The organism is Paenibacillus sp. OAE614 (genome assembly GCF_040546645.1).
Taxonomy (GTDB): domain Bacteria; phylum Bacillota; class Bacilli; order Paenibacillales; family Paenibacillaceae; genus Paenibacillus_AQ; species Paenibacillus_AQ favisporus.
Genome location: NZ_JBEPOD010000001.1, coordinates 5,982,501 through 6,040,171, shown reverse-complemented (window position 1 = coordinate 6,040,171; position 57,671 = coordinate 5,982,501). Strand labels below are relative to the sequence as shown.

Below are 57,671 nucleotides of genomic sequence, written 5' to 3'. Positions count from 1 at the left end.
ACGGCAAATCCCGCCGCGGCGAGCAGCTGGAATTCGTGCATGAACGTGCAGCCGTACATCGCTTGGGGGCCGCCGTGGATTTCCAGAACGGCCGGCACCTTGGAGCCTTCCTTGAAGCCGACCGGCTTCATGATCCAGCCCTGGATTGGCCACCCGTCCGAGGCTTCGAAGCGGAAGGCTTCCGGCTCGCTCAGCGCAAGCTCGCTGAACAGTTCCTTGTTGCAGTCGGTCAGCCGGGTCTCTTCACCGTTTGCCATGTCAAAGGCAAACAGATCTCCCGGATGAAGCGTATCTGCGGAAGCGAGAATCAGCATGCCTTCCGGTGCCAGGGCGAACTGGTAAATTTCCCGGTCGCCGCCGGCGATGATCTCGTAATCGGAGCCGTCCAGCGCAAAGCGGGCGACCTTGACGCCGCCGTCCTCGCTCAGCTGCAGGAAGACGTACTTGCCGTCTTCACTGAAGACGGGCGGACTGCCGGCTCCCGCGCGCATATCGCCAACGCAGGCGTGTCCGAGCTGTACGTCCAGGTCCTCATAGCAGGCGCGTGCCTCGCCGCCTTCAGCGGGAATCAGGTAGATGCGCGTCAGCGTGGCAAAGCCGCAGTTCAAGTCGTCGGCCAGCATAAGGATATGGCTGCCGTCCGGCGTGTAGGCGATGGGCCCGATGCTCAGCCGCCCGTCGGTCAATTGGCGGACGTTTCCGCCGTCCCGCTCCGCCACGAATAAATCGTTGGTCAGGCGGAGGTCCGGATCCAGGAAGGAAGCGGAGGCATGGGTGGCGGTATAGATGATGCGGCTGCCGTCCGGCGACCAATGGAACGAAGACACATCGAAGTCGCCCGAAGTAACCGGCGTACATGCGGAAGTGGCAAGATCGTGAACGAACAGATGCGTTCTGCGGTCATTCCACAGCCCGGCGCCGTCGGCCTTGTATTTTATACGATGAATGATTTTTTCGTCCGGCTGTTTGTCCTCGCCGGCCTTCTCCGCTTTGGCTCCGGAGTCCGCACCGACGGCTTCATCGGCCGAAGGAGCCTCGGCGCGGAGCAGAAGGGCGCTGCCGTCGGGCGCCCATTTGAAGGCGCTGACGCCGTGCCTCAGCTCCGTTACGGCCTGGGCTTCGCCGCCGTGCGCGGGCATGACCCAGACTTGGCGGGCATCGCCCTTCTTGCGCAGAAAGGCCAGCTTGGAGCTGTCGGGAGACCACGCTGGCGAGGCGTCCTGCTCGCCGGCGGTAAAGGCGGTATCCTCCCGGCCGTCCGGCGAGATCAGGCGAATATGGGAGGTGTAGCCCCCATGCTGGTCGTTAACGGTTTTCGCTATGTACGCGACAGCGCCGGTCTTGGGGGATACGACAGGGTCGCTGACCCAATGCATCCGGTACAAGTCATCGGCGGTAATGGGACGTTTTTCACTCATGGACAGGGCCTCCTAAGCATGAAATTGGAATAGGTATGAAGCAATCAGATTCTAAACCACATTATCCCAGAGTTCCGGCGGGAAATCCATCCGCGGATCCGCGCAGGGGAGGGAGGACGTGACCACAAATCCAGAAATCCACACATCCCAAACATTCCAAACATCGATGGGTTTAGCAACCTCAATAGGAAGACACAAAAAACAAGCCCCTTGATCCGGTGCAAGGGGCTTGCCGTGTATCTTAGTGGCGTTATTAGCTGGCGGGCGTCTGAGCCATCCAGTGTCGGGGTTCCCGCTGCCGGCCGACGCCTTAAAGTCCGGTCTATTTCTGTTTGCCGATCCAGCTTGCGATCGTATCGATGATTGCCGGTGTCACGTTGGAAGGCTGCGCGTATTCCGCGCCGGTGGAGAGGCCGTCATATTCGGCAAGCAGATGGTTTACTTTCGGGAATGACTTATACTCCACATCGGCGCGGCCTTTTAATGTTTTCTTCCACTGCTCAAATTCATGCATCGGCACCTGCCAGTCGTTTTCGCCCTGCAGGACAAGCATCGGGCCGCTCTGCGTTTTGGCTAATTCGGCTGGCTTGTAATCCTTCTTATCGTACCACCAGTAAGCCGGTGGAATCGGAAAGCTCTCCGGCAGGTGCGTGACCGAATACTGCGGGTCGTCCAGCAGCTTGGCGGCCTGGGTCCACACGGCTGCCTGCTGCTCGTAAGGCGCAGGATCCTGACCCAGTTGTTTCACGCGGGAAATCAATTCCTCCTGCTGCTCCACGACAACGTCGATAAATGAAGAGCTCGGGCCGGACAGCAGGATAGTGCCGGCGATGTTCCGGCCGGCATTGGCATCGGCATCAACGATGAGCGGCATCGCATATCCGCCCTGACTGTGTCCCGCCACGTAAATCCGGGCGGGATCGACGCCCGGGGTTTGGGTCAGCAGCTTCACCGCCGACAGCGCATCGTCAACCGTCTCTTCTTTGACGGTTAATTTCGGGTTGGCGGCGATTTTAAAGGTATGCTCAAACGTGACCTTGTCGTAGCGCAGGACGGCGATGCCTTTGGCGGCTAATCCCGCCGCCAGGTCGCGGAACGGCTTGGCTCCGCCGATGGAGGTGTCCCGGTCGTTCGGACCGGAGCCGTGAACGAGCACGACGGCAGGAAACGGTCCTTGGCCCACAGGCAGGGTCAGCGTTCCGGGAAGAGCCCATTCCCCTTCGCCGATCCGGATCTCCCGCTCGGTATAAGCCTCTGGGCGATCATAAGCCGGAGGCCGGTATCCTCCCGCCGAGACCGGGCCGATGTTCAGATCGTCCACCAGGCGGTCTGCATTCAGGCGAAGGGTGATCTGAAGCGGTACGGCCGCCGTCTGCAGCGTATACGCCACATTATGGTGGACGGCATTGTCGCTTTCCTGCTTGCCGCCTACTGACGATACTTGGCCGTAGACGCTCTCGTAGTTCTTCCACAGGCCGCTCAGCGTTTGAGCGGGCAGGGCCTGCTGCAGGGCGGGGCTCATGACCTTGGCCGCCTCGGCTCCGTTCCCGGCCCGCAAGGCCTGAAGGAACAAGTCGGCATTGTCGGCGGCGGCTTGAGAAGGGCCTTCGGCACTCTCTGTGCCGCCCAATGCTGCCGACAGGAAGGCGGCCGGAGCCATCGCCTGTTGGCCGGTAATCCGGACAGTTCCTCCGGCCGGCACGGTTTTGCCGTTCAGTACGGCGGTGGAGCGCCCGATGGTCAGTACCAGCTTCGTACCTTCTTTTGTGACGGTCACCGAGCGCTGAGTCGAGTCCCAGCTGACTTCGGCGCCCAATCGAACTGCGGTTTCGCGAATGGAGACGAAGGATGCAGCGTCCGGAGTTTCGGCAGCAGCCGCCGCAGGGACGGACAGACTGATGGCCGTCAGGGAAGCAGCAGCCACCGCGCTTAGGGTTCGTTTCTTTTTCATAAATATTCCTCCTAAAGGGGATATCCCCGAATGATAATATGACACATCGCGTTCCGGCGGGTTAACTTACAATTCGGGCAGCGATGATGATCACAGCTAAGATACCGACCAGGAAAATCCAGGCGCCGGGTCTGCCGAAGTTGACCGTCCAGCCGATGCCCATACGTTTTTCCACGAACAGGGCGGGGTCCTGCGGATTGAAATAAATATTGCCGAGCTTCCAGTATTTATCATCATTAACGACATGCGTTGCCCCGGAACCGGAAGATGGACCGCCGATCCGCCGTCCGCCCTGGCCGGTGGAAAAGGCCAGCACGATGGCCAGCACGACGATCAAAAGGGGCATCATCAGGCTGACAAGCATCATAACCTCCCGGCTCAGCGGATAGATCATGTTGTACTGAACGAACGAGAACAGCAGCACCATCATGAGGCCGGCCGCGACGTTGAACATGGACCATCTGCGGCGGAAGGCGGCGTTACGGCGTACCGACTGCTGCGGATTGGCCGGGTCAAGCTGCTGCTTGCTGCGTAGGATCGACCAGTTCGTGGTCATAAAGATCCCGATCATTACAAGCTGCATCAAGTTCAGGCCGAGAACCGTCCGGTACGATTTGGCTGCCGTTCGGGTCACTTCGCCCTGCCAGTTGAACTTCATGTTCAGCGTGTCCGGGATTTTATCGTAGTAGGCCAGGGCGAGGGCGGCGCTGATCACAGTAACGGCACCATGGATCAGGAACCATTTATTCGACCAGACCAGCTTGTTCTCACTGCGGAATGACGTATCCACTGCCACGACGGAAGGATTCAACTTCTCCGGAGGGAGTGTGGCTTTGTACCGTTTCATTTTCGTATAAAAAATCAGATTGATAACTGCCGAAGCGGCGATCAGAAGCAGCACGAAACCTGAGATGATGGAAGGCTGCTGCTTTTCCGGCACGGTCAGCATGGCGAGGAGGCAGGCGATCAGCAGCACGCTATATGAGACTGAACTGGCCCATACATACTGCTTACGCATGCGGCGCAGCGGAGCGCTGTGATACACGGCTTCACTGACCGATACGCCGAAGCTGACGGTTTCCCGCGTCAAATAAGGCATGCAGATCAGGGACAGCGACAGAGGAACGAACATGGCGATCAGAAACAAAACGGATATCCAGTACATTAGGCATTCTCCTTTGGTTCTTGGGTGATTTCGTCGTAAAAGCTTTCCACGATCCGCAGCAGCTCCGCTTTATCCATGCCCCGGCAGATGGCTTCAGCGATGACGGGTCTAAGCTGAGCTTCCTGTTTGTGCTGATAATCGGGGGTAATTCCCGGCATACCGTCGGGGTTTACGACGACCCCTTTTTGCCGGTGAATTTGAATAAATCCTTCCTGCTTGAGCAGTGTGTAAGCCTTATTGACGGTGTGCAGGTTCACGCCGATATCCGAGGCAAGGCTGCGGACGGAGGGAAGATACTCGCCCGGGGCCAGCTGTTTGCTGGCGATTCCTTCGATGATCTGATTCATGAGCTGTGTGTAAATGGGCACGTCGGACTGCATATCCAACCGGATAATCAATGATAAGCCTCCTTTCATCAACATGCTGCGTAGGTCATATTTATTGTTAGAGCATGAACATCTGTTATACAACAAATATAGCAGACGCGCGTGCGATTGTAAATAGTTCGCCAAACTAGTGCACGTATGGTTGTAAATAGTTCACCAAATTAATGGACGTATGACTGTAATTAGTTCGCCGAACTAATGGACGCATGACTGAAATCAGTTCGCCAAACTAATGGACATATGGTTGTAAATAGTTCGCCGAACTATCGCACGTATGACTGTAATTAGTTTTCGAAAACTATTTTGACATAGTACCTTGCAAAGCAAAGTACCTGGTGTTATTATGGTGACGAAGGGAGCGGACAAACGAAATGGAAATGTCGGAATGGACTTCACAGGTCCGCAGAGGCATCCTGGAATACTGCATTTTGCAGCTTATCGCCATGCAGCCGAGATACGGATACGAGCTTGTGACGCTGCTGGATCAGTGGGAGCCGCTCGCCGTGACGGAGGGAACACTCTATCCGCTGCTTCGCCGGCTGCTAAAGGATCAATACATCGAATCGTTCTGGAAGGAATCGGAGGCAGGACCGCCGCGCAAATATTACAGCCTGACCCCTTCGGGGCACCGGCTTGTGGAGATGATGTCTGCTGAGTGGAACAAGATCAGCCGGAGCGTCGATCAAATTCAAATCTATGGAGGAGAGATCTTATGATCAGTCCATATGGAAGGTCTTATTTAGAGAAATTGAACAAGTACTTGGAGAAGCTTCCCGATGAAGAGCGGATGGATGCCGTTATGGAAATCGAGAGCCATATTGCAGAGGGTATCGCGAACGGGCAGCCGGAGGCGGCGATCCTGTCGCGTTTGGGCGATCCCCGCAAACTCGCCAAGGCGTACCGGAGCCAGCACTTCGTCGAGGGGCATCGGAGCGGATCTTTCCGCGATATTTTGGCTATGGCGTTGTTCTACTGCACGACTGGGCTGCTGAGCATCATGGTCATCCCGGTCCTGGCCGTGATTGCCTACGGCTTTGGCTTTAGCACCTTGTTGATTCTGGTCGCAGGCGTCATTCGTACTTTCGGCGCGACCTGGATCAGCATGGGCGTACCCGGCATGGAGGTCCCGACGGAATACAGCATGGTGGTCGCGGCGATCGTTGGCGCCATCATTGGAGGGATCGCATTCTTCAGCTGGGTCGGTCTTAAAAAGTATATGGCTTTTTTGTCCACCCAATATCGAAGATCACTGCCGGGCGGCCGGGTGTCGGCATAGGTACTTGCAAATGTTAACCGGAACAGAGAAAGACCGTACGCATCATGCGCACGGTCTTTCTAATTTATACAGCTGATCGGCGTGATTGTGATTCCGCCTGGTGTCCGACTAGCAGCGACCTCGATGTATCAGCGGTTCTGGCTGATTTTCTCCTGCAAAATCTCTTGAAAGCTCCTATTCTTGTCCGCATTTTCCTTCACCGGCCGGTTAACGGGCTGCGGCTTAGGGTAAGACGGGTGATAGGGCATGATGCCATGCATATGTATCATTCTGCAGGCCTCCTTATGCCATGGAATTTGTTTCTTTTTACCCTTCTGTCAAAAGAATGAAACATCAGGTGACGTTTTTTTGAGGCCAGAAACGGAGATTGGCGCATCGCCTTATTTGTTGTAAAATTTAGTAAATTTAAAAAATGGGGGGAGATTCATGAGAACCGCGTGCGTTCTTCTGATCTTGTTTATATTGGCATTGGGAGGCTGCAGCAGCAGTGAAAAGGAGGATGAAAAGAAGTTCACCGTGGAGGATTTGGGCATTGTCAGCAAGGCGGATGGAAGAAAGGTTTATTATGGAATGAAGCAGGCGGACGCTGAGGCCGTATTGGGCCAAGGCAAAGAAAGGAGAGAGGGAGAGTTTGAATATGCCTTCGGTGTCTACGCATTTTATCGGGACGGCAAGGTTGCCGCTATCCGGCTCGAGGAAGAAGCGAAGGATCATTATAAAACTGCCTTAAATGCCGAGATCGGCATGCATAAAGACCAGTTCGAAAGTATTTACGGGGATGTTCATATGCCGACCATACCGGATTCCCAATTAACGTATGTCTTTGATATGAAGAAGCGGGTGCTTCTGAAGGAGAATAAGCCCAAGAACGATAAGGAAGCCAAAAATCTGCTGATCTTCAGCGCGCTGGAGTACGACGGAATCGTGGATACGATCGTCATCATAGACAGTTATTCAACGTCCCACGGTATCAACGAGTAGGGCTGTGTCATCAAAAAAATACCCCGCATGGCGGTGCCGAGTCAACTCGGTCTGCATGCGGGGGCTTTCTCCGGCAATGTTTAAGTATTTGTGTGGATCCGTACTGGTAGGCGCCCTTCGCAGGCGCCTTTATTTCGTTTCGATGATCATCGGCACAAGCTCCTGCTTGTCCACATCCACCAGCCCGAGGTCGGTGATTTTGGCCTGCGGAATGACCGGCAGCGTGACCATGATCATACGGTGAATCGGGTTTTTGCCGGGCAGGATCTCGGCCTGGATCGCATCGACGAATTGATTGATTTTCGGCGCGAGCACCTCGCCCTCCTCGAGGCTCATCAGTCCTGCGAGCGGAAGGGGCAGGAAGGCGACGACCTCTCCGTCCTTCACGGCGATCATGCCTCCGCCGCGTTTGCGCAGTTCATTGGCGGCAATGACCATATCCGCCGTGCTGACGCCGAGCGCCGCCAGGTGATGGCTGTCATGCGCGACCGTCGTCGCCACTGCGCCTTCTACAACGCCGAATCCGGCCAGCAGTCCCAAGGCCTTGTTGTTGTTCACCCCATGGCGGTTCCACACCGCAACACGGTTCAGCGGGCCTTTGTGGCCGTCATAGGCTTCGGGAACGAGCTGGCCGTCCTTCACGGGCAGCACCGCTTCGATAAAGCCGGTAGGCACACCTGGTTTAAAATCATATTCGATGATCCGCACGCGAGCTTCCGATGCATTTGGATCGGCAACGGTCAGGCGCAGGTCATCCTCGCGGATTTCCGGCAAATGCACCGTTTGCAGGTATTCAGCCGGAGGCTCCAGATGCTGCTGACGCTCGATCAGCGCACCGCCTTCGACGATATGCTTCCCGCCGATCCAGACGTCCGAGACGTTCATGGTCTCCAGGGCATCGACCAGGACGATGTCGGCCAGCCGGCCTGGCGCAAGCGCACCGACGTCTTTGCGGTTCAGGCGGTTCGCCGCGTTCAGGGTGGCGTACCGGACCGCATCCACGGCCGGGATGCCTTCCTCGATCGCACGGCGGACGACATGGTTGATATGTCCGCGTTCAATCAGGTGGGATGCCAAGACGTCGTCCGTGCACAGTGTCACGTTCGGCAGGTAACCCTTGCCGACGATGGCTTTGGCCACTTCCGCCATGTTGAGCGAGAAGGAGCTCTCGCGAATGTCGACGATCATGCCGGCACGAAGCTTGGCGATGGCTTCCTCTGTGGTCCGGCATTCATGGTCGGAGTCGGGACCCGCGACCAGGTAAGCGGACAGGTCGCGCCCGACGACGGTCGGCGCGTGCCCCTGCGGGATTTTGCCGGCGCGTTCGTTCGCCTCCAGAATCCCCATCATACGGGGGTCCTCATGAATGACCCCGTGATAGTTCATCACTTCCGCTACGCCGTCGATGCCTTCCCAGGCCAGCATGCGTTCGATGACTTCCGGCGTAAAGTCGGCTCCTGCGGTTTCAACCGCCGGTGCGGACGGCACGCAGGAAGGAGCGAGGGTCATGACGCGGAGGTCCAGCTCGCGGCTGGCGTCCACCATGTAGCGAACGCCGCCTTCGCCAAGGACGTTGCCGATCTCGTGGGGATCGGTCACGATCAGGGTCGTGCCGTGCGGCAGCACCACTTCCGCGTAGTGCGCGGGGGTGAGCATGCTGCTCTCGATATGCAGATGCGTGTCGATCAGGCCGGGAATGGCGAACTGGCCTTTTCCGTCCACCACGCGCTCTGCTTCAAGCTCCGTAACGCCCGGTTCCGTGACATGCACGATGGTGCCGTCCGCGATCCCGATGGCAGCAGGATAAATCTCTCCGGTAAACACGTTCACGAACTGAACGTTATTCAGTGCCAAGTCTAATGGTCGATCGCCGCGCGCGGCGGCAATAAGGTTGCGGTTCATGCTGGTCGATCTCCTTATCCTTAGATTATTTTAGCCAGAGGTAATAAACGAGCGGTATGCAGAGAATCCAGAGGCCGATATGAATATCGCGGATTTTGCCTGCAAATACCTTAATGATGACGTAAGACAGAATGCCGAATACGATCCCGTTCGCCAGGCTGAACGTCAGTCCGGCGGAGATGACGGTCAGGAGTGCCGGAAGGGATTCTTCCCATTCGTCCATATCGATATTCTTCAGCGTCCCGAGCATGGACAGGCCGATGATGATCAGCGCCGGAGCGGTGGCCGCACTCGGAATAAGCAGAATAATCGGCGTAATGAACAGGGCAAGCAGGAAGACGATCCCTGTCGTTACCGCGGTCAGGCCCGTGCGTCCGCCGGCTTCCACACCGCTGGCCGATTCAATGTAGGTGGTGATAGTGGTTTGTCCCATCAGCGAACCGCCAACCGTTGCCAGCCCGTCCACAATAAACGGCTTTTTGATATCCGGCAGGTTGCCTTCCTTGTCCAGCAGATTGGCTTTTGCGCCGACCCCGAGCACGGTGCCCATGGTCGAGAAAAATTCACCCGTGAAGAACGTGAACAGCAGCGGGAAAAAGGCCAGCTTGAGCGCGCCCGGAATATCCGCCTGGAACATGATCGACGACGGATTCGGCGGCAGGGAGAACAGATCTGCGAACGAATGCGGCAGCTTGGTGATGCCCATCGGAATGCCGATCACCGATGTGATCAGAATGCCGAGAAAAACGGCTGCTTTCAGCTTGCGGGCCATCAGGCCGAGAATAATGACCAGTCCGATCACGGACAGCAGCACGGTCGGCGAGTGCAGGCTGCCCAGCGTCAGCGTACCGGTTTTGTTCTGAACGATCAGCTTGGCGTTGGAGAAGCCGGTGCCGATGATGAAGAGGCCGACGGCAGCGCCTATGGCGTGCTTGATATTTTTAGGAATAATCTTGGAAATCGTCTCACGCAGACCCAGGAAGGTCAGCAAAAGGAACAGGACGCCTGAAATGAAGATCATGCCGAGACCCTGCTGCCAGGTGGCTAGGCCCGCAGCAACGATGCTGTAGGCGAAGAAGGCGTTGCCGCCCATGCCGGGCGCTACCGCAAAGGGGCGTTTGGCATATAGGCCCATGATGATGCTGAAGAGGCCGGACGCCAGCAGCACGGTGACCATAACGGCCCCTTGATTCATTCCGGCCGCTTTCATAAGGTCCGGCTGAACCACGATGATGTAGGCCATCGTTACAAAGGTGGTCAGACCGGCAATGATTTCGGTTTTGACATTCGTGTTGTATTGGCTCAGTTTGAAAAAACGATCCAGCCAGGAAGCATTCGTCTGATTCATGATGACTTGTGAACTCCTTTACTTGTTGTATAATCGTTTCGCGTCCTGTAACTATAACATGCATAATTTGAAGCCGTCAAAGCTAAAGGCGAACTTTGTGCAAATAAACAAATAAAAATGTTCGTATATACAGCTGATCCGAAGGCCGCGGAATGAATTTTTTGGAAGAGTATATGGAAATTTGACGACTGCAATGCTATGGTAATATACAGTTTGTAATGAGGATCACGAAAATGAAGAAAAAGAAGAAAAATCCGGATCGCCGGAAGCAGAATGGGAGTAAATCAGCCATGTTGATGACAGAACAACTGATCCAGTGGCTGGGCAGCTTTGGAGCCGATGAAGACGGCGGAGTGACCCGGTTTTTATATACGCCTTCCTGGAAGGAGGCGCAGGAAGCTTTAGCAGGCAAGATGGAGGAGTTAGGTTTGAGCGTGCGTTATGACGACGCCGGCAACCTGTGCGGACGCCTTCAGGGAACGGACGGGAGCGGCTCGTGCATTTTGACGGGTTCCCATGTCGATACGGTACAGCGCGGAGGCAAATACGACGGGGCGTACGGTATCGTCGCCGGCATGGCGGCTTTGTCGCGCCTCCGGGAGCAATACGGCATGCCCCGGACAACGATTGAGGTCGTGGCGTTCTGCGAAGAGGAGGGGAGCCGGTTCCCCTACAATTATTGGGGCTCGACCTTTATGACAGGCACCGCCACATACAAGGATGTCGAGCATGCGCTGGACGCGCAGGGAGTGTCTTTGGTACAGGCTATGGAGCAGGCGGGATTCGGCCCCGGCACGCAGGGCCAGGGTCCCCGCAGCGACGTAGAGGCCTTTATCGAGCTCCATGTTGAGCAGGGCGCGATTCTGGAGCAGGAGGGCAGATCGATCGGCATCGTGGAGCAGATCGTCGGCCTCCAGCGGTATACGATCCATGTCCAAGGAGAGGCGAATCATGCGGGCACGACGCCGATGGCATACCGGAGGGATGCAGCCCGCGCTGCGGCCGCGATGATTACGGCTATCATGGACCGGGCCGAGGAGCTGGGCGCTCCGCTGGTGGCGACGGTCGGCCAGATGGAGCTTTACCCGAATACGCCGAACGTCATCCCTGGAAAGGCGACGTTCACGCTGGATGTGCGCCATCCCGACGGAGCCCGGCTTGAGGAGGCATGCGGAAGCCTGCTGGATATCATTGCAGATGGAGCACGGGAGCGGGGCGTGGAGGTGTCAACGGAGCGGTGGATGAACGTCGCCCCGATCGGTATGGATGCCGGACTGACCGGCATGATCGAGGATATCTGTGTCGATCAGGGACGGTCTTACCGGCGGATGCCCAGCGGAGCCGGGCATGACGCGCAGATCTTTGCCTCGCACTGCAAGACGGCCATGGTGTTCGTCCCCAGCCGGCAGGGCATCAGCCATTCGCCGCTGGAATATACGGAGCCGGGGCATTTGGAGGAAGGGGTTCAGGTGCTGACCGAACTGCTGCGCCGGCTGGCGTACTGAACGGAATTGATGAGAATAGATGATGAACTGACTCAATCATAGGGAGGAGAAACGGTATTCCTTCCATGAAAATAAAGCCCCGCAGGCCATGTCCATGGCACTGCGGGGCTTTCCTATTTAAACCTAAATTATTGGTTGGCGATCATTTGACGCAGCACGGTTTGCAGAATGCCGCCGTTGTGGTAGTAATCCACGTCGACCATGCTGTCCAGACGGGCCGTTACCGGGAATTCGAACTTGGTGCCATCTTCGCGTGTAGCGGTGACGGTCAGGCTCTCGCCCGGCTTGATGTCGTTGCTGAGTCCGACAATGTCGAACGTTTCGCGGCCGGTGAGGCCCAGGCTGCTCCAGCCATGGCCTTCCTGGAACTGCAGCGGAAGCACGCCCATGCCGACGAGATTGCTGCGGTGAATCCGCTCGAAGCTTTCGGCGATGACGGCTTTGACGCCGAGCAGGAACGTGCCTTTGGCCGCCCAGTCGCGGGAGCTTCCTGTTCCGTATTCTTTACCGGCGATAACGACCAGGTTCTGTCCGTTGTCCTGATACTTCATGGAAGCATCATAGATGGACACGACTTCGTCCGTAGGCAGGTAAGTCGTAACGCCGCCTTCGGTGCCCGGCGCCACTTGGTTGCGGATGCGGATGTTCGCGAACGTACCGCGCATCATGACCTCGTGGTTACCGCGGCGGGAACCATAGGAGTTGAAGTCCTTGCGTTCAACGCCATGCTCCTTCAGGTACAGACCTGCAGGGCTGGTCGGCGAAATGTTGCCGGCAGGGGAGATATGGTCCGTTGTGACGGAGTCACCCAGCAGGGCAAGCACGCGTGCGGACTTGATATCCTCGATGTCGGCCAGGCCGTTTCCGAGATTCTCGAAGAACGGAGGGTTCTGGATGTACGTGGAGTTGTCGTCCCACTCGTACAGTTCGCCTTCCGGAACCGGAATCGCGTTCCAGCGCTCGTTGGCGGTAAACACGTTCTCGTATTTGCGGCGGAACGCTTCAGGGCTGACGGACAAGCCGATTGCTTCTCTGATTTCCGCGGATGTTGGCCAGATATCTTTCAGGTAAACAGGCTCGTTGTTCGGATCGTAACCGATCGGATCGTTCTGCAGGTCAATGTTGACCGTACCTGCCAGCGCGTAAGCGACAACGAGCGGCGGCGAAGCCAGGTAGTTGGCTTTAACCTGCGCGTGAACGCGTCCTTCAAAGTTACGGTTACCGGACAGCACGGCAGCAACGGTCATGTCGTTGTCGGTGATCGCCTGGCTCACTTCGTCCGGAAGCGGACCGGAGTTACCGATACATGTTGCGCAGCCGTAGCCTGCTACGTAGAAGCCAAGGGCTTCCAGCGATTCAAGCAGTCCCGCTTTTTGCAGGTAATCGGTGACCACGAGGGAACCCGGCGTCAAGCTGCTTTTCACGTATCCCGGTTTTTTCAGGCCGCGTGCCACGGCCTTCTTGGCCAGGAGACCTGCGCCGAGCATAACGCTTGGGTTCGACGTGTTCGTACAGCTGGTGATCGCCGCGATGACGACCGCGCCGGTTCCCATTTCACTGGTAGAGCCGTCTTTATGCTTAACCGTTACTTTTTCTTCAATCTTGGCATCGCTCAGGCCGTATCCGCCTTTTTCAATCGGCGTGCGGACGATGTCGTTGAAGGCGTCCTTCATATGAGTCAGCTCGATGCGGTCCTGCGGGCGTTTCGGTCCGGCAAGGCTCGGTACGACCGAGGCCAGGTCGAGTTCGATGATGTCCGTAAATTCAGGATCTTCGGTTTCCGCGGTGCGGAACATGTTCTGTGCTTTGTAGTAGGCTTCTACCAGAGCAACCTGCTCATCGGTGCGGCCGGTGTTGCGCAGGTAAGCCAGCGTTTCGTCATCGACAGGGAAGAAGCCGATGGTTGCGCCGTATTCCGGTGCCATGTTGGCTACCGTTGCGCGGTCCGCGAGGCTGATGTTGGCCAGACCCGGTCCGAAGAACTCGACGAATTTGCCGACAACGCCTTTTTTGCGGAGCATTTGGGTAACGGTCAGCGCAAGGTCGGTCGCCGTAGCGCCTTCCGTCAGGCTGCCTGTAAGTTTAAATCCGATAACGTCAGGCGTTACGAAGTAAAGCGGTTGTCCGAGCATGCCCGCTTCGGCTTCGATCCCGCCGACACCCCAGCCGACGACGCCGAGGCCGTTGATCATCGTAGTATGGGAGTCCGTACCAACGAGGGAGTCCGGATATACGACCGTTTCTCCGTCGGTTGTCTTGGTCGCCGCCACGGATGCGAGATATTCCAGGTTGACCTGGTGAACGATCCCGGTTCCCGGAGGAACGGCGCGGAAATTGTTAAATGCCGTTTGGGCCCAGCGCAGGAAGCGGTAGCGTTCCTCGTTGCGCTCAAACTCCACTTTCATGTTGTAGTTGAGGGCGTCGCTGGTACCGAACGCATCAACCATAACGGAGTGGTCGATAACGAGATCGACCGGAACGAGCGGGTTGATCTTCTTCGGATCCCCGCCGGCTTTCTTCACGGTGTCGCGCATAGCCGCAAGGTCGACGACGACCGGTACACCGGTGAAGTCCTGCAATACGATACGGGCCGGAATGAACGGGATTTCCTTGTTATCGTCACGTCCTTCATTCCATTTGGCCAGCTGCGATACATGCTCCTGGGTAATGGCACGTCCGTCGAATTGGCGGACAGCGGCTTCCAGAAGCACCTTGATGGAGAACGGAAGCTTGGAAATGCTGCCGAGTCCCTGCTCCTCAAGAGCCTGCAGGCTGTAGTAACGGTAGGTTTTGCCTCCGACTTCCAGACTGCGGGCCGTGGAGAATTGATCCTTTGCTGTCATTACATGTACCTCCTTGATCGTAATTCGGTTCCTCTGCTTACTGTGGTTCATCAAATCAGTCATCATTCAGGTGGCTTGGGTGAGAGCGATAAGGGCGATCACTTTGCCGTTCCTTGTTTCACTAGATGAAACATAATTTCAAAATAGTGAGGTTCGCTTTTAGTATACCGTTTACAAGCCGGGGAGTAAAGTACTTTTTGCGTCTATTTATATGAAGAGACCGAGGCGGCAAAAGAACGGGAAAACGTTCCCCCGATCTGCGCCGGGACTGGTTCCGCGCACTGGTGGACGGAGTGCGCAGCTTGTCCGCTTCCGGCCTTCCGGCGGACCTCTGCCGCGCGAAAATGGACCAGGGTTCATAGGTGCCCCCTTTTTTTCATATAGTGGAATATACGCAGCCGAAACAACATATTTCGGGTTAACGAAACGGGTGAAAGGGGAATGCATGGGAATGGAGAAGGAATGGAAGCAGACGCTGTACGCCTATGTAAATCAATACAACCAGCATCAGATCGATTACCGGTCACAACATACAGATCAGGTCGTGACGGATCCGGCTTATTTATTGGCGAGGAGTGAGCGGGCTTCCCGGCTGTCACAATGGTATGCCGCAAGGGGGGCAAGGCCGCTTCGCAGCGAGACGAGGGCCAAGCTGCTGCGGACGATCCGCGATACCCCGGAGGAGGCGGTCATCGACGTGCAGCTGTATGTGCAGCTGTTCTACGAAAAGGGCGGCGTCAATCATGTGGAGGAAATGATCCAGCGGGAGAGGCTGACCCTGATCCGGGACGGGGACGCCTGGGTGATCGTGTCGGTGGAGCAGCTGACGCCGGAGAAGCATCCGGCCGCCGGCATCCCTGCCGTGCACACCGGGCAGCCGGCCTACGCCTATTCCACGGGCGGGCCAAAGCCTTACCTGAACGCCGAGGTGCTGCAGGGCGGCCCCGGCCGCAAAACATCGCGCTACAACCGCGCGGCAGCGGCGGCTTATGCCGACGAGTGGTGGGAAACCAGCAATCCGGAGTTTGCCGTATTCGAGGTGGACTGCACCAATTACATCTCGCAATGCCTCTTTGCAGGGGGCGCTCCGATCCACTATACTGGTAAAAGAGAATCGGGCTGGTGGTACAAAGGATATGTCGGGAGCAAAGAGTGGTGGAGCTACAGCTGGGCGGTTTCGAACGCGCTGCAGTCCTTTTTGTCGTCAAGCAGCTGGGGACTTCGCGGTGAGCTGGTGGAACGGCCCGAGCAGCTGATGCTGGGCGACGTCATTTTTTATGACTGGGACGGCGACGGCTCCTTCCAGCACAGCACAATCGTCACGGCGTTTGATGCCGGCGGCAGCCCGCTGGTTAACGCCCATACGGTCAGCAGCAAGCACCGTTTCTGGGACTACAAGGACTCCTACGCCTGGTCGGAGAACACCGTATACCGTTTTTTACATATCCCGGACTACTTCTAAGCCATTATAATGGTATATGAACAGCGGCAGGAGGACACCTGCAATCATGAGGAAAAAGAGAGGTTTGGCATGGGGAACAACAAAACAACCGTAGGCCTTGTGTACGGCGGTAAATCAGGAGAACACGAGGTATCGCTGCAGACGGCCTTTGCGGTGATGAACGCCTTTGATTACGATAAATACGAACTTATTCCATTCTATATTACGAAGCAGGGCGAGTGGAGAAAAGGAACGACGCTGCAGGCCCCCCTCGGCAAGCTGGACCAGTTGAAGCTGGAACAGAGCCAGGAGGGCACGGAAGCGGCGCTAGGAGCGATTTTCAGCAGGCTGTACGGCGGCGAGGCCGGCATCGACCTGATGTTCCCGCTTCTTCACGGAACCTTTGGGGAAGACGGAACCATCCAGGGTCTGTTCGAAATGGCGAACATTCCTTACGTAGGCGCCGGAGTCCTGGCTTCCGCAGCCGGAATGGATAAGGCCGTAATGAAAAAGCTGTTTGCGCAGGCGGGCCTGCCTCAATGCGGCTACCGTTTTTTCACGAAATCGCAGTGGGAGCGCAGCAGCTTCAATCTGATCATGGGCGTCGAAGACGACCTTGGATACCCATGCTTTGTAAAACCGGCGAATTTGGGATCGAGCGTAGGCATCTCCAAGGCGAGAAACCGCGAGGAGTTGGAGCAGGCGATTGAGCTCGCTTTCCGCTATGACCTCAAAGTCATCGTTGAAGAGTTTGTGGACGCGCGCGAAGTGGAGGTGGCTGTGCTCGGCAATGACGAGCCGATGGCATCTGTGCCGGGAGAAATTATTTCCTCGAGCGATTATTACGACTACGCGGCGAAGTATACGGATGGGCAATCCGAAATGGTCATTCCGGCTTCGCTGGATGCCGAGACAGCGGACCGGCTGCGGGAGCTCGCCCTGATCGCCTTCCAGGCGATCGAAGGCAGCGGCATTACACGGGCGGATTTCTTCATCCGCAAATCGGACGGCGCCATCTTCATCAATGAGGTCAACACGATGCCGGGCTTCACTCCATACAGCATGTATCCGCTGCTCTGGCGTGAAACGGGCCTCGGCTATCAGGCGCTGCTGGACCGGATGATCGAGCTGGCGCTGGAGCGCTACAACAGCAAGCAGTCGCTGGTATTTGCCAACGACATTTAACTTGGCGCTGCAGATGCTTTCGTGAGATATCCGCCACGTGAGCGGTTCGACGTACAGCAACACCATATAAGGTATCCGGCCGGCTCTGCAGTATAGGCCGGGTACCTTTTCCATTTTAATCAGGAGAAGGAGATGAAATGATGGGTTTCCAGACCGAATTTAATTCCGTGTGCAAGTTCAAAAGCGACCAGGAGCTGTACGAGCTGCTGGAATACGGACGCGGCAAAATGGTCAAGCAGGGCTTCCGCGTTTTCCCGACAGGCCAGAAAGTGATTGCCTATACCCCGAACAACGTGGCGGTGGCAATCGTTAAGATCGTCGGCTGCATCGCCGAGATCAATTTTCAGGGGCAGGAGGTTACGGAGGTCGAAATGGAGCTCATCCGCAAGCTGACCGACGAGGAGTCACGGATTCAGACCGATTTGGCTTACGAAATGTTTTTTGGGGAACATACTTCTTAAGGATGATTTTATAACCAAGAGGAGTAGAAGCCGATGATGAGGGTCCGTTTCGGATACGTGGCGATGTCAACCGTAATAAAAGATGCGTCTCCCTCCAAAACGATGACGATGGCCAGTTTCACCAAACTGAACGACCGTGAGGCGGCCATTCGCAAGCTGGAGCGGATCGCGGCCGAAAATTTGCATAACACGCTGCGGCTGCTGAAGCATAACCATGGCAGCGGCATTCATGTGTACCGCTTTTCTTCCAAACTGATTCCGCTGGCGACCCATTCGGACCTAAGCGATTGGAGCCCGTATGATGCCCTTCGCGAGCCGTTTGCCGAGGTAGGCCATTACGTCAAGCAGCATGACATGCGGGTGTCTTTTCACCCGGATCATTTCACGGTGCTCAGCACGCCGCGGGCCGAGGTGCTGGAGAGCTCCATTCGCGACCTCCGCCACCATGTCACGATGCTGAAGGCGATGGGACTGAACGCGACAGCGAAGAACAACATACATATCGGCGGAGCTTATGGTGACAAAACCGCTGCGGCGCAGCGGTTTGAGGAGCATTTTGCCGCGCTGGACGAAGACATCAAGCAGCGGCTGACGCTGGAGAACGACGACAAGACGTTTACGGCCGTCGAGACGCTTGAGGTCTGTCAGCATGTCGGACTGCCGATGGTGCTGGATATTCACCACCAATGGGTCAATAATGATGGGGAGAAGCCCTGGGAGCTGTGGCCGGACATCCTGCAGACCTGGTCGACGCCGCTGGCGCAGGCCGATGCGGCGAAGGACAAGCCGCTCCCGCCGAAAATTCATGTGTCCAGCCCCAAGAGCGAGTCGGACCCGCGCGGCCATGCCGATCACGTCGAGATGGAGCCGCTCTTGACCTTTTTACGGAAGATTGCGGGAGATACACCTGCCGTGGATGTCATGATTGAAGCCAAAGCCAAGGACGGGGCGCTGTTCAAGCTGATGGAGGATTTGCATGCATATCAGGGTGACGGGGTGCGTATTCTGGATGGTGCGAGTATTGAGATTACACCCTAGATAAGGCTAATTTCTTACGGGCATCACCTTTGGGGCCAATGTGGAAATCGGTTTCCCGGTCCGATTCGGGCGAAACTTTGCCGGAGTCTATACGTATAGTTTTAGGAGATAGAATCAGCGGTGTGACGTTATAAGCTGATCCACACGGGGACGGGAGCTGTGTTCATGAGTCGTCTTGGCTCCGCCCGCGGACGGGGCCGTCCCAAAGTACAGATCTAATCAGAAAGTAGAGTGAATGCTTTGAACCAAGAGGGTAAGGTACCATATGTCGTAACCAGCAAGAGCTTTACGGCTGTAGCGATTAACGCCGCCTCGAAAGCAGGCGAATGGATTAAGAGTAAACTGGGCACGGTAAAACAGCTGGATACCAAGTCCGGAGCGCCGGATTTGGTCACTGAAGTGGACAAGGGCGCCGAGCAAATGATCCGCAAGCTGATTTTCACTCATTTTCCGGATCATGCGCTTCTTGGCGAGGAAGGGGTCGAGCCCGGGCCGGAGGCTTCCAAGAAGGCGCTTGAGCAGGCGCTGGACGAAGAATACTTGTGGATCGTGGATCCGGTGGACGGAACGACGAACTATGTTCACGGGTATCCGTTCTTTTCCGTATCCATTGCCTTGGCGCATAAAGGTGAAGTGATCGTCGGCGTCATTTATGATCCTTCACGCGATGAAATGTTTGTGGCTGAGAAGGGCAAGGGCGCCTATGTGCATGGCAAGCGCATGTCCGTTTCCCAGCAGGGAACGCTGAATGAGAGCCTTCTAGCAACCGGCTTTCCGGTGGGAAGAGATACGACGCTTCCGCAAAATATGGCCGGACTCAATTACCTTGCGCCGCGGGTGCGCAACATCCGCTCCGGCGGCTCCGCAGCCCTCCATCTGGCTTATGTTGCCAGCGGGCGGCTTACCGGTTATTGGGAAGTCGGCTTGAACGCCTGGGACCTGGCGGCGGGATCGCTGATGATCACCGAGTCCGGCGGCAGCATCACGGATACGCTCGGCAATCCTTATCATCTGGGCGTACGCCATGTGGTCGCCACGAACGGGCTGATCCAGCAGGAGCTGGTCGGCACATTGAAGGAAGCGAAGGGGACCGGCGAATAATCGGAGATTCAGAAGCTGTGCCTGACCGTCAAGCTGTTTCATTAGGCCTGAATCGGGGTAACCAAACAAAGGACGTAATCGATCTTATTCACACGCGGTGGCAGGCCACCGGTACAGCGCAAAGGAGTGTCAACCCATGAGTGAGAAGGACAATTTGGAGCGGCAGCTCAGTGACATGCTGACCGAAGGCGAGCTGCAGCAGCAGCAAAACCGTGAAGAGAAGGAGCGCGAGCTCATTTCTCCGAGATATGAAATCCGGATCCAGACGAAGATGGACCCGATCGTGGAAGAGACGAAGATTTACCGGGGCATGGCGAAGGAGCTGGATGACCGGTATGATAAATATATAAAGAGAGCCGAAGGGGACGGAGCTTCCGAAAGCAAATCCCTGGAGGACGAGAAGTCGTAGAGAACAGTATCGCTTGATCATCCCAAATTAGACCTGTGTGGCAGCTGCCGGTTCCGGCAGAAAGGCCGTACAGGTCTTTTGTCGTTTGTTAAGGACTCCGAAATTTACCTCCAAGCTGAGGTTCCTCTCCAACATACTTTCCCATCACTTTGTACAGCGCATCCCCACCGTAATAATTTCAACCCTAAATCGCAATATTGCCTCCTCAAAATTTGGAAAGCGATCCGGTAGACTGATCCTTGTAAATCAACCTATTTTCGAGAGGGGCATTAAACAAATGAGAAAAGGCAAGAAATGGCCGGTCATGCTGCTTGCGCTCATCCTGATGGTATCCTTGTCCGCCTGCGGCGGGGGCAGTAAAAGCGGCAGCGGTACCTCGGAAGGAACGGCGGAGCCGGCGGCCACGACGGACGATTCCTCAAAGACGAGCTCGGACGAGAAGATCGAGCTGTCCTTCTGGTCGCTCGGCACGACCAACTATGAAGAGCTCGGCAAAGAATACACCAAAGAGCATCCCAACATTACGATTAAATTCCAGAACACGTCCGACCAGACTGCGCACCATAACAACCTGACGACGGCCTTGTCCGCCGGATCCGGAGCTCCGGACATCTTCATGCTGGAGATCGGCTTCATGGAGCGGTTCATTACGGCGGAAGACAAATTTTACAACCTGAATGATTTAGGGGCTAAAGATATCGCAGCCAACTACCTGGACTGGAAATGGAAGCAGGGCTCGTCCAAGGACGGCAGCTTCCAGATCGGGCTTCCGACCGACATCGGCCCGACCGTCGTGTATTACCGCACCGATTTGATGGAGAAGGCGGGCCTGCCGACCGATCCGGAAGAATTCGGCAAGGCGATCGATACGTGGGATAAGTTCGCTGCTGTGGCAAAGCAGTTCAAAGAGAAAACAGGCAAGCCGTTTGCGGACTTGACGGATCTGGTCTACAACGGCATTCGTGACCAATCCGACGGCGAGATTTATTTCAGCAAGGCGGACGGCTCCTTCATCGGCGACAAAAACCCGATGGTGAAGAAAGCATATGACTTTACGGTCAAAGGCATTCAGGAAGGCTGGATCGGCAATACGCTGCTGTGGTCTCCGGAATGGGGTCAGGCGACCAACGACGGCGGATTCGGCGTCATGCTTGGACCGGCTTGGATGGCCGGCAACATTAAGACTAACGGACCGGACTCCTCCGGCAAGTGGAGAATTACACAGCTGCCTGAAGGCGCGGGCAACTGGGGCGGTTCCTTCCTGACGCTGCCGAAGCAGGGCAAGCATTCGAAGGAAGCTTACGAATTCATCGCCTGGCTAGACAGCAAGGAGAATCAGCTGGAATCGTTCAAATCCAAAGGCTTGATGCCTTCGATTCCTGCTTTGTATACGGATGCGGCCTTCACCGGCTTCAAAGACGACTTCTTCGGCGGACAGGCGACGGCCGTGGAATACGGTAAAGCCGCACAGCGCGTCAAACCGGTCTACTACGGTCCGCTGCATGACCAGACGGATACGTTCTTCAAGGATGCGCTGAAGAACGTCCTTGAGAAAAAAGCCGACCCGGCCAAAGAATGGGACGCTGCCGTCGAGAAAGCCAAAACGCTGGCGGAACGCAGCTAACCATTTTTCGGAAGTTCCAAATGTTAAAGCATTGAGTCTGCATCCAAATTCGTCAGGACGGCCGCAGGGCCGCGCCTGGCGGGTTTGGATGATCCTATGAGAACCGCGGAGGTGCAGCATGGCAGAAACCGTAATCGCTTCGCAGGCCCGGAGCAGCAAGAAGCCTTTTCTGACGGAGCAAAGGCGGAGCCGGATGACAGCCTATACGTTTATTTCGCCTTTTTTTATTTTGTTCGCCATTTTCGGGTTGTACCCGATATTTTTTACGATTTATCTGTCCTTCTACAAGTGGGATGCGCTCGGCCCGATGAAATATGTCGGGATGAAAAACTACGACCTGATCACGAGCGATCCGACCTTCTGGATCTCGTTCAGCAATACGCTCATCATGGGCGTGATGGGCACCGTCCCGCAGCTGATTATTGCGCTTCTGCTGGCGGTCATGCTCAACTCGGCGATGACCCGGTTCAAGAAGACGTTCCGGGTTCTCTTTTTCATGCCCAACATTACGTCGATCGTTGCTGTGACACTCGTATTCAGCACCCTGTTCGGCAACAACGGCATGATCAACTGGATGCTGAACAACCTGGGGCTGGAGAGCGTGGCCTTTAACTCCGGCTGGTGGGGCGTCAAAATCGCCATCTCCACCATGGTCATGTGGCGCTGGACGGGCTACAACGCGATCATTTTCTTGTCGGGCCTGCAGAGCATTCCGATGGACTTGTACGAAGCCGCACGGATCGACGGGGCCAACCGCCGCCAGCAGCTGGCCTACATTACGCTGCCGCTGCTCAAGCCGTTTATCGTCTTCGTGACGCTGATCTCGACCATCGGCGCGCTCCAGCTGTTTACCGAGCCGTATGTATATTTGGGGCAGTCCGGAACGGGATCGACCCGCCAGGAAGGGATCACGATGGTGACTTATTTGTACAGCGAGGCTTTCCGGAACGGATTTTTCGGAACAGCGGCGGCCACGGCGGTCATGCTGTTTATCATTACGATCATCTTCTCCATGATTAACATGTGGGTGTCGGGACGGATGAACGGAGATACGGAAGGTGGTAAGGCATGAGTTCACTTCATACGGCTTCTTCCCGGACGCCGGGGGATACGGGAATCATCGGCAAAACCCTCTTTTACATTTTGCTCGTGCTCGGGGCGCTGGTCTCGATCTTTCCTTTTTACTGGATGTTTGTCATTGCGACGAATGACCGCGGGGCGGTATTTCATATTCCCCCGATGCTGTCCATCGGCGACGAGTTTCTGAACAATTTCCAGCGGGTGCTGGAGCGGACGGACTTCTTTCGCGCGCTGCTCAATTCGCTCTTTGTCTCTTCTATGGTCACCGTGTCGGTGGTGTTCTTCTGCACATTGGCCGGATACGCCTTTGCCAAGTACGATTTTCCGCTGAAAAATGCGCTCTTTTATTTCGTCATCGCGACCCTGTTCGTGCCGACCCAGCTGAGCGTGCTGCCGACGTATATCATCATGGCGAAGCTGCACTGGATCGATACGTACAAGGCGCTGATCGTGCCGGCGATGGTGAACGCCTTCGGGATCTTCTGGATGCGGCAGTATATTTCCACGGCGGTCCACTCCGAGCTGATCGAGTCCGGACGGATTGACGGCGGCGGGCATTTCCGGATTTTCTGGAGCATAGCGGTCCCTGTCATTACGCCGGCCATGGCGACGCTTGGCATTCTCAATTTTATGAACGTCTGGAATGACTTCTTCTGGCCGCTCGTTGTGCTGAAGAACAGTGAGCACTTTACGATCCAAATCGCACTGCAGCAGCTGTTCTCTAACCGCGACGGGCTCGATTACGGCATGATCATGTCCGCGACGTTTACGGCGACGCTGCCCCTTCTGATCGTGTTCCTTCTCTTCAGCCGCTGGGTCATTGCAGGCTTGACCTCCGGGGCCATCAAGAGCTGATTCCCCTAAAATCTGCCAGACACGAAGGAATTATTTCATGCCATGAAGAATGAATAGATCTAAAGACATAGAAGCAGGAGGCAGGAGGACCCAAGTGCCATGAAGCTCCGCCGCAAAATATTACTGGCTATTATTCTTCTGGTGTTCATACCGGTCATCATCATGGGCGTGGTCACCTATTACAACTTTTCCAGCGCCATGGAGAAGAAGTCGAACAATTTCTACTGGATTTCGCTGCTGGAGACGGACCGCAAGCTCAAGTTCGCCTTGAATGAGATCAACTCCGTCTCCAATGCGGCGATTACCCAGCCGGTCATTCAGCAGTTTCTGAAAAATCCGGACGTAAGTGTGACGTACGACCGCAAGCAGGAGATCAACAATCTGCTGATCAACCACCCGATGATTACTTCGTTCAGCCTGTATTCCACCAGCCAATTGATTTATCAGTACAATGCGCCAATGTCATTCGGCGATTTGAAGCGGCAAACCTGGTATGCGTCCATGCTGGGCGCCGAAGGGCGTCCGGTATGGTCCGGGCCGGGGGAGAACGGTTCGGCGGCAGCGGGCCGGCCGGTCATGATTCATGCCCGCGTCATCAAAGACTACTACTCGCTGGAGACGATCGGCTACCTGGTTATCTATGTGAAGCCGGATATTTTGGATCAGGTATTCTGGGAAGCCGCGACGCTGAAGAACGGGGACATTCTGCTGGTGAACAAAGAGGGCAGCGTCGTATTTAACAAATCCGGAGACCGGATCGGGGAGAACATCTCTTTTCCTTTTCTGTCAGACACGTACACCAAGACGAAGGACTATTACGTAGATTCTTTTCATCATGAAAAATCGCTCATTACCTTTCTGCCGTCCCACAACGAACAGTGGTATCTGGTTGCGGTGACGCCGCTGAAGCTGATTCGTTCTGAATCCGTTTCCATTCGGAATATCGCCATTATTTTAGGACTGTTTTCTTTGCTGTCGGCACTTTGGTTCGACCAATTTTTTATCCGCAGGCTGGTCCGCAGCCTGATCAGCGCCGTAAATGGCATGAAGCGGGTTAAGCAGGGCATCTTCGTGCCGATCACATCCCATACGCAAAGCGATGATGAAACCGATCTGCTGATCGACGGCTTTAACCGGATGAGCTCGCAGATCCAGGAGCTGATCCAGCAGGTGGAGACGGAGCAGACCCGCAAGAAGGAAGCCGAGCTGCAGGCGCTGGTGGCCCAGATCAATCCCCATTTCATTTACAATTCGCTGGAATCGATCAACTCGATGGCGGTGCTGGCCGGGAACCGGGATATCAGCAAAATGGTTATTTCCCTCGGCAAGCTGCTGCGGATCAGCATCAGCGAGAACCAGGAGCTTATTCCGCTGTATATGGAATTCGAGCATGTGCGCCATTACTTGAACATTCAGAAATACCGGTTCGAAGACCGGTTCGACTATGAAATCGACATTCCCGAGACGCTGCGATCGTATATGACCCAGAAGCTGATCGTACAGCCGATTGTTGAAAACGCTTTGTACCACGCCATTGAGCCGATGGAGGACAAAGGATATATCCGCATCCAGGCCATTGAAGCCGGCCGGGACATCGTCATCGACGTGACGGACAACGGGCCGGGCTTTGACCCGGAGTCGCTGCTTCGCATTTGGAACAAGGAGTCCGCCGGATCGAAAAAGTACCATGACAGCGGCGTGGGCCTGAAAAACGTCCATGAACGGCTGCGGATCCGGTTCGGAGGCTATTACGGCATCCTCATATGCTCCTCTCCCGGCGGCGGATCGGTCGTCCGGATCCGGGTGCCGAAGATTATGCCATAGGACCGGGGCGTCAGGGGAGGAGAAAAACGGATGTTAAGAAGAAAACTGCGAAGCTGGGGCTGGGTGCTCCTCTATGCGGTCGTACTGACCGGCACGGTCGTCGTCGTGGCGCATGCCAACCATGAGCCGATCGAGGAGGACGCCACCGATAAGGTCACGCTGACCTTCCGGCATTTCTGGATCAGCGAGCATGACCGGCCGATGCTGAACATTTTTGAAGATGTCGTGCGCGAGTTTGAGGAGGCCCATCCCAACGTCAAGGTCAACTTCGACGGGATGGATCAAACGATCCACCGGGAGCAGAAGCTCAAGAGCGAGATGGTGACCGGCACGCCTCCGGACATGTTTGTCCTGTTTGGCGGCGCCGAGATCGAGCCGTACGTCAGGTCGAACCGGCTGCTCGATTTGACAGAGTTCGTGAACGGCAACCACCTGGAGAACGAATTTAAAGATTTGAAGCTGTGGACCTTCGACCGCCATGTCTATGGCCTGCCGATTGAAGGCAACGCCGAGCCGCTGTATGTGAACGCCGCGCTGTTCCGCAAGCTCGGGATCGCCATTCCGGAAACGTTAAGCCAGTTAAACGAAGCGGTGGATGTGCTGCAGCAAAGCGGTTATATCCCGTTTGCCCTCGGCAACGAGGAGCGCTGGCCGGCGGCTATTTTTGCCCATTATTTAATGGACCGCTATGGAAATCCGCAAATGATCGAAAACCTCGTCGAAGGAAACAGCGGCAGCGCGTTTCAAAATGCGGCTTATCTGAAGGCATTTAACCAGATCGAGGCATGGGCGGAAAAGGGGGCATTCGGCCCCCATCCCAACGATCTCTCGACCGAAGAAGCGATCGACCTGTTCAGCCATGGCAAAGCGGGCATGTATTTAAACGGCAACTGGGACATTACGCTTTTTCATAATGAGCGGGCGCCGGTCGATTTTCAGAACGATATCAAGGCGATTCCGTTCCCGTCCCTTGAGCCCGGCGGCTCCAAATCGCTGGCGGGAGGTTATACGATCGGGATCGGTTTAACTTCCAATTTAACCGAAGCTCAGAAAAAGGCGGCCTTGGAGCTGATGAAGAGCTTGTACACGACCGAAGTGCAGGAGCGGATTGTGTACGAGGGCCTGCGGATTCCGTCCATGCGTATTCCTTTTGATGCCGAGCGGACCGGGCCGGTTTTTCCGCAGGTGACCGCCCTAATGGAGCAGGATCCGCAAACCTTCGTTCCTTATGACAATATGCTGTCCCCGGAAGTGAACAAATCGTTTCTGGCGGTCATCGCAGAGATGATTCACGGGAGCATTTCGGCAGGAGACGCATTGCAGGAGCTGGACGTCTCCTCACAGCAGTACTGGAATCTGAGGCGCAGCACGGCGGTGAAATGAAAGGAGGGATAGGAAGTGGAAGGTTCAGGCCGGCATTACACAGCCATATTGGTGGATGACGAACCGATCATTCTGCGGAGTCTGAAGGCTGCCATCCCCTGGGAGGAGCTGGGCATCGAGGTGGCCGGCGAGGCGAAGAACGGGGAAGGGGCGCTCGACCTGGTCCGGGAGCATGCGCCGGACATCATCATCAGCGATATTCGCATGCCCGGCATGGATGGCATTACGCTGATGAAGGAAGTGCTTACGGGCAACCCTGGACGCATTTTCATCGTGATCAGCGGTTATGGCGAATTTGAATATGCCAGGGAGGCGCTTCGGCAGGGGGCTTTCGACTATCTGCTGAAGCCCATCGATCATGACGAATTGACAGAGATGCTGAAGCGGGCCGCTGCCCGGCTGGACGCGCGTCGAGCCGACGACAGACTGCTGCACTCGGTTCAGGTGCTGTCCGTGATGGCCCGCGAGCGGATGTACGCGGAATGGATCGAGGGCAACGACCGTCCGCGCGGACCGCTGGCTTGGCTGGAGAGCCATGAATTGGATGAGGACTGCTTTATGGCCGTTGTGCAGCTGGATCATTACCACCAGCTGAGCGAACGATGGTCGATGGCCGAAAAGCGGCTGTGGCTGTTTGCGGTCCGCAACATTTTGGAGGAGTGGTCGCAGCAGTACGGCTGCCTGGCGGTATTTCCTTTTCATAGCGGAGAATGGATCGTGCTGTTCCCCGATGCGCTGCAGCCGCGGAAAATCACGCTTGGCCACGATCTGATCGACCGGATCCGTACGTATTCCAAGCTGAAGTGCTCGGTGGGCCTCAGCCGGACGACCCGGGGAATCCATCAGCTGAGCCGAGCCTATGACGGGGCAGCCCGGGCGCTGTACCAGCGCTTTTATTCCGAGCAGGAGGGTGTGTTTGCCGATACGGAACAAGAGGATATTGCCGGGCATCCGGATTTAAAATATCCGAAGCATCTGGAATCACAGCTGCTGGACGCCATCCGGACGCTCGATACGGGGCGCCTGAACGCATGCTGGGATGAGCTGAAGGGATATCTGGAAGAACAGGCCTATCCGAAGGAGGGAGCCGAGCGGCTGCTCATCGAGCTGACGATCGTTCTGTGCCGCCAGCTGGAGCAGGGAAATCCGCCGATGGATTGGCGCCTTGACGGCCTGATTCATGAGCTGCATGACCAGGGAAGCCTGCATGACGCGATCACCCTGCTTAAAGAAGCATTTGCTGTGCAGCTGACGGACCACCTGAAAAGCCAGCACCGGGAAGACGGGCCAACCGTGGTTGAAAAGGCGAAGCAGTATATTTCGAACCATTATCATCAAGATCTCAGCATCGAGGAGGTTGCGGAAGTCGCAGACCTGAGCATCAGCCATTTCTGCACCTTGTTCAAGCAGGTGTCGGGCTATACGTTCCTTGAGTATTTAACGGAGTGCCGGATGGACAAAGCCAAGTACATGCTGAGCCATACGAGCGTAAAAGTGTATCAAATCGCCCCGCTGGTGGGGTATCAGGATCCGAAATATTTTACCCAGGTTTTTAAAAAGGCCACGGGCCAAACCCCGACGGAATATCGGGAATCGCATGCCGCCATTCCGGGGAAAAACTAATCCCCCAAACCGGTAAATGGTGGTAAACTGAAGTTAGCAAGCAAGCCTTTGGCGTCCTGCCGGAGGCTTGTTCCATTGAATAAGGAGTGATCACATGCTTCGAACTGTTCACAAGTACATAGGCTCGCTGTCCGCTGCGCTGCTGTCTTCAGCCCTGGTGCTGAGCGCGGCGGGAGCGGCACCCGCTTCTTCACCGCAAGCGGCGGCGAAAGAGCCCTACCGGATCGTCGCCTTCGGCGATTCGTTAACCGTCGGCTATGAGCCCGGCAAAGGAGAGAAGGACGTTCCTTACGGTTTTGTGGACCGCCTGCAGGAGCAGGGGCTGCTTCACGGCCGGACGGAAACGCTGAACGTGGGGATTGCCGGGCTGAAGAGCCAGGGGCTCCAAAACTTTGTGGAAGCCGTCGCAGCCGGACAGCCGATCGGTGCCGAGGCGATTCAGCCGAACCTGCCGGATCCCCGGACCGCCCAGATCGGCGCAGCGGCTCCACAGACCCAAGCGGCCGTGAAGGCCGCGGACGCCATTACGATCACGATCGGCGGCAACGACATGTCCCAGCTGCTTGAGACCGGGAGCCAAATGACGGACCAGCAGCTGTCCGACCGCGTACAGGAGCTGTTCAAGCTGTACTCGGACAGCATGAAGGTCGTGCTGGACGACCTGCACGGCTTGAATCCGGACGCGCTGATCGTGGTCGCTGACCAGTACCAGCCGATGCCGGAAATCGCCGACAAGGTGCTGTATCCGAAGCTGGGGCAGGCAGCCCAGGCTTTTACGGACGTCATTGACAAGATGGCGGCCTCTTATCAGTCGCAGGGCGTCAATGTCAAGGTGGCCCATGTGGCCAAGGAGTTCGTCGGCGGCGAGGGCACGATGACGCATATCATCGCGGATCGCGATATCCACCCGAACCAGATGGGGTATGAGGCGATGGCCAAAGTCTTCGCCGAAGTGATCTGGGGCGGCTACACCAAGCTGGCTGTTCACGAGGCGGGCGCGCCGATGGGCATCATCGTCGGCGGCAAGGAGCTGAACACGCCTTACAAGCCGGTCATCAAGAACGGCGCAAATTTCGTGGCCATCCAAGACATCGTGAACGCGGTCGGCGCCACTTCCAAGTGGGACGGCAAGACGTCCAGCGCGACGATCAGTTACGCGGGCAACACGGTCGTGATTACGATCGGCGCCAGCACCGTGAAGGTGAACGGCCAACCGGTCGCCGTTGGCGCACCGGCATTCCTGAACAAGGTCGGCAAGGAATCGAAGACGTACGTACCGCTGGCAGCGCTGGCGCAAGGCCTCGGCTTCGACGTCCAGTACGTGGCGAAGCTGAGAACGGCATTTATCAATCCATAATAAGCACGAGAAGGGCTTCCCCGGTGATGGGGGAGCCCTTGTTTATTCGGAGGCTTCGAGGCTTAGCTTCTAGTTGTGTCGCTCCGGAGTCTTCTTGCAAGCCCGCTGCGCGTCCGGCTCAACGTGAGCATCGGCTTCGAAGCTGTAATGCTTGAGGGCGGGTGCTCCGAAGCCTGTAATGCTTGAGAGCGTGCGCTCCGAAGCCTTCTTGTAAGCCCGCTGCGCGTCCGGCTCATGCTTCCGACCGCTGTTGCTCGCGAATTTCTGGGAATGGACGATGAGGAAGAAATTCGCTCACAAAGGCGGCCGCTGCCGCTTCTCCAGCATGAATCCGGCCTGCTCCGCTGGAATCGGGGAAGAGGGGGACTGTGAGGGCGAGCCCTGCCCTGAACGCTGCTCCTGCTGCCGTAACCCGGCAGGCAGGAGCCCCTACAGCATCAGCTATCGCATCTGCTGCCACTCCGTATTCTCAAAACCCGCTTCTACTTTTCTCCATTCGAACGCATGCGGATCTGCCCGTACTCTTTACGCTGCACCTACCCGATGCATCGGCCACCAGCTTCTGGCCCACGTCCATGCGACGGTGCACCGTTTCCACGACCGAACCGCTGATTTCGGGCGAACGACGGGGATTTCAGTAGAAACCTTCCTTACCCGATCATCAGCACGACCTTGCCCTGGCCGTGCCCGCTGGCCAGCTCGCGGTGCGCCGCGGCGGCCTCTTCCAGCGGGAAGGTCCTGCGGACGCGGACCTTCAGCTTACCCGCGGCGCCGAGCTCCGCCAGCTCGGCCAGCCGCGCGGCCGAGCGCTGGTTGCGGATCATGCGGACGCCGAGCTCCGCTGCAAGCTCGCCGTCCACGATCGTGCCGATGCGCTCCCTGTCCGGGACGAGGTCCACGGACACGCGGAGCGCATCCCTCCCGGCGGCGTCGAGGGCTGCATCGACGCCGCCGGGAGCCAAGGCACGGACCCGCTCGCCCAGGCCGGGGCCGTAGGCGACGGGGATCGCCCCCAGGGCGCGCAGGTAGTCGTGGTTCCGCTCGCTGGCGGTCCCGATAACCGTGGCGCCCAGGGCGCGGGCAAGCTGGACGGCCATGGTGCCGACCCCGCCGGCGGCGCCATGGATTAGGACGGTATCGCCCTCCCCGACACGAAGCTCCTGCAGTGCGGTGTGGGCGGTTTGCCCCGAAGCTGCGAGCGCCCCGGCTTCTGCCCAAGGGATGCCCGGCGGCTTACGTACGATTTGGCTGGCGGGAACGACGACGTATTCGGCGTAGCTGGCCAGCAGAGCCCAGCCGATCACGTCATCGCCTGCCGCGAAGTCCGTTACGTGGTCTCCGGCCTGCTCGATCGTTCCGGCGAAGTCATTGCCGAGAATTTGCGGAAACCGGATGCTTAGACCAGGCGGGACCCATCCCCTTTCCCGGACGGCCAGGTCGAACGGTTGAACGCCGGCCGCTTTTACGCGAACCCTGACTTCATCAGGGCCGGGTAAGGGGAGCGGCACATCCGCCGTATGCAGTACGTCCGGCGGACCGAACGCGCGGATCACCGCCGCTTTCATTGTCTGTTGTTCTGTCATGCTATCGATCATCCTTTCGGTCATTGAATATAGTAATATCCAGAGCTTTTATTTCATGCCTCCTGCGGTGAGTTTGAGCAGCCTCTCTCGCCTTCGGCCTGTATTTATTCTATAATCGATCATAAATAATAAAAAATATATATAATGCTATTTATTAATAACCTTTGGTATATAAGGAGGGATTTCGATGGAGCTGCTGCAGCTTCAATATTTTCGCAAAGTTGCCGAACTTGAGCACATGACCCGTGCGGCAGAGGAACTGCGCATTGCCCAGCCTGCCCTCAGCAAGACGATTTCACGGCTGGAAGAGGACCTGGGCGTAACGCTGTTTGACCGGAAGGGGCGGCAGATCCGGCTGAACGCCTTTGGCCGGGCCTATCTGCGCAGGGTGGAGACCGCGCTGAACGCCCTGGAAGACGGAAAAAGGGAACTCGAAGATTTGGCGGGAGCGGAGAAGGGCAGGGTGAATCTGGCGACGACCACGCATAAATGCTTCTCTGACCGGATCGGAGATTTTCTGGGGATTCATCCGGAAATCCGGCTGCAAATTTCCCAGGCAGGAGAGCAGGAGAAGCGGGATAAGCTGTTGAGCGGGGAGCTGGATCTGTGCATCACGTTCCCACCGATCGAGCAGCCGGGCATCGAGGGAATTTCCTTTTTGACGGAAGAAATTTTGCTGGCGGTGCCTTCGTCACACCGGTTTGCGGGCCGCAGAAGCATCCGGTTAAGCGAGGCGGCGGGGGAGGCTTTTATTTGCATCCAGAGCAGCAATCCATTTCGGAAAATGACGGATCAGTTTTGCAGGCAGGCCGGGTTTGAGCCGGATATTGTGTGCGAGGTGGATGAGCATTCGGCCGTTGGCCATTTTATCCGGGCGGGGGTAGGCATCGCCTTTATCCCTGAGACGCTGGTAGATCGGATCGGGTTTTCGTTTCATGTGCTGCGGATCGAGGAACCGGTCTGCCGGCGTACTTACCAAATCGCATGGCAAAAGGAGCGCTATTTATCCCAAGCTGCGCGCGAATTTCGGGACTTCCTGGTCCAGAGCTTTTAAAGCGTGCCGCTTCGTTATTACAAAACAAAAAAACCGTCCAAGGAACGGGCTTCTGCCGTATCACCTTGGACGGATATTCTACTATGGGCTAACCGGAGGGTTTCGGGCAGCCCATTTTTATTGCTATTTTATCTCCTGTCAAAATAGTTGATCCCCATAGCCTCCCGCACCTCGCCCATCGTTTGGCGCGCGGCCTCGCGGGCTTTGGTGGTACCTGCCATTAGGATGTCGTCGATTTCACCGGGACGCTGTTCATACCGGGCGCGGCGTTCGCGGATCGGCTCCAGCACCTCTTCGATTGCACCGGTGATTTTAGCTTTGCAGGCGGCGCAGCCGAGCGTGCCCCGGGTGCACATGTCATGAATATTGCCGCTGTCCTCCGGGCGAAAAATCCGGTGATACCCGTAAATCGTGCAGACCTCCGGATGGCCGGGATCGGTTTTGTGCACGCGCGCCGGATCGGTTGGGGCCTTGCGAATCCGGCTGCGGACCTCATCCGTGGTGGAATCGAGGGAGATGGCGTTGCCGAGGCTTTTGCTCATTTTGCTTGAACCGTCGAGCCCATCCAGCCGCTCACCCACGATGATTTGCGGTTCCACCAGGACGGGGGCGTACAGCTCGTTAAAGCGCCGGACGATTTTGCGCGTCTGCTCGATATGGGGGATCTGGTCATCGCCGGCGGGAACCAGGGTGGCTTTGCAGAAGGTGATGTCCGCCGCCTGGCTGACCGGGTAGCCGAGAAAACCGTAGTACAGATCCTCGTATCCGCGCTCGGCCGCTTCGCTCTTGATCGTCGGGTTGTGGCGCAGCGAGCTGACCGACACGAACATCGAATAAAACACCGTCAGCTCGGCAATCTCGGGGATCATCGACTGCACGAACAACGTCGCACGATCAGGGTCAATGCCTACAGACAAATAGTCCAGCGCCACCTGGCGCACGCTTCCCGCCAGCATTTCCGGCGTATGAAAATGGGTGGTCAGCGCCTGCACATCCGCCAGCATGATATAGGTTTCGTACTGCTGCTGAAGCTGCACCCGGTTCTTCAGGCTGCCGACGTAATGGCCGAGATGCAGCTTGCCGGTCGTCCGGTCTCCGGTGAGGACAATGTCCTTGGGTTGTGAGTTTGTTGAAATTGTCATGGTTATTCCTCCTGAATTGAAGTTGTTTTGTATACTGAAATTCATTTGCGATCATGTCTAGTAACCCGGTCTTCCCGGGGCGCCACCACCAGCCGTCATCCATGGCCATCACCTCCTTCAGTCATACAGTTTTGCTTTAGTTGATCGGGCAGAAGGACCGACGATAGACGCCGATACCAAGCATGGGAGTGGGTCTTAAGCTCATGCCTTCCTTAGGTCAAGCTTCAAGACAAGTCTCCAGTCCCCATGCGCATATCAACGCCAAAAAAGCCCCGCCCTTGGGATCTCCATGCTGAAAAATTTCCAGACGGAGATCTATCCAAGGACGGGGCTCTAGCCCGCGGTGCCACCTTGATTGGCCGCCATCCTCTAGGGATGCAGCCCTGCTCAACAGGTACGGATTCCGGCGCTAAACGAAAAGAAAATTGCGTATGCCTTCCTCGATACCCTGCCCCGGTTAACGGTGGGGACCTGCCGCCCATCCTAGTGTCCGCTTCTTTGGGGAAGCGTTCCTGTTCAGACGGGGCACTCCGAAGCCCACTTCCGCGCGCGCCGCCACCGGCTTGCACCACCCGCCGGCTCTCTGTGAGGCCGCAATTCGCGCGTACTCTTCTTCATCATCGTGAAAATGGATTTGGACTATTGTAGCTCATTTTTTCAAGGAAAGAAAGAGGCGTTTGCCGTTATTTCACTCCAATCCCGTTGCAGTCCTATTGCAATCCCGGCGCTATTCGGTCACGACTCCGTTGTTAACCTTTTGTTATTCCGTTGCAATCCAATTGCTATCCCATTGCAATCCCGGTGCTATTTGGTCACGATTCCGTTGTTAACCTTTTGCTATTCCGCCGCTATTCCGCTGCTATTCCGCTGCTATACCGTTGTCATCCCGTCGCTATTCCACCGCTATTCCACCGCCGCGGCCCGCCAATAACGCTGCCGTAAAATTTTACTGGCAACCCGCCGAAAATAAATTACACTAGGACTAATCGCCCATGGGCCTGTCTGCCGGAGCATATCTTACAATCGCGAATGATTGTCGTAGAAACGCACATACTTCCCCATTTTTATTGTTGGTATATTGAAGGAAAGCCGGAGGTGTTATGACTGATGAAGCGGGGGATCCGCAATCCGCTGGCGAGAATGAACGTCAGGCAGCAGATGATCCTGCTGTTTCTGGTTCTCGTCATTCCCGTGTTTATTCTGAACGGGTACGGCAACAACAGGGCGGGCCAGATTTTAAAACGCCATGTAACCAATGCTTATATAGAGCTGAACAAGCAAAACTTCAAACTGATCAGCCGCGATATTGAAACCGTTAACAAGGTGACGGCGACGGTGTTTCAGAATTCGGTGGTCCAGCAGCTGGATACGACGGGGAAGGACACGGTGCTGCAGCGGGTGAAAACCTACGAGAAGCTGGAGCGCATGCTGAGCTCATACTCGCAGGAGAGCGATGAGCGGCAGCCGCTGTACTATTCGCTGTACGTGTACGATCCCGGCAACCATTACTTTTTTGCCCCTTATTATCCGGAGTCCAAAAAGTCCGGGGTCTATTTCTTTTCGAACGAGGCCGAGAAGCCGGAATGGTTTGACGAAGCGGTAGCCCGTAAAGGGAACGGCTATTTGCGGCTAACCGATCATTTATCCCCGCCGGCGAAGGGGCAGTATGACCAGAAGACGCTCGGCTATGTCCGCGCGATCAACAACATTGATCAGGGCGGTACGATCGGCGTGCTGATGGTAACGAACGTGGACGCGCGGATCGGCGAATCGCTGAAGACCGTGTCGCTGCCGGAAGGCGAGCTGTATTTTACCGATTGGAACAATCACATTCTGACCTCCACCCAGCCGGATGCCGAGGGCGTGCTCAGCCTTCCTCCCGAAGTGGAGCCGGGGAATTCACCTATGGGCGTCAAGGACGTCATTACGAAGGATTTTATCTATGTCGTGGATTATAACTACGTGCTCCAGCAGAAGCTGGTGTACAAAGTGCCGGTCAAAGCGCTCCTGCAGCAGCAGGACGAAATGAAGCATGTCATCCAGATCATCTCGGTCGCGTATTTCGCCGCCGGTCTGATCATCATTTTATATTTCTGGCGGTCCTTGATGACCCCGCTGCAGAAGCTGGTCACCTTCGTCCGGCGTTATGAGCCGGGGAATGCCGTGCCCGAAACGCCGCACCGGAAGCGTAACGATGAGGTCAGCGTGCTGATCTCCACCATTTACGAAATGGCCCGGCGCCTGAACGATCTGATTCATTACAAATACGACATGGATTTAAAGCAAAAGGAAGCGCAGCTGTCGCTGTTGTACCAGCAGATCAACCCGCATTTGCTGTACAACACGCTGGAGAGCATCTACTGGAAAAGCAAGATGGAAGGCAACCACGTGTCGGCCGAGATGATCAAGGACCTGTCCAAGCTGATGAAAATCAGCCTGAGCCGCGGGAGGGAGCTGATTACACTCGGAGAGGAGCTGGAGCATGCGACCGCCTATATCAAGCTGCAGCAGAACCGATACGATTATGTGTTCCAGGTGGACATCGACGTCCCTGAATCGCTGCACCCGTTCAGCATTCCGAAAATTACGATGCAGCCTTTGATCGAAAACGGAATCATTCACGGCATTAAAAATATGGGGGAGGACGGCGAAATCCGCATCGAAGCAGAGGCGTCCGGGGGCATCCTGCGCATCCGCATCTCCGATAATGGCTACAAACCGGTGGACATCGAAGCCATCAACCGGAACTTAAGCAGTGAAGCAGACGATCCTGCAGCCGGTTACGGGGTCCGGAATATCCATCAGCGGATACAGCTTCACTATGGCAAGGAGTACGGCCTTGTCTACAGCGTCCGCCCGGGCGCGGGCACGCTGGTCACGATTACGCTTCCCGCCGAAACGGCAGGCGGTTCATGACAAACAAGGTATAAACAAGCTACATACAAGGGGGAGCATCCATGTTCAATATTTTGGTCGTCGACGACGAGCCGCTCATCTGCAAGGGATTAGCCGGGCTGTTGAGCGCATCGGGCCTCGACATCGGTCAAGTCTACACGGCGGGCAGCGGCCATGAGGCGCTCGATATCGTCCGGATGGAGGAGGTCGACCTGCTCGTCACCGACATTCAGATGGGGGAGATGAACGGAATCGAGCTGATGCACCAGGCGAAAATCATCAAGCCGTGGGTGCAGACGATTATTATTTCAGCGCATGAAACGTTCCAGTACGCGCAAAGCGCGATCCGGCTCGGAGCAAAGGACTATTTGCTGAAGCCGCTGAACAGCGAGCAGTTTCTGGACTCCGTCGGCAGCGTGCTGCTCAAGATGGATAAACGGATACCGCAGGTGAATGAGCTTTTGACCGCGACGCAAGAGGATTTTCGCATGGAGGAGCCCGGGCCCCGCAAGAACGAGCTTCTGAACCGGCTGCTGTCGGAAGAAGCGGGCCACGAATCGGGGGATCTTGAGACGGGCGGTGAATATGGCGAGCTCGGGCTGAAGGGTCCATATTTTGCCGTCATGAAAATGAGGCTGGACCTTTCCTCCGGCAGCGCGCCCTATACCGACAGGGATCGGCGGCTTCTCCGGTATGCCTCGCTCAATATTGTGAAGGAGCTGCTAGATCAGGAATGGGATGCACTTCTGTTTTACTCGCCGGATGACGACATCCATGCGATTATCCAGTGGAGCGAGGCGGCGAATGCCGAAACCGGCGAGAACAAGCTCAGCCAGCTCGAAATGGCCGGCCGCAGCGTGTGCCATCATATCCGCAAATATTTGAAGCTGGAATGTACAGTCGCCATCAGCCAGATCCTGAAGGGCATTCCTTTTCTTTCCTTACTCGGCCGCCAGGCCGATAAAGCGATGCTGTGGAGCCGGCACTACCCGGACTACCACGTTTTTTATTACGGGGACTTCAATTGGCATAACTACGCTGAAGATCCGTCTGCAGAAGAGCTGTCGACGCAGAGCAACCGGATTGTGGAGAGCACGAGGCGCTATATCGAAGAGAACTACAGCCAGAAGGGGCTGACCATTCATGAGGTGGCGAAGAAGAATCATGTCAGTCCGAACTATTTGAGCTACCTGTTTAAGAAAATTACCGGGCATAACCTGTGGGAGTACGTCATCAAGCTGCGGATGGAGGAGAGCCGCCACCTGCTTCAGAACACGGACCTGCGCCGCTATGAAATCGCCGAGCGGGTGGGGTACGAGTCGCCGGAGCATTTCAGCAAAATATTCAAAAAGTATTTCGGCATGAGCCCGAGCGAGATGAAGAAGTAAGAACAGCCATCATTTCCATAGAACTAGACATGTGCGCGGGCAGCCCGTTTTTCTACAATGATCCTTAAGAAACGTTAGAGGAAAGAGGGAGACAGATGGGGGAACCCGCTACAGCTATGTTAAAGCCGGAAGTGAAGAGCGAGCCGGCGGGCAGACGAACGAGCAGGTGGAAAAAGCATCTTTGGGGATACCTGTTCATCCTGCCGGCCATTGTCATTTTCATTTTGTTTTTGTGGGTGCCGATTATCAAAGGAGCGGTGTACAGCTTCTTTACGATTGATTTCGTCAAAGGCAACACCTTTGTCGGTTTCGATAATTACGCCAGGGTGCTGCACGACCCTGATGTGTGGACAGCCGTTAAAAATACGCTGTACTACATGTTTTTAACGGTCATTATCGGCTTCTGGGTGCCGATCGTGGCATCGATTGCGATTTCGGAGCTGCGGTTTTTTCAGGGCTTTGCCCGGATTGCCGCTTACCTGCCGTTTGTCGTGCCGGGCGTGGTCCTGTACGGCATGTGGCGGTGGATGTATGACCCGATCGGTCCGATCAATGGGCTGCTCAGCGGCTTCGGTGTGGAACCGGTGTCCTTTATCTCCGACGGGCGATGGTCCATGATCTCGATCGTGTTCATGGAGACGTGGCAGCAGTTCGGATCCGCGATGCTGATCTATTTGGCCGGCGTGCTCAGCATTCCGAGAGACTGGTATGAAGCCGCCGAGATAGACGGGGCCGGCGTATGGAACCGGATCCGCTACATTACGATCCCGTCTATTCGGAATCTGATCGTGCTGATGTTTATCCTGCAAATCATCGGGACGTCCCAAGCCTACCAATCCCAGCTCGCGCTGCTGGACGGGGGACCGAACAACACGACGCTGACTTATGCGCTGCTTATCGTGAAGTACGCGTTCAACCAGCTGGATTACGGTTCGGCGACGGCACTGGGCATGCTGATGTTTATCGTACTCAGCCTGCTCGGACTGCTTCAATTCAAGATGAACAAGGAGGATTACTAGATGAGCCAGCATGACAGAGGAATCCTTTCTTCTTCCGATTTGAGGAAGCCGCTGAACAAAGTGGTGTACGGCATCATGGTGCTTGGCATCGCGGTGATGGTCGTCACGATGCTGTACCCGATTCTGATGACGATGTTTAACGGTCTGAAGACGAACCAGGAAGTGAACTCGTTTCCGCCGCATTTCTTTCCGGAAACGTGGAATTGGGACAATTTCTCGGAAGGCTGGGACTATATCAACCTGCCGATGTTTTTGAAGAACACGATCTTGATCTTCGTCGGCAATCTGCTGATGACCGTGCTGGTGCTTGGCCTGGCCTCGTTCAGCATCTCGAAGCTGAATGTGCCGTTCCGCAGGGGAATTTACTTTTTCATCCTGATGACCTTGTTTATCCCGGCGTCGAGCTATATCATTCCGAACTTCGTTAATTTGAAGGAGCTGGGCCTGCTCAATACGTACTGGGCGTTCTGGCTGCCGGCCGGAGCCAGCGCCTACTATTTTCTGCTGATGAAAAATTTCTTCGACGGCATTCATCCGGAGATCTTCGAAGCGGCCCGCATCGACGGAGCGTCTGAGCTCACAAGCTACGTCCGGATTGCCGTTCCTTTGTCCGTGCCGATCTTCGCCACGCTGGCCATCTTTATCTTTTCCACGGCATGGAACGACTGGTTCTGGCCGTCGCTCGTGATGCACAGTGAGGAGAAGTATACGCTGGCCACGGCGATCTACAAATACGTCATCAACGCACGGAGCATGGACAACAACATCAAATTCACGATTTTGTTCATGGTCATGATCCCGCCGATCTTCGTATTCCTCGTGTTCCAGAGGTTCATTATGCGGAGCGTCAGTTTGTCGGCGGTCAAAGGATGACCGGCCAACATCGTAGGCATGCACATGAAGGGCATACGATTACACATCGATTGATGAACCATCCTCTTTTATGATGAGAGGGTAAACCATACCATTTGACGAAAAGGGGAGTTTCAATGCGTAAGTTTTCCATGGTGCTGATGTGCCTCCTGCTGTCGGCCTCGGTGCTTGCGGCTTGCAGCGGCGGCAGCAAAACGGCCGGCGGCGACAATCAGGGCAGCGGGTCCGATGGATCCGGATCCGGGGGAACGACGGCGACGACGGATGCGGGGAAATCGGAGGACGATATTACCCAGAAGAAAATCACGATCAAAATCCACTATCCGCTTCCGGACCAAAAAGATCTGCGGGCGCAGGAAGACGACAAGATCAAACGGTTCACCGAGAAGTATCCGAACGTGACTATCGTGAAGGACGACTGGCAGTACAGCGTCAACGAAATCGGCATCAAAATGGCCTCGAACGAAGCCCCGACATTCTATAACACGTTTGCGACCGAAGCGCAGATGCTGGTGGAACGCGGCTGGGTCGCGGACATTTCGGACCTGTACAACAAGTGGGAATACAAGGACGAAATGAATCCGCTGCTGCAAAACCAGTTCATGGTGGACGGCAAGGTCTACGGCGTTACCCAGAACGGGTATATCACGTCGACCATGATCAACAAAGCGCTGCTTGACGCCAAGCAGGTTCCGGTACCGCCCTTGGACTGGACGTGGGACGATATGTACAACACGGCCAAAGGCGCGGCTGATGTGAAGAAGGGCATCTCCGGCATTGCGCCGATGGGGAAAGGCAATGAAGCCGGATGGAACTGGACGAACTTCCTGTTCGAAGCGGGCGGGGAAATTCAGAAGGTGGAGAACGGGAAGTATACGGCGGTGTTTAATTCGGATGCCGGTGTGAAGGCGCTCGATTTCTATAAAAAGCTGAGATGGGAAGCCAACGCCATTCCGAAGGATTGGGCTCTCGGCTGGAGCGATGCCCTGAACGCGTTCCAGCAGGGACGGACGGCGATGGTCATCGCAGGCGCGTATGACGTCATTGACGCCGCGCTCAACCAGGGCGGGCTGAAGCCGGAGAACGTGCTGGCCTATCCGATGCCGGCGGCTGAGAAAGGCGGCAAGCATTACGGTATTCTCGGCGGCAACTATCTCGTCATTAATCCGAACGCCACCAAGGATGAGCAGGAAATGGCGTTCCGCTACATCACGTTCGACTACTTTACGGATAAAGGGCTGGAAGCGCTCGAAGGCAACATTCAGGAGCGTAAGTCCAACAATAAATATTTCGTGCCGGCGCCGCTGAACTACTTCAAGGATGATTCGGAGTACGGTAAAAAGGTGGCCGCGATTTACGACAAGTACGACAACGTGTACAAATACGATCCGAACCTGTTTGGATTGCTGGACGGCAAGCCTGAAGCCCAGTACGGCACCCAGGATTACTATGGTGCGATGTCCAACGTCGTACAGGAGCTGTTCTCGAAGAAAGACACGGACTCCAAGAAGCAGCTGGACGACGCGGCCAAACTGGTGCAAACCAAGTTTTTCGATGAGATCAAGCCTCAGCAGTAAAGCATCGGACGCTGGGATTGTAGCCAGATGTTAGCTTAGTGGTACTATCATAAATACAAAAAGACCCTGCCCGCGGCATAACAGCCGCAGGCGGGGTCTTTCGTTATAATCGGGGTGGATTCCAGCCATCCCTGGATTCTCTCTTACTTGCTGATCTCCTTGAAGGAGGCTTCTGCCGCTTCCAGCGTCGCGTCGATGTCCGCTTCGGTATGGGCCGTGGTCAGGAACCAGGCCTCGTATTTGGACGGCGCGAGATTGATATTACGGTTGAGCATGGCGCGGAAGAAGGCGGCGAAGGCTTCGCCGTCCGTATCCTGCGCTTCGTCGTAGTTGGTCACCGGATGGTCGCAGAAATGCGTGGACAGCGACCCGCGGATGCGGTTGATCGTCAGCGGTACGCCGTACCGGCCGGCCGATGCCTGCAGCCCGTCCGCGAGCTTCGCAGCGAGACGATCCATCTCTTCATAGACGCCCTCGCCTTGAAGCACTTCAAGGCAGGCGATGCCCGCCGAGATGGAGGCCGGGTTGCCCGCCATCGTGCCGGCCTGGTAGGCCGGGCCGAGCGGCGCGACCTGCTCCATCACTTCCTTGGAGCCGCCGTAGGCTCCGATCGGCAGCCCGCCGCCGATGATTTTGCCGAGGGCGGTCAGATCCGGCCGGATCGCGTCATGGTTCTGCAGGCCCGCAAAGGTCTGCGTGCTGCCGTAGTGGAAGCGGAAGGCGGTGATCACCTCGTCATAGATGACGAGGGAGCCGTTGTCACGAGCCATGCGGCAGAGGCCCTCCAGGAAGCCCTCCATCGGCATAACCATGCCGAAGTTGCCCACGATCGGCTCGACCATGACGGCCGCCACGTCGTCGCCCCATTTGGCCAGCGCCGCCTGAAGGGCGTCGAGGTCATTATAAGGCACGGTAATGACCTCGTGCGCAATGCTCGTCGGGATGCCGGCGCTGTCCGGAATGCCGAGCGTGGAAGGGCCCGAGCCGGCCGCCACGAGCACGAGGTCCGAATGGCCGTGATAGCATCCGGCGAACTTGATGATCTTGTTGCGCTTCGTGTAGGCACGCGCGACGCGGATCGTCGTCATGACGGCCTCGGTGCCGGAGTTGACGAAGCGGACCTTGTCCATCGACGGGATCGCTTCCTTCAGCATCCGGGCGAGCTGGATTTCAAGCTGCGTCGGCGTTCCGTACAAGGTGCCGTTCTGAGCGGCACGCGTAATGGCTTCCGTGATATGCGGGTGGGCGTGCCCGGTAATGATCGGGCCGTAAGCGGCGAGGTAGTCGATATAACGGTTGTCGTCCTCATCCCAGAAGTAGGCTCCGTTCGCCCGTTTCATAAAGACGGGCGCCCCGCCGCCAACCGCCTTAAACGAGCGGGAGGGGCTGTTGACGCCGCCTACGATGTGCTGCAGTGCTTCCTGATATAATTGTTCGGAACGTGTTCGATTCATGACGGATAACTTCCTTTCTCAAATAAAAAGCAGGCGGGCAGCCTAGTTGCTGCTGCCCGTACTGCCGTTCTCCCCGGTCTCCCCGGAGGTTGTTGAATTGGTATTGGTGTTCGTGTTGGTATTGGTTGGGGCGCCTGTTTTGCCTTCGCTGGATACCGGCACCGTCTCCGGCTTGTTCATAATATCCTGAATATACTGCTTCAGCTTGCTTTCACTGGACACGGTCAGGACGGAAGCGCCGCCGACCTTTTCCTCTTTCAGCAGCTTCATCGGCGGAATTTGCTCGCTGCCGGCCATTTGGCTTTGGTAACCGACCGTAGCCAGCTTCCACATATCATTAACGGACAGGTTCGTATCTATATATGGGCTGACCTGCTCCAAAATGTTCGGCAGCTTCATGATGGACGTCGTGGACTGCATTTTTTGGGCGACCGCCTTCAGGAAGGCCCGCTGCCGCTCCGTCCGCGTGAAGTCCGATGTTGCGTCATGACGGAAACGGACGTACTGCAGAGCTGTTGTGCCGTCGAGATGCTGCTGGCCCTTTTTCAGGTCGATATCGTATTCATGGTTGTCCGCGTTGCTCGGATAATACATATCCTTCTCCACGTAAAAATCCACGCCGCCGACGGCGTCCACCAGCTTGATGAATCCTTGAAAGTCCGTATAGACATAATACTGGATAGGAATGCCAAGCAGATCGCCGACCGCCTTCATTGCCGTATTCGGTCCATGGGTAATCGCTGTATTGATGCGGTCTTGGCCGTGTTCGGGAATGTCGGTGTACGTATCGCGGAGGATCGAAAAGACATTGATGCGCTTCTTGACGGGATCCAGGGAGGCGACCATCATGCTGTCAGACCTGGGAACTTCACCTTCCTTGATGCCGCGGGCGTCCACGCCCATCAGCAGGATGTTGACCGGTTCAGTGCCTTCCCATTTGGGAGGATCGGGAACTTTGACTTCGACGGGGGTAACCGATTTAAAAGGAGAGTTTTCGGCGGACTTCTGCAATCCCTGCAAGCCATTATAAATTGATGCGAAATAATAGACCGCATAACCGATGATGGCTAATACGATAATGGCTATAATCCATAATATTGTTTTTTTCCTTGGAGTCATTCCTTTTCTTCCTTTCGCTATCCTGTTGAAGGAGAGTGCTTGTCTTCGACATGTTCAGACATTTGTAGAGTAAGGATTCATTTATTATAATTTTTTTTGACAATACAATCAATTTTACATTCTGGAAAGCATTTCACCAAGATAAAATGAACGAAAGTGTTCAATTTATATAGATGCAGTGCTTGGCCTCTGAAAGGAGAAAGTGATACATATGACACAATTTGCAGTTGGAGACATCGTTCCCGATTTTACCCTTCCAGCTTCTACAGGGGAGGAGATCACCCTCAGCAGCTTTAGGGGACGCAAGGTGGTGCTGTATTTTTACCCGAAGGACAATACGCCCGCGTGCACGCAGGAAGCCTGCGATTTCCGCGACGCACTTCCTCAGATTGAAGCGAAGGGCGCGGTCGTGCTTGGGATTAGCCCGGACGAGCTTAAATCCCATGGCAAGTTTGCCGAGAAATATAGCCTGCCGTTTCCTTTGCTGTCCGACAAGGACCATCATGTAAGCGAATTGTACGGCGTATGGCAGCTGAAGAAAATGTACGGGCGCGAGTTCTGGGGCGTCGTCCGTTCGACGTTCCTGATCGATGAAGAGGGAAGGCTCATCAAGGAATGGCGGAAGCTCCGGGTGGCAGGCCATGCCGGCGACGTCGTGTCAGTTCTTTAATTTTATGTAGCTCGCCGTACAAATATTAAAACGCAGGATCATATCTATAGGAAGTAAAGCATTGAATAGGAGCTGGGCTGCCCGGAATGGTTCGGGGGCCCAGTTTTGCTCTGCAGCCGCTCCGGGTACCGCTCTTCTAATGAAAGCGATTCCGGTAAATTTCGGGGATATTTTGAAAATGAATTGCAAAAATATATGTAAATTTATTCTTATGTTTTTATTGACACGTAAACATGTTGGTTTTAAAATAATTCGTATGCGAAATATTAAGAGACGGAAATAGAAACAGGGTGAAGAATGATTTTGGGTCCTCAAGAAGAAATTCTCGAACTGTTGTACTCTTTTCGCCAGGTCAATCTCACGTTTTACCAAATCTTCTGGAAGCATGCCGATGCTCTTGAGACCACCTGGATTCAATATCTTGTCCTGCACACGCTCCACGAGCATCCGGACATCGGACTCTCCGAGCTGGCAGATTTAATTCTTATGGGGAACAGCGCCACCAGCGGGGTTGTCAATCGGCTCGTCAAGGCCGGGCTCGTTGAACGCAGACGGCTCCAGACGGACCGGCGGTCGATCGCGCTGCGGATAACTGAGAAGGGAGATGAACTTAGACAGCAGACCGAGCAAGTCAGCATGGGCTGCCTGCTGCCTCTTTTACAGATCAAACAGGAGGACAGAAGCCATTTACTAGCGACACACCAGCAAATTATTCAGATTTTCAGCCAAAAGGGAGAGAGAGAAAGTAATTATGAATAGCAGTCAAGCTCAGTCAATGGAGCATATCCGGAAAGGGCCGATCATTGCCGCACTGCTCCTCGGCGCATTCGTGGCATTTTTGAATCAGACCTTGATGAATATCGCCCTGCCCAAAATTATGGATGATTTGGGCATTCAGCCGACGACAGGCCAATGGCTTACGACCGGCTTCATGCTGGTTAACGGCGTATTGATTCCAGTATCGGCATTTTTGATCGCGCGGTTTACAACCCGCCAGCTGTTTATTTCGGCGATGACGATGTTTTCGCTGGGGACGCTGATATGCGCGATATCACCCAATTTTGGGATACTTATGGCCGGGCGCGTCATTCAGGCGGCTGGTGCAGGCATTCTGATGCCGCTGATGACCGTCGTGTTCCTGAACATTTTCCCGATCGAAAAACGGGGCTCTGCGATGGGCATGATGGGGATCGCCATGATCCTGGCTCCGGCTATCGGACCGACGTTATCGGGGTACATCGTTGAACATCACTCCTGGCGGGTTCTGTTCTACATCATCCTGCCGGTAGCGATCATCTCCACATTAATCGGCGTATTTTTCTTGAAGAACGTAACGAGCGTTACCAAGCCGAAATTCGACTTCCTGTCGGTGGTTCTGTCGACCATCGGCTTCGGCGGCCTGCTCTATGGCTTCAGTGACGCGGGTACCGACGGATGGGGAAGCGCGACCGTTATCGCTACGCTGATTGTCGGCGCGGTAGGTCTGATCCTATTTGTTTGGCGCCAGCTCGTATCCAAGACTCCGATGCTGGAGTTCCGGATTTTCAAATACAACATGTTTACGCTGACGACGATCATTAACGTCATTATCACGATGGCGATGTACGCAGGCATGATCCTGATGCCGATCTTCCTGCAGAACATCCGCGGCTTCACGCCGCTCGAATCGGGCCTCATGATGCTGCCCGGCGCGATTCTGATGGGGATCATGTCGCCAATTACCGGCGCGGTCTTTGATAAGATCGGGGCAAGATGGCTGGCTGTTGTTGGCTTGATCATCACGGTAATCATGACCTATGAATTCAGCCGCTTGACCGTTGAAACATCGTACGCCCATCTGATCGTCATTTATACGATTCGGATGTTCGGCATGTCGATGCTGATGATGCCGATCCAGACCGCAGGTCTCAACCAGCTGCCGCGGAACATGAACGCTCATGGTACGGCGATGTCCAACACGCTGCGTACGATTTCGGGCTCGATCGGTACGGCGATTCTGGTGACGGTCATGACGAATAAAACGAAGAGTCATGTCAAGGACGTTCTTGCCGGGGGTACGGTCAATCCGGCTGACAAAGCAGCTCTGGCGAAGCTGACCGCCGATTCGATGGTTCACGGCATTAACTATGCTTTTATTGTTGCCACTTGGCTGAGTGTTGCCGCGCTGGTTCTTGCTTTCTTCATCAAGAGAACGAAGCCGCACACCGAGCTCAAGAACGAGCTTCAAGGACAAAGCGTCAGCACCGCAAACGCGGAGGGTTAATGTACTTATATTTTTAGGATGTAAAAAAAAGACGCGCACTGCATTTCATGCAGCGTGCGTCTTTTCTTATTTGTGGCAACGGGCGGGGGAAGACGTCACTGGACGGAGCTGATCGCTCCCTTGCCGTGGCCGTTCACTGTCCAAACTGCATATCAGCTGACATGCAGTTTGGACAGCAGCGAGCGCATTTTTTTGCGGTAACGGTAGAGAAGAAACCCGACAACAGCGATAATGACGGCGCCGACGATCCAGAAGGAGTACTTTTCCACCAGGTGAAAAGCGAACTTCCACTGCGGCCCGAATATCTTGCCGATGCTGATAAACAACAAGACCCAAACCAGCGCTCCGCTGTAGGCGAACAGCGCAAACTTGCGGAAGGGCAGGGCAATCATGCCGGCGAAGTAGCCGGTAAAATGGCGGACGCCGGGGATGAAATATCCGATAAAGACCAGGCTTTGCCCGTATTTGTTAAACCAGCGGCTGGCTCGTTCCAGTTTATGCTCGGAGAGCAGGAACCATTTGCCGTAGCGCTGGAGAAAAGGAAGGCCTGCCTTGAGGCCGATAAAGTATGTAATAGTCATCCCCAGGGTCGTTCCGGCAAACGCGACGATCAGCAGCCATCCGTAATGAAGCATGCCGTCGTAAGACAGGAAGCCTGCATAGGCCATCGTCGTTTCTCCGGGAAAGGGGAGGGCGATAAATTCCAATGCCAGTCCGAGAAACAGCACGAGGTAGCCGTACTGCTCGAACATCAAATGTATCCATTTTAACAATTCCAAAAGGTTTCACTCCAATTCAGGTCGGGCCCCCAAAAGATCACAACCGGATTCCACCGGACTCCAACTGGATTCCATCCGGATTCCATCCGGAAGCACGGACTGCCAAGCTCTTGAAAGATTCGGCTTTCCTTAAGTCTATTTCCACTTCTCTCACCATATAATCTACCAGAAAGCGGAACTCATAGAAATAGTGGAGGTAGAAGGTACATGGTGAAGAAGACATTCAGCGTTGTTCTGGGATCGATCGGAGTCGTTTTGGCGGTGATAGCTATCATAGTCTGCGCAAGTGTCCGGGAAGGGCGAACTTTGCTTCAGCCTTTGACGCCCTTGGTTCAGAATGCGGTCAAGACGCCTCCGGGCATTGAAGCTGCAAGGGAAAAGAGTTCTGCTGTCATCGGACGGCAAACCGATCCGGTCCATGTGGGCCAAGCGAGGCTGCTTGCTTCTAATACGACGAAGAAACCCGCTCCGGTCAGCCCCAAAACGGTGTATCTGACCTTTGACGACGGCCCCAGCGATTTAACGGGCCAGGTGCTGGATATTTTAAAGAAAAACAAGATTGGTGCAACCTTCTTTGTTCTCGGTGAGCAGGTAAAGAAATATCCGCAGCTCATTTCGCGGATCTACGAGGAAGGTCATGCCATCGGCAATCATACATATGACCATAATTATACCGAACTCTATCAATCTTTTCCTGCGTTCTGGGACCAAATCAAAGATACCGAAGAGGAGATACGGTTGATCACGGGAGAAAGGCCGCAGCTGGTCAGGGCGCCCGGGGGGACGGCCGGGCATTTTGACGACACGTATTTTAAACTGCTGCAGCAGGCAGGGTACGTCGTGACGGATTGGAACGTGGACAGCGGCGATTCCAAGCGGCGTAATGTCCCGGCTGCGGAGATCGTGAAGGGTGCCACGACGGACGTCCCGGGAGGCAAGGTAGTTCTTCTTATGCATGACGGTCCCGGCCATTCGGAAAGCATGAAGGCCCTCCCGCAAATTATTAGCTGGTACAAGGCCCGCGGATATCAGTTCGGTGTGTTGTCACCGCAAGACCCGCCGGTTCAATTTAAAGTGAATGCCACAGCCCGCGGACTGAAGCGAAGCGTGCCAAGCGCCGCCTGGATTCAGTCGCATATCGCGCAGAACGCCGCATTGTTCGAGCCTGGCAAACCGCTCCGTCTGGATGTCGGCGGGCTCGAGACCACGCTGGATACCGGCGAGTACAGCATCGTTGACGGACATTACATGGTGCCTTTGCGCGCGCTGACCGAGCGGATTGGGGGCAGTACGGCCTGGGATTCGGCCGGGGCGGCCTGGGTCGCGTCCTTGTCGGCGGACGCCGCGGTTTCGCTGCGGATCCATGCGGACACGGGCAGGCTGGAGGCGGTGGAGGGCAATCAGGTGATCTCTAGGGCGACGCTGCAGGTGCTGACGGTCAATGGATCGCTGTGGGTGCCTCTGCGCAGCTTGTTTGAAGCTTCCGGATATGCCGGAATCACGGCATCGGTTAATGAAGAGGAGCGTCGGGTCACGGTATTTTAACGGTCTGGATGCCCAATGGAGCGAATCTACGATTTTTGCAGAGGGTTTCGTCACTCTTAAAAAATGAGCCGGTGCGGCAGGTCTACTTCCTTTTCTACATGGAGAGAATATTGATAGATTCCCTGTTTTGACGGGAACAAGCCATGATTGGAAACGGAGGTTGTTACTTTGTCGACTCCATCGGTGTTTCATGATGATGTTGCCCCGGAATTATTGAACCGCGTCTTATCGCGCGTCGGATCCGTTATCGTCGGTAAAGAAAAGGAAATACGCCTTGCCCTAATATCCATGCTTAGCGGCGGCCACATTCTGCTGGAGGATGTTCCGGGAGTGGGTAAAACAATGCTGGTCCGGGCCATCGCCGCTTGCCTTGGCTGCACGTTCGGCCGGATCCAGTTCACATACGATTTGATGCCCGGCGACGTAACGGGCACTTCGATATACCATCCGCACAGCGGCAGCTTCGAGTTCCGGCCCGGGCCGGTTCTCTCCAATATCGTGCTGGCGGACGAAATCAACCGGGCTTCGCCCCGGACTCAATCCGCCCTGCTGGAGGCAATGGAAGAGCGGAAGGTGACCGTGGACGGCACCACCTATCCGCTTCCGCGCCCGTTCCTGCTGCTGGCGACGCAAAACCCGCTGCATTTCGAAGGGACTTACCGCCTGCCTGAGGCGCAGATGGACCGGTTCATGATGCGGCTGAGCCTGGGGTATCCGGAGCCGGCTCAAGAGGTAGAGCTGCTGACGCGAATGCAGCTGGAGCATCCGCTGGACGCCATAAAGCCGGTCATGCTGGCGGAAGAAATGGCGAACATGCAGCGCGCCGTCCGAGGCGTCTTCGTAGACGAGTCCATCAAGCTGGCCCTCGTCCAGGTGGCCGACGCCTCGCGCCGGCATCCGAACGTCCAGCTCGGCATCAGCCCGCGGGGGACGCTGGCCTGGATGAACGCATCCCAGGCCTCGGCCTACATGGCCGGCCGCTCTTATGTCATCCCGGATGACATCAAGGATACCGCCGTGCCGGTCCTCGCCCACCGGCTGATGCTGAACCATGCCGCGCTTCTTGCGGGGGCCAGCGGCGAGGAGCTGGTCCGGGAGCTGCAGCAGCAGCTGGTGCTGCCCGTTCACTCCCGCAAAGGAGGCCGCTTATGATGCGGCGGCTCCTCGAATGGGGGATCGGGCTTGCCGTGCTGGGCGGTCTGGTGGCCATGTACCGGCTGCACGGAGGCAAGGCCTTATGGTTCATGATATTTGTGACCTGCCTGGTGCTGGCCGGCGGCATGCTGGTTCAGCTGCTCGGTCCCCGGCAAATCCGGGTGGAACGATGCTTGCCCCAAAGCCTGATTCCGTCGGGAGAGGCCGTGCCCGTGACCATGCGGATTCATTTCCGCTCACCGCTGCCCCTCCCCTGGATGGCTGTGGAGGATTATTATACCGGCGGGAGCTTCCGCCGCGTGCTCTTTCCGGGATTTCGGCGCTCTTTAACGTATCGCTATGAGATTCCCGCTCTTCCGCGGGGGCATTACGGGTTTGAAGCCTGTGCGCTGGAATGGGGCGGCTTGTTCGGCTGGTTCCAGGGAAGGAAGGTCGTAAAGGAAGAAGGCCGGTTTATCGTGCTGCCGGAGCCGCTGCCCGTCGGACAGGAATGCCGGCCGGCAGCTTCGCTGTCTTACAGCGAAGAGGCCAGTCTTCGGCCTCCCCGGTTTGCGGACGGCATGAAGGGGATGGAGGTGCGGGAATACGTTCCGGGGGATCCGCCGAACCGTATCCATTGGAAGCACCTTGCCCGCTGGGGCCGCCTGCATACGAGCCTGCCGGAGGAAGCACAGCAGTCCTCTTACGCGGTCATGATCGACCGCTCCTTCAGCGGCTATATGCCGGCCGGCGCCCGGGCAGGCGACGTCAGCGGCGAGGCCGCTCAGCGGGGGTTCGAGACCGCCGTATCGACGGCGGCAGGGCTGCTCGTTGAAGCCGGGCGTGCCGGCGAGAAGGCGGTTCTGCTCGGCTCCGGGCTCCGTGCCGATATGCCGGGAGAAGCCGGAGGTCCCGGCCCGACGTTAAGGCAGGAGACCGGGCAAGAGGTCACCGGCATGCTCGCGGCCTTGTCGGGACTGACGTTGGCCGGCGGCATGCCGCTGCCTGCACAGCTTCAGGAAGCTGCCGGGAACTTGAAAGGCAAAAGAACGGCCGTCGTCACCGGCTATCTGACCGACGAACTGCTCCGCGCCGTATCCGGAATCATCTCCTCCGGGGGATATGTTGATATCTATTGCGCAGGCGCTGCGGAAAGAAACGACAGCAGCGATTCGGCATCGTACGCTGCGGCGGTTCACGACCCCGGCCTGTTCCGCCGGGCGGCGCTGCTTTCACGTCTGGGGGCCGGCGTATTTATCGTGCACGGCGGCCGTGTATCCCGCGTCGGTCACGTGGAGTCGAACTTCCCCGGAGAGGGGGCGGTTTAAATGGAGCAGCGGACGGATCCGCTTCTGTACAGACTCATCATCTCTCTGCCCTTTATGGGGCTATTCGCCGAATGGCTCATTCCGCTCCGGCCGCTGACAGGTTCCACGGACGACGGATTTATGACGACGCTGTTGTGGCTGACAGCGCTTCTGCTGCTGTGGGGAACCCTGCTGGCGAGGTGGACGTTTACCCTCCCGGTATACTTTGTTCTGGTCGGCGCCGCTTGGTATAACGTTTCCGGAGAGGGCCAGCCGTTTAGCTGGCTGATTTCCTGGATATCGCAATGCCGCGATGATATTCTGCTGCTGCTGTCCACCGGGCACTTTGCTGAGACCAGCTCAGAGACCCGGACGCTGGTTTTGATCGTCGGCTGGTCCTTATTGGTTTATTCCGTGCAATCGCTCGCCCTGTCGCGGCGCAGCATTTTTTTGTTCGCCGCGGCCACCCTGCTCTACCTGATATGCCTTGAGACGCTGCTCGGCATCCATATTTACGCCGATATGATCCGTACCTGCGGTTTGCTGCTGCTGCTTCAAGGGATGCTGCATCTGTCCGGACTGCGCGAGAGCGATACGTCGGGGAGGTTTGGCGGCAAGGTGTACGGCACCTGGATCGTGTCGCTCAGCCTGCTGTCCCTCCTGGTCCTCGGCGGCAGCTGGGGACTGGGATATGCGGCCGAGGCCAAGCCTCCGGGGAGGTTATCCTTGGAGCAGGCGGCCGGCCGGCTGGAATCCTGGATCCGGGACAATTACGGGGACGCCTCAGCCGCAGCCGTGACGGGCTACAACCTAAGCGGGGACGATCAGGACATGGGAATGCCCCTGAGCCAAGGGGGCCGGCTCTATTTTGAAGCGGAGAGCCCCGTCCCTACATATTGGCGCGGGGAAACGCTCAGCATCTATGACGGCCGTAAATGGACCGGCCAGGAGGCCGATTCCCGCACCCTGTTCATTCCGGGCGCGGTCCGGCCTGAAGGCTCGGATCCGGAAGCAGAGGAGCCGGCCGCTCCGATGGCCGAGTACCGGACCGTTACCCAGCAAATCATGTTCAGCCGGCCCATGACCGAGAGCTTCCCTCTCTTTGCCGGCGGCCCCATCGCCGAGGTGCTCGACCTGGAATCGAGCAGGAAATCGGTGTCCCTGACCGTGATCGCCGACGAAGATGCGGGAACGGTCAAGGTGCCGCTGATTTCGGGCGTGCCGGAAGTGAACGGCTACCGGATCAAGGCGGACATTCCCGCTGTGGATCCTCAGGTGCTGCGGGAAGAGACGGGCGCGGATCCGGCGCGGGTGAAGGACGAATACCTTCAGCTGCCGGACAAGCTGCCCGAACGCGTGAAGCAGCTGGCGGACCGGATTACGTCGGCGTCGCTCACGCGATATGACGCGGTCGTCGCGGTGGAGGACTATTTGAAAACCTACTACGCCTACACGATGGATACCCGCGTCCCGCCCCAAGGTGAGGACTTTGTGGATGACTTCCTGTTTACGACAAGGAAAGGATACTGCAACCACTTTTCGACCGCTATGGCGGTACTGCTGCGAAGCGAGGGAATTCCAACAAGGTATGTCAGGGGATTTGCCCCGGGAAAAGAGGACAGCGGCCACCCGGGACGCTATCAAATCAGCGAAGGCGATGCTCACGCCTGGGTCGAGGTATATTTCCCCGGCTCCGGCTGGATTCCGTTCGACCCGACGCCTGGATTTGCGCTGCCTTCCGACAGTGGAACGGTCCAGGCACAGGACGTCCATCCAGGGGGGACCTGGGATTGGGTTCGTGCCGCCCTCCAGTTGAAGAACATCACGCTCGGGATCGCGTCTTTTATAGCGAAGCATGCGTGGATCGCGGTTGGAGCAGCTGCCACCGCTCTGCTGCTGGCCGCCGCTGTCCGCTGCGCCTGGATGTATCGCGGCCTGATCTGGCTGTGGTGCCTGGTGTATTTATCGCGGCGGACCTTTCCGGGCAAGGAGCAGCTGCTCCGGGCGGCGCTTCCGGCCTGGAAGGGCATTACCCGCCGCTATGGCGCGGCTACGCCGGGGGCCACCGTTCGGGAATACGTGCAGTCCCTTCAGGTAGATGATGAAATGATGCGCAAAGAAATGTACGATTTTGCCGCTGAATGGGAAAAGATAGCTTATGGTCAGGTTCCCGTAAGCCGCAGTCAAGGGAGCGCTTTCCTGCGAAGATGCCTTTTGATCGCCGGGAGGCTGGCATAACTTAGGTGCTGCGGCTTCCTTGACGGTATGAATTATCGTTGCGTATAATTGATTTCATTAATTGAGGGAGGCACGGTAATGAATAAGCCAAATGAAATCATCGTTGTCCTCGATTTCGGGGGACAATATAATCAATTAATCGCAAGACGCATCCGCGATCTGGGAGTATACAGCGAGCTCTTGCCTTTTAACACGCCGATCGAGAAGATCCGGGAGCTGAACCCGAAGGGTATCGTGTTCTCCGGCGGACCGCTGAGCGTGTATGCGGAAGACGCACCCCATGTGGACCCGGCTGTGTACGATTTGGGGCTGCCGATCTTCGGCATTTGCTACGGCATGCAGATGATGGCGCAGCAGCTCGGCGGCAAAGTGGAGCGCGCGCACAAACGCGAGTACGGAAAAGCAGAGCTTGAGTTCAAACCGGACACGACGCTTACCCAAGGATTGGACAACCGTCAGGTCGTATGGATGAGCCACGGGGACCATGTCGTTGAGCTTCCGTCCGGCTTCCAGCTCGACGCGGGTACGGAGTCGGCTCCGATCGCGGCGATGAGCCATGGCGAGAAGAAGCTGTACGCGGTGCAGTTCCATCCGGAAGTACGCCACTCCGTGAACGGCAACGAAATGATCCGCAACTTCCTTTATGAAGTTTGCGGCTGTGAGGGTAACTGGACGATGGAATCCTTTATCGAGGATCAGGTTCGTGAAATCCGCGAAACCGTCGGTGACCAGAAAGTGCTGTGCGCGCTGAGCGGCGGCGTGGATTCCTCTGTCGTTGCGATGCTGATCCACAAGGCGATCGGCGATCAGCTGACCTGTATGTTTATCGACCACGGCCTGCTGCGCAAGGGCGAAGCCGAGAGCGTAATGGATACCTTTGTAGGCAAATTCGATATGAAGGTTGTCAAAATCGACGCCCGCGATCGTTTCTTGTCCAAGCTGGCCGGCGTGGACGATCCCGAGCAAAAACGGAAAATCATCGGCAACGAATTCATTTACGTGTTTGAGGAAGAGTCTGCGCGTTTTGACGATTTTGCCTTCCTCGCCCAAGGAACGCTGTACACGGATATCGTCGAGAGCGGAACGGCAACGGCTCAAACGATCAAGTCGCACCATAACGTGGGCGGCCTTCCGGAGGATATGAAATTTAAACTAATCGAGCCGCTCAAAACGCTCTTCAAGGACGAAGTCCGCAAAGTCGGCGAGGAATGCGGCCTGCCTGATGAAATCGTTTATCGCCAGCCTTTCCCGGGTCCGGGCCTTGCGATCCGCGTACTGGGCGAAGTGACGGAAGAGAAGCTGACGATCGTTCGCGATTCCGACTACATTTTGCGCGAAGAAATCGCCAAAGCCGGGCTTGACCGGGAAATTTGGCAGTACTTCACGGCTCTGCCGAACATGAAGAGTGTGGGCGTCATGGGTGACGCACGTACGTATTCGTACACCGTCGGCATCCGCGCAGTAACTTCGATCGACGGCATGACCGCCGACTGGGCCCGCATTCCGTGGGACGTATTGGAGAAAATTTCGGTGCGTATCGTCAACGAGGTGGAGAACGTTAACCGCATCGTGTACGATATCACCTCCAAGCCGCCGGCCACGATCGAGTGGGAGTAAGGTTAATCGTTATCCTTTTCAAGGTTCAAGATCCGTATCTGCTTAGGCAGGTGCGGGTCTTTTTTTGTTTTCTACATAATTTCCGGGTCGATTCCAAAAGCTAAGCCCTATATAGAATGAACTAAAGAAATGAACGTTACAGGGCCGCAGTGGGCCGTTATAACAGGAAGTTCAATGCAAAACTTTAGTTCAATCTATCTAGTTAGAGAAAATGTTCTGTATAAGGCGCCATCGTTCCATGGGAGAAATATGTAAATTTCCGAACATTGAATCATGTCACGCTCTCGATTATTCGTTTTTTCTGTTGACAAGTGCAGCTTGTCTTCATACAATGAATGATGTGAGAAACGACATATGTTCTTTCGTATAATCCCGGGAATTGGCCCGGGAGTCTCTACGAGATCACCGTAATGATCTGGCTACGAATTTAGAAGAGATGATGTCCAACTCGCAGCGCAGCTTGCCTTGACCATGGTAAGTCCAAGCTGATGCTGGCGGGATATCTCTTTCTTTCATTCATAATGTCCGGTGGTCGCTTTGCGGTCTGCCGGGCTTTTTTGTCGTTCTGACTCAAATTTCTAAGGGGGATTATTTGAAAATGGAACGGTTCTTTAAATTAAAGGAACGCGGCACAAATGTAAAAACAGAAATGATCGCCGGTCTCACGACGTTTATGGCGATGGCGTACATCCTGTTCGTCAACAATCTGTTTCTCGGGCCGGACGGTGCGGGTATCCCTCATGAAGGCGTGTTTTTCGCCACCGCAGTCGGCGCGGGCCTCGTTACCATTCTGATGGGATTGTTTGTCAATATCCCGATCGCCTTGGCGCCGGGTATGGGTCTGAACGCTTATTTTATGACCGTCGTGCTTGGATCCAATGGTCAAATTACCTGGCAGGCTGCTTTGGGCGCCGTATTTATTTCGGGTATTATTTTTATCATTCTGACGGTAACGCGCGTCCGGCAAATGCTGATGGTCGCCGTTCCGAAAAACATTAAAACCGCCATTACCGTTGGTATCGGCCTGTTCGTCTCCATCATCGGCTTTAAGCTCGCCAACCTGATTTCAATCACCGTGAACGCCGGTACCGATATCAGCAAGCCAATCGGCGGCGGAAGCTTCAACCTGGCACTAAGCGATTTCTTTACACATAAAGATGCGCTGCTTGCTTTGATCGGACTTTTGATTATCGCCATTCTGATGGTGCTGAAAGTAAGAGGGGCACTCCTGATCGGTATTATCGTAACGACGCTGATCGGCATTCCAATGGGCGTGACGGACCTCAGCGGTTTGTCCCATGCCAACTGGCTGCCTTCGTTCTCCAACCTGGCTGTCGGAGATCTGGATCTGAAGGGCGCGCTGCACATCGGATTGTTCGATATCGTCTTTATTTTCACGTTCGTGGAGTTGTTTGACACCTTTGGAACACTCGTGGGTACGACGACCCGGATGGGCATCATGAAGGATAAAGAGAAAGGCGAGAAAATCGTCGGTAAAGCGATGCTCGTCGATGCGGTCGGCGTCAGCGCCGGTGCTGTTCTGGGTACGAGCACGATCACTTCTTTCGTGGAAAGCACGGCAGGCGTTGAGGAAGGCGGACGCACAGGCTTGACGGCCATTACGACAGGCGTTCTGTTCCTGCTGTCCCTGTTCATCGCTCCGCTCGCACTGGTGGTTCCTTCGGCAGCTACCGCGCCGGCACTGATCATCGTCGGGGTGCTGATGATGAGCCAGGTTCGCAACATCGAGTGGGACGACTTCTTTGAAGCTTTCCCGGCTTTCCTGACCATCGTCCTGATGCCGTTCTCCGGCGGGATCGCCAACGGGATTTCGGCAGGGATCTTGTCCTATGTAATT

45 protein-coding genes, 1 riboswitch and 1 other annotated feature (2 of these 47 cut by a window edge) are annotated in these 57,671 nt (G+C 56.0%); of the genes, 32 read left to right on the top strand and 13 right to left on the bottom strand.

Annotated elements, in window-relative coordinates; translation table 11 throughout:
* The 4 genes from ABIE48_RS27725 to ABIE48_RS27710 form a co-directional block, all read right to left on the bottom strand.
* Positions 1 to 1,418 carry the 5' portion of an alpha/beta hydrolase family protein gene (locus ABIE48_RS27725; RefSeq protein WP_145026518.1) on the bottom strand. The gene continues 595 nt to the left of window position 1, outside the view, so only the first 1,418 of its 2,013 coding nucleotides appear in the window; the start codon lies at positions 1,416 to 1,418; its stop codon lies beyond the left edge, outside the window.
* A gap of 322 nt (positions 1,419 to 1,740) precedes the next feature.
* A complete protein-coding gene (locus ABIE48_RS27720) occupies positions 1,741 to 3,369 on the bottom strand; it encodes an alpha/beta hydrolase family protein (protein WP_192715897.1) in 1,629 nt (542 codons plus the stop codon).
* 61 nt (positions 3,370 to 3,430) lie between these two features.
* The gene (locus tag ABIE48_RS27715) at positions 3,431 to 4,534 is read right to left on the bottom strand and encodes a DUF1648 domain-containing protein (RefSeq protein WP_192715896.1); all 1,104 of its coding nucleotides are present in this window, start codon (positions 4,532 to 4,534) and stop codon (positions 3,431 to 3,433) included.
* Entirely contained in the window at positions 4,534 to 4,932 is a 399-nt protein-coding gene (locus ABIE48_RS27710; protein ID WP_076175816.1) for a GntR family transcriptional regulator, read from the bottom strand. The genes ABIE48_RS27715 and ABIE48_RS27710 overlap by 1 nt, the downstream gene beginning before the upstream one ends.
* A 359-nt stretch (positions 4,933 to 5,291) precedes the next feature.
* Between ABIE48_RS27710 and ABIE48_RS27705 the strand changes: the two genes are divergently transcribed.
* Positions 5,292 to 5,636: a PadR family transcriptional regulator gene (locus tag ABIE48_RS27705; protein WP_145026512.1), complete on the top strand. Its 345-nt coding sequence runs from the start codon at positions 5,292 to 5,294 to the stop codon at positions 5,634 to 5,636.
* Positions 5,633 to 6,196: a DUF1700 domain-containing protein gene (locus ABIE48_RS27700; RefSeq protein ID WP_145026510.1), complete on the top strand. Its 564-nt coding sequence runs from the start codon at positions 5,633 to 5,635 to the stop codon at positions 6,194 to 6,196. The genes ABIE48_RS27705 and ABIE48_RS27700 overlap by 4 nt, the downstream gene beginning before the upstream one ends.
* A 128-nt stretch (positions 6,197 to 6,324) precedes the next feature.
* On the opposite strand, the gene ABIE48_RS27695 is transcribed toward ABIE48_RS27700, so the two are convergent.
* A complete protein-coding gene (locus ABIE48_RS27695) occupies positions 6,325 to 6,465 on the bottom strand; it encodes a hypothetical protein (protein WP_192715895.1) in 141 nt (46 codons plus the stop codon).
* 157 nt (positions 6,466 to 6,622) lie between these two features.
* Here ABIE48_RS27695 and ABIE48_RS27690 point away from each other — a divergent pair, with 157 nt between their 5' ends.
* Positions 6,623 to 7,177 (top strand): hypothetical protein, encoded by a 555-nt coding sequence (locus ABIE48_RS27690; protein WP_145026508.1) that lies wholly within the window; start codon positions 6,623 to 6,625, stop codon positions 7,175 to 7,177.
* A 129-nt stretch (positions 7,178 to 7,306) separates the two neighbouring features.
* Here the strand turns inward: ABIE48_RS27690 and ABIE48_RS27685 are convergent, their stop codons facing one another.
* The gene (locus ABIE48_RS27685) at positions 7,307 to 9,079 is read right to left on the bottom strand and encodes an adenine deaminase (RefSeq protein ID WP_192715894.1); all 1,773 of its coding nucleotides are present in this window, start codon (positions 9,077 to 9,079) and stop codon (positions 7,307 to 7,309) included.
* Between the two features lie 25 nt (positions 9,080 to 9,104).
* Positions 9,105 to 10,427 carry an NCS2 family permease gene (locus tag ABIE48_RS27680; RefSeq protein ID WP_145026504.1) on the bottom strand — a complete coding sequence of 441 codons (1,323 nt, stop codon included), beginning with the start codon at positions 10,425 to 10,427 and terminating at the stop codon, positions 9,105 to 9,107.
* A gap of 290 nt (positions 10,428 to 10,717) precedes the next feature.
* Here ABIE48_RS27680 and allC point away from each other — a divergent pair, with 290 nt between their 5' ends.
* Positions 10,718 to 11,932 (top strand): allantoate deiminase, encoded by a 1,215-nt coding sequence (allC, locus tag ABIE48_RS27675; protein WP_192715893.1) that lies wholly within the window; start codon positions 10,718 to 10,720, stop codon positions 11,930 to 11,932.
* A gap of 128 nt (positions 11,933 to 12,060) precedes the next feature.
* Here the strand turns inward: allC and acnA are convergent, their stop codons facing one another.
* Positions 12,061 to 14,775: an aconitate hydratase AcnA gene (acnA, locus tag ABIE48_RS27670; RefSeq protein ID WP_192715892.1), complete on the bottom strand. Its 2,715-nt coding sequence runs from the start codon at positions 14,773 to 14,775 to the stop codon at positions 12,061 to 12,063.
* Positions 14,776 to 15,226: 451 nt separating this feature from the next.
* Between acnA and ABIE48_RS27665 the strand changes: the two genes are divergently transcribed.
* The 13 genes from ABIE48_RS27665 to ABIE48_RS27605 all read left to right on the top strand — a co-directional run bounded on the left by ABIE48_RS27665 (position 15,227) and on the right by ABIE48_RS27605 (position 30,156).
* On the top strand, positions 15,227 to 16,237 hold the full coding sequence (locus ABIE48_RS27665; protein WP_397342107.1) for an amidase domain-containing protein: 1,011 nt from the start codon (positions 15,227 to 15,229) through the stop codon (positions 16,235 to 16,237).
* 69 nt (positions 16,238 to 16,306) lie between these two features.
* Positions 16,307 to 17,401 (top strand): D-alanine--D-alanine ligase, encoded by a 1,095-nt coding sequence (locus ABIE48_RS27660; RefSeq protein ID WP_116234330.1) that lies wholly within the window; start codon positions 16,307 to 16,309, stop codon positions 17,399 to 17,401.
* Positions 17,402 to 17,541: 140 nt separating this feature from the next.
* A complete protein-coding gene (locus ABIE48_RS27655) occupies positions 17,542 to 17,862 on the top strand; it encodes a hypothetical protein (RefSeq protein WP_076175803.1) in 321 nt (106 codons plus the stop codon).
* 36 nt (positions 17,863 to 17,898) lie between these two features.
* Positions 17,899 to 18,900, top strand: coding sequence for a UV DNA damage repair endonuclease UvsE (uvsE, locus tag ABIE48_RS27650; RefSeq protein WP_192716176.1), 1,002 nt, complete (start codon positions 17,899 to 17,901; stop codon positions 18,898 to 18,900).
* A gap of 240 nt (positions 18,901 to 19,140) precedes the next feature.
* The gene (locus ABIE48_RS27645; protein WP_145026496.1) at positions 19,141 to 20,001 is read left to right on the top strand and encodes an inositol monophosphatase family protein; all 861 of its coding nucleotides are present in this window, start codon (positions 19,141 to 19,143) and stop codon (positions 19,999 to 20,001) included.
* Between the two features lie 136 nt (positions 20,002 to 20,137).
* Entirely contained in the window at positions 20,138 to 20,410 is a 273-nt protein-coding gene (locus ABIE48_RS27640) for a hypothetical protein (protein WP_192715891.1), read from the top strand.
* Positions 20,411 to 20,687: 277 nt separating this feature from the next.
* Positions 20,688 to 22,034: an ABC transporter substrate-binding protein gene (locus ABIE48_RS27635; RefSeq protein ID WP_145026492.1), complete on the top strand. Its 1,347-nt coding sequence runs from the start codon at positions 20,688 to 20,690 to the stop codon at positions 22,032 to 22,034.
* Between the two features lie 118 nt (positions 22,035 to 22,152).
* Positions 22,153 to 23,106, top strand: a complete 954-nt coding sequence (locus ABIE48_RS27630; protein WP_145026490.1) for a carbohydrate ABC transporter permease — start codon at positions 22,153 to 22,155, stop codon at positions 23,104 to 23,106.
* Complete coding sequence (locus ABIE48_RS27625; RefSeq protein ID WP_145026488.1) at positions 23,103 to 23,969, top strand: carbohydrate ABC transporter permease; 867 nt, start codon at positions 23,103 to 23,105, stop codon at positions 23,967 to 23,969. The genes ABIE48_RS27630 and ABIE48_RS27625 overlap by 4 nt, the downstream gene beginning before the upstream one ends.
* 99 nt (positions 23,970 to 24,068) lie before the next feature.
* Positions 24,069 to 25,793, top strand: coding sequence for a sensor histidine kinase (locus ABIE48_RS27620; RefSeq protein WP_152399249.1), 1,725 nt, complete (start codon positions 24,069 to 24,071; stop codon positions 25,791 to 25,793).
* Positions 25,794 to 25,823: 30 nt separating this feature from the next.
* The gene (locus tag ABIE48_RS27615; protein WP_145026484.1) at positions 25,824 to 27,176 is read left to right on the top strand and encodes an ABC transporter substrate-binding protein; all 1,353 of its coding nucleotides are present in this window, start codon (positions 25,824 to 25,826) and stop codon (positions 27,174 to 27,176) included.
* A 15-nt stretch (positions 27,177 to 27,191) separates the two neighbouring features.
* A complete protein-coding gene (locus ABIE48_RS27610; RefSeq protein WP_192715890.1) occupies positions 27,192 to 28,799 on the top strand; it encodes a response regulator in 1,608 nt (535 codons plus the stop codon).
* A 94-nt stretch (positions 28,800 to 28,893) separates the two neighbouring features.
* Positions 28,894 to 30,156: an SGNH/GDSL hydrolase family protein gene (locus tag ABIE48_RS27605; protein ID WP_192715889.1), complete on the top strand. Its 1,263-nt coding sequence runs from the start codon at positions 28,894 to 28,896 to the stop codon at positions 30,154 to 30,156.
* A 650-nt stretch (positions 30,157 to 30,806) separates the two neighbouring features.
* Here ABIE48_RS27605 and ABIE48_RS27600 read toward each other — a convergent pair.
* The gene (locus ABIE48_RS27600) at positions 30,807 to 31,721 is read right to left on the bottom strand and encodes an NADP-dependent oxidoreductase (protein WP_192716175.1); all 915 of its coding nucleotides are present in this window, start codon (positions 31,719 to 31,721) and stop codon (positions 30,807 to 30,809) included.
* A gap of 205 nt (positions 31,722 to 31,926) precedes the next feature.
* On the opposite strand from ABIE48_RS27600, the gene ABIE48_RS27595 reads away from it, so the two are divergent.
* Complete coding sequence (locus ABIE48_RS27595; RefSeq protein ID WP_192715888.1) at positions 31,927 to 32,793, top strand: LysR family transcriptional regulator; 867 nt, start codon at positions 31,927 to 31,929, stop codon at positions 32,791 to 32,793.
* A gap of 128 nt (positions 32,794 to 32,921) precedes the next feature.
* Here the strand turns inward: ABIE48_RS27595 and trpS are convergent, their stop codons facing one another.
* Positions 32,922 to 33,935 (bottom strand): tryptophan--tRNA ligase, encoded by a 1,014-nt coding sequence (trpS, locus tag ABIE48_RS27590; RefSeq protein ID WP_145026476.1) that lies wholly within the window; start codon positions 33,933 to 33,935, stop codon positions 32,922 to 32,924.
* A gap of 318 nt (positions 33,936 to 34,253) precedes the next feature.
* Positions 34,254 to 34,565 (bottom strand) — a binding site (T-box leader).
* A 477-nt stretch (positions 34,566 to 35,042) separates the two neighbouring features.
* On the opposite strand from trpS, the gene ABIE48_RS27585 reads away from it, so the two are divergent.
* The 5 genes from ABIE48_RS27585 (at position 35,043) to ABIE48_RS27565 (ending at position 41,687) form a co-directional block, all read left to right on the top strand.
* Complete coding sequence (locus tag ABIE48_RS27585) at positions 35,043 to 36,851, top strand: sensor histidine kinase (protein ID WP_192715887.1); 1,809 nt, start codon at positions 35,043 to 35,045, stop codon at positions 36,849 to 36,851.
* A 41-nt stretch (positions 36,852 to 36,892) separates the two neighbouring features.
* Positions 36,893 to 38,218, top strand: a complete 1,326-nt coding sequence (locus ABIE48_RS27580) for a response regulator transcription factor (protein ID WP_192715886.1) — start codon at positions 36,893 to 36,895, stop codon at positions 38,216 to 38,218.
* 116 nt (positions 38,219 to 38,334) lie between these two features.
* A complete protein-coding gene (locus tag ABIE48_RS27575) occupies positions 38,335 to 39,237 on the top strand; it encodes a carbohydrate ABC transporter permease (protein ID WP_483312698.1) in 903 nt (300 codons plus the stop codon).
* The gene (locus ABIE48_RS27570) at positions 39,238 to 40,110 is read left to right on the top strand and encodes a carbohydrate ABC transporter permease (protein WP_145026468.1); all 873 of its coding nucleotides are present in this window, start codon (positions 39,238 to 39,240) and stop codon (positions 40,108 to 40,110) included.
* A 116-nt stretch (positions 40,111 to 40,226) separates the two neighbouring features.
* Positions 40,227 to 41,687 carry an ABC transporter substrate-binding protein gene (locus ABIE48_RS27565; RefSeq protein WP_192715884.1) on the top strand — a complete coding sequence of 487 codons (1,461 nt, stop codon included), beginning with the start codon at positions 40,227 to 40,229 and terminating at the stop codon, positions 41,685 to 41,687.
* 143 nt (positions 41,688 to 41,830) lie between these two features.
* Here ABIE48_RS27565 and ABIE48_RS27560 read toward each other — a convergent pair whose 3' ends face one another.
* Both ABIE48_RS27560 and ABIE48_RS27555 read right to left on the bottom strand, forming a co-directional pair.
* Entirely contained in the window at positions 41,831 to 43,141 is a 1,311-nt protein-coding gene (locus tag ABIE48_RS27560; RefSeq protein ID WP_145026465.1) for a glutamate-1-semialdehyde 2,1-aminomutase, read from the bottom strand.
* A 42-nt stretch (positions 43,142 to 43,183) separates the two neighbouring features.
* A complete protein-coding gene (locus tag ABIE48_RS27555) occupies positions 43,184 to 44,260 on the bottom strand; it encodes an LCP family protein (RefSeq protein ID WP_145026463.1) in 1,077 nt (358 codons plus the stop codon).
* Positions 44,261 to 44,471: 211 nt separating this feature from the next.
* Between ABIE48_RS27555 and bcp the strand changes: the two genes are divergently transcribed.
* From bcp to ABIE48_RS27540, 3 genes are all read left to right on the top strand, one after another.
* A complete protein-coding gene (gene bcp, locus ABIE48_RS27550) occupies positions 44,472 to 44,930 on the top strand; it encodes a thioredoxin-dependent thiol peroxidase (RefSeq protein WP_145026461.1) in 459 nt (152 codons plus the stop codon).
* A 303-nt stretch (positions 44,931 to 45,233) separates the two neighbouring features.
* The gene (locus tag ABIE48_RS27545; protein WP_354520049.1) at positions 45,234 to 45,689 is read left to right on the top strand and encodes a MarR family winged helix-turn-helix transcriptional regulator; all 456 of its coding nucleotides are present in this window, start codon (positions 45,234 to 45,236) and stop codon (positions 45,687 to 45,689) included.
* Positions 45,682 to 47,193, top strand: coding sequence for a DHA2 family efflux MFS transporter permease subunit (locus ABIE48_RS27540; protein WP_145026457.1), 1,512 nt, complete (start codon positions 45,682 to 45,684; stop codon positions 47,191 to 47,193). Before ABIE48_RS27545 ends, ABIE48_RS27540 begins: the two co-directional genes overlap by 8 nt.
* A 152-nt stretch (positions 47,194 to 47,345) precedes the next feature.
* Here the strand turns inward: ABIE48_RS27540 and ABIE48_RS27535 are convergent, their stop codons facing one another.
* The gene (locus tag ABIE48_RS27535; RefSeq protein WP_145026455.1) at positions 47,346 to 47,972 is read right to left on the bottom strand and encodes a DedA family protein; all 627 of its coding nucleotides are present in this window, start codon (positions 47,970 to 47,972) and stop codon (positions 47,346 to 47,348) included.
* A gap of 207 nt (positions 47,973 to 48,179) precedes the next feature.
* On the opposite strand from ABIE48_RS27535, the gene ABIE48_RS27530 reads away from it, so the two are divergent.
* The 6 genes from ABIE48_RS27530 to ABIE48_RS27505 form a co-directional block, all read left to right on the top strand.
* Positions 48,180 to 49,517 carry a polysaccharide deacetylase family protein gene (locus ABIE48_RS27530; protein WP_192715882.1) on the top strand — a complete coding sequence of 446 codons (1,338 nt, stop codon included), beginning with the start codon at positions 48,180 to 48,182 and terminating at the stop codon, positions 49,515 to 49,517.
* A gap of 168 nt (positions 49,518 to 49,685) precedes the next feature.
* Positions 49,686 to 50,669 (top strand): AAA family ATPase, encoded by a 984-nt coding sequence (locus tag ABIE48_RS27525; protein ID WP_354520046.1) that lies wholly within the window; start codon positions 49,686 to 49,688, stop codon positions 50,667 to 50,669.
* The gene (locus ABIE48_RS27520; protein WP_192715881.1) at positions 50,666 to 51,979 is read left to right on the top strand and encodes a DUF58 domain-containing protein; all 1,314 of its coding nucleotides are present in this window, start codon (positions 50,666 to 50,668) and stop codon (positions 51,977 to 51,979) included. Before ABIE48_RS27525 ends, ABIE48_RS27520 begins: the two co-directional genes overlap by 4 nt.
* Complete coding sequence (locus tag ABIE48_RS27515; protein WP_192715880.1) at positions 51,980 to 54,196, top strand: transglutaminase-like domain-containing protein; 2,217 nt, start codon at positions 51,980 to 51,982, stop codon at positions 54,194 to 54,196.
* A 78-nt stretch (positions 54,197 to 54,274) separates the two neighbouring features.
* Positions 54,275 to 55,813 carry a glutamine-hydrolyzing GMP synthase gene (gene guaA / locus ABIE48_RS27510; RefSeq protein WP_192715879.1) on the top strand — a complete coding sequence of 513 codons (1,539 nt, stop codon included), beginning with the start codon at positions 54,275 to 54,277 and terminating at the stop codon, positions 55,811 to 55,813.
* 342 nt (positions 55,814 to 56,155) lie between these two features.
* Positions 56,156 to 56,255, top strand: a riboswitch (purine riboswitch).
* 156 nt (positions 56,256 to 56,411) lie between these two features.
* Positions 56,412 to 57,671: the 5' portion of an NCS2 family permease gene (locus ABIE48_RS27505; RefSeq protein WP_145027394.1), read on the top strand. The gene runs 111 nt beyond the window's last position; the window shows 1,260 of its 1,371 coding nt (coding positions 1-1,260); its start codon is at positions 56,412 to 56,414; its stop codon lies beyond the right edge, outside the window.

Coding starts and splice junctions, on each gene's coding strand:
- ABIE48_RS27630 (WP_145026490.1), top strand. CDS start 22,153: ATGGCAGAAACCGTAATCGCTTCGCAGGCCCGGAGCAGCAAGAAGCCT.
- ABIE48_RS27570 (WP_145026468.1), top strand. CDS start 39,238: ATGAGCCAGCATGACAGAGGAATCCTTTCTTCTTCCGATTTGAGGAAG.
- ABIE48_RS27715 (WP_192715896.1), bottom strand. CDS start 4,534: ATGTACTGGATATCCGTTTTGTTTCTGATCGCCATGTTCGTTCCTCTG.
- ABIE48_RS27680 (WP_145026504.1), bottom strand. CDS start 10,427: ATGAATCAGACGAATGCTTCCTGGCTGGATCGTTTTTTCAAACTGAGC.
- ABIE48_RS27635 (WP_145026492.1), top strand. CDS start 20,688: ATGAGAAAAGGCAAGAAATGGCCGGTCATGCTGCTTGCGCTCATCCTG.
- ABIE48_RS27665 (WP_397342107.1), top strand. CDS start 15,227: ATGGAGAAGGAATGGAAGCAGACGCTGTACGCCTATGTAAATCAATAC.
- ABIE48_RS27585 (WP_192715887.1), top strand. CDS start 35,043: ATGAAGCGGGGGATCCGCAATCCGCTGGCGAGAATGAACGTCAGGCAG.
- ABIE48_RS27520 (WP_192715881.1), top strand. CDS start 50,666: ATGATGCGGCGGCTCCTCGAATGGGGGATCGGGCTTGCCGTGCTGGGC.
- ABIE48_RS27540 (WP_145026457.1), top strand. CDS start 45,682: ATGAATAGCAGTCAAGCTCAGTCAATGGAGCATATCCGGAAAGGGCCG.
- ABIE48_RS27660 (WP_116234330.1), top strand. CDS start 16,307: ATGGGGAACAACAAAACAACCGTAGGCCTTGTGTACGGCGGTAAATCA.
- ABIE48_RS27515 (WP_192715880.1), top strand. CDS start 51,980: ATGGAGCAGCGGACGGATCCGCTTCTGTACAGACTCATCATCTCTCTG.
- ABIE48_RS27575 (WP_483312698.1), top strand. CDS start 38,335: ATGTTAAAGCCGGAAGTGAAGAGCGAGCCGGCGGGCAGACGAACGAGC.
- ABIE48_RS27565 (WP_192715884.1), top strand. CDS start 40,227: ATGCGTAAGTTTTCCATGGTGCTGATGTGCCTCCTGCTGTCGGCCTCG.
- trpS (WP_145026476.1), bottom strand. CDS start 33,935: ATGACAATTTCAACAAACTCACAACCCAAGGACATTGTCCTCACCGGA.
- ABIE48_RS27560 (WP_145026465.1), bottom strand. CDS start 43,141: ATGAATCGAACACGTTCCGAACAATTATATCAGGAAGCACTGCAGCAC.
- ABIE48_RS27530 (WP_192715882.1), top strand. CDS start 48,180: ATGGTGAAGAAGACATTCAGCGTTGTTCTGGGATCGATCGGAGTCGTT.
- ABIE48_RS27615 (WP_145026484.1), top strand. CDS start 25,824: ATGTTAAGAAGAAAACTGCGAAGCTGGGGCTGGGTGCTCCTCTATGCG.
- ABIE48_RS27640 (WP_192715891.1), top strand. CDS start 20,138: ATGAGTGAGAAGGACAATTTGGAGCGGCAGCTCAGTGACATGCTGACC.
- ABIE48_RS27595 (WP_192715888.1), top strand. CDS start 31,927: ATGGAGCTGCTGCAGCTTCAATATTTTCGCAAAGTTGCCGAACTTGAG.
- acnA (WP_192715892.1), bottom strand. CDS start 14,775: ATGACAGCAAAGGATCAATTCTCCACGGCCCGCAGTCTGGAAGTCGGA.
- uvsE (WP_192716176.1), top strand. CDS start 17,899: ATGAGGGTCCGTTTCGGATACGTGGCGATGTCAACCGTAATAAAAGAT.
- guaA (WP_192715879.1), top strand. CDS start 54,275: ATGAATAAGCCAAATGAAATCATCGTTGTCCTCGATTTCGGGGGACAA.
- ABIE48_RS27555 (WP_145026463.1), bottom strand. CDS start 44,260: ATGACTCCAAGGAAAAAAACAATATTATGGATTATAGCCATTATCGTA.
- ABIE48_RS27600 (WP_192716175.1), bottom strand. CDS start 31,721: ATGAAAGCGGCGGTGATCCGCGCGTTCGGTCCGCCGGACGTACTGCAT.
- ABIE48_RS27690 (WP_145026508.1), top strand. CDS start 6,623: ATGAGAACCGCGTGCGTTCTTCTGATCTTGTTTATATTGGCATTGGGA.
- ABIE48_RS27695 (WP_192715895.1), bottom strand. CDS start 6,465: ATGATACATATGCATGGCATCATGCCCTATCACCCGTCTTACCCTAAG.
- ABIE48_RS27705 (WP_145026512.1), top strand. CDS start 5,292: ATGGAAATGTCGGAATGGACTTCACAGGTCCGCAGAGGCATCCTGGAA.
- ABIE48_RS27720 (WP_192715897.1), bottom strand. CDS start 3,369: ATGAAAAAGAAACGAACCCTAAGCGCGGTGGCTGCTGCTTCCCTGACG.
- ABIE48_RS27620 (WP_152399249.1), top strand. CDS start 24,069: ATGAAGCTCCGCCGCAAAATATTACTGGCTATTATTCTTCTGGTGTTC.
- ABIE48_RS27685 (WP_192715894.1), bottom strand. CDS start 9,079: ATGAACCGCAACCTTATTGCCGCCGCGCGCGGCGATCGACCATTAGAC.
- ABIE48_RS27655 (WP_076175803.1), top strand. CDS start 17,542: ATGGGTTTCCAGACCGAATTTAATTCCGTGTGCAAGTTCAAAAGCGAC.
- ABIE48_RS27605 (WP_192715889.1), top strand. CDS start 28,894: ATGCTTCGAACTGTTCACAAGTACATAGGCTCGCTGTCCGCTGCGCTG.
- ABIE48_RS27700 (WP_145026510.1), top strand. CDS start 5,633: ATGATCAGTCCATATGGAAGGTCTTATTTAGAGAAATTGAACAAGTAC.
- allC (WP_192715893.1), top strand. CDS start 10,718: ATGTTGATGACAGAACAACTGATCCAGTGGCTGGGCAGCTTTGGAGCC.
- bcp (WP_145026461.1), top strand. CDS start 44,472: ATGACACAATTTGCAGTTGGAGACATCGTTCCCGATTTTACCCTTCCA.
- ABIE48_RS27625 (WP_145026488.1), top strand. CDS start 23,103: ATGAGTTCACTTCATACGGCTTCTTCCCGGACGCCGGGGGATACGGGA.
- ABIE48_RS27580 (WP_192715886.1), top strand. CDS start 36,893: ATGTTCAATATTTTGGTCGTCGACGACGAGCCGCTCATCTGCAAGGGA.